At 44.9% G+C, this 53,607-nt stretch carries 78 protein-coding genes and 2 pseudogenes (2 of these 80 running past the window's edge); 71 read left to right on the forward strand and 9 right to left on the reverse strand.

All coding sequences use genetic code 11. The annotated features are described in order from the left end of the window. The 8 genes from trhA to GJB61_RS32275 form a co-directional block, all read left to right on the forward strand. On the forward strand, positions 1 to 124 hold the final stretch of the coding sequence (gene trhA, locus GJB61_RS27710) for a PAQR family membrane homeostasis protein TrhA (RefSeq protein WP_154122271.1). 521 nt of this gene lie to the left of the window's left edge; 124 of the gene's 645 nt are visible here — the last part of the coding sequence; its start codon lies beyond the left edge, outside the window; its stop codon occupies positions 122 to 124. 149 nt (positions 125 to 273) lie between these two features. After that, complete coding sequence (locus GJB61_RS27715; protein WP_154122272.1) at positions 274 to 630, forward strand: putative DNA-binding protein; 357 nt, start codon at positions 274 to 276, stop codon at positions 628 to 630. A gap of 21 nt (positions 631 to 651) precedes the next feature. Further along, positions 652 to 2,040, forward strand: a complete 1,389-nt coding sequence (gene ffh, locus GJB61_RS27720; RefSeq protein ID WP_154122273.1) for a signal recognition particle protein — start codon at positions 652 to 654, stop codon at positions 2,038 to 2,040. A gap of 256 nt (positions 2,041 to 2,296) precedes the next feature. Further along, entirely contained in the window at positions 2,297 to 2,569 is a 273-nt protein-coding gene (rpsP, locus tag GJB61_RS27725; protein WP_239715973.1) for a 30S ribosomal protein S16, read from the forward strand. Positions 2,570 to 2,591: 22 nt separating this feature from the next. After that, positions 2,592 to 2,822 (forward strand): KH domain-containing protein, encoded by a 231-nt coding sequence (locus GJB61_RS27730; protein WP_019910364.1) that lies wholly within the window; start codon positions 2,592 to 2,594, stop codon positions 2,820 to 2,822. A gap of 90 nt (positions 2,823 to 2,912) precedes the next feature. Beyond that, complete coding sequence (gene rimM / locus GJB61_RS27735) at positions 2,913 to 3,437, forward strand: ribosome maturation factor RimM (RefSeq protein WP_154122274.1); 525 nt, start codon at positions 2,913 to 2,915, stop codon at positions 3,435 to 3,437. Next, positions 3,437 to 4,183: a tRNA (guanosine(37)-N1)-methyltransferase TrmD gene (trmD, locus tag GJB61_RS27740; protein WP_338116176.1), complete on the forward strand. Its 747-nt coding sequence runs from the start codon at positions 3,437 to 3,439 to the stop codon at positions 4,181 to 4,183. The genes rimM and trmD overlap by 1 nt, the downstream gene beginning before the upstream one ends. A 139-nt stretch (positions 4,184 to 4,322) precedes the next feature. Next, positions 4,323 to 4,448 (forward strand): hypothetical protein, encoded by a 126-nt coding sequence (locus GJB61_RS32275; protein WP_267490849.1) that lies wholly within the window; start codon positions 4,323 to 4,325, stop codon positions 4,446 to 4,448. 497 nt (positions 4,449 to 4,945) lie between these two features. On the opposite strand, the gene GJB61_RS27745 is transcribed toward GJB61_RS32275, so the two are convergent. After that, entirely contained in the window at positions 4,946 to 5,128 is a 183-nt protein-coding gene (locus tag GJB61_RS27745; RefSeq protein WP_154122276.1) for a hypothetical protein, read from the reverse strand. Positions 5,129 to 5,297: 169 nt separating this feature from the next. Between GJB61_RS27745 and GJB61_RS27750 the strand changes: the two genes are divergently transcribed. Next, positions 5,298 to 5,525, forward strand: coding sequence for a hypothetical protein (locus tag GJB61_RS27750; protein ID WP_338116166.1), 228 nt, complete (start codon positions 5,298 to 5,300; stop codon positions 5,523 to 5,525). A 78-nt stretch (positions 5,526 to 5,603) separates the two neighbouring features. On the opposite strand, the gene GJB61_RS27755 is transcribed toward GJB61_RS27750, so the two are convergent. Then, positions 5,604 to 6,533: a hypothetical protein gene (locus tag GJB61_RS27755; RefSeq protein WP_154122277.1), complete on the reverse strand. Its 930-nt coding sequence runs from the start codon at positions 6,531 to 6,533 to the stop codon at positions 5,604 to 5,606. Positions 6,534 to 6,722: 189 nt separating this feature from the next. On the opposite strand from GJB61_RS27755, the gene GJB61_RS27760 reads away from it, so the two are divergent. From GJB61_RS27760 to GJB61_RS32635, 12 genes and pseudogenes are all read left to right on the forward strand, one after another. After that, positions 6,723 to 7,022: a hypothetical protein gene (locus GJB61_RS27760; protein ID WP_154122278.1), complete on the forward strand. Its 300-nt coding sequence runs from the start codon at positions 6,723 to 6,725 to the stop codon at positions 7,020 to 7,022. Between the two features lie 145 nt (positions 7,023 to 7,167). Continuing rightward, entirely contained in the window at positions 7,168 to 7,512 is a 345-nt protein-coding gene (gene rplS / locus GJB61_RS27765; RefSeq protein ID WP_154122279.1) for a 50S ribosomal protein L19, read from the forward strand. Between the two features lie 338 nt (positions 7,513 to 7,850). Continuing rightward, on the forward strand, positions 7,851 to 8,471 hold the full coding sequence (lepB, locus tag GJB61_RS27770) for a signal peptidase I (protein ID WP_154122280.1): 621 nt from the start codon (positions 7,851 to 7,853) through the stop codon (positions 8,469 to 8,471). A gap of 29 nt (positions 8,472 to 8,500) precedes the next feature. Then, a complete protein-coding gene (gene ylqF / locus GJB61_RS27775; protein WP_154122281.1) occupies positions 8,501 to 9,361 on the forward strand; it encodes a ribosome biogenesis GTPase YlqF in 861 nt (286 codons plus the stop codon). A 217-nt stretch (positions 9,362 to 9,578) separates the two neighbouring features. Further along, positions 9,579 to 10,211 carry a ribonuclease HII gene (locus tag GJB61_RS27780; RefSeq protein WP_154122282.1) on the forward strand — a complete coding sequence of 211 codons (633 nt, stop codon included), beginning with the start codon at positions 9,579 to 9,581 and terminating at the stop codon, positions 10,209 to 10,211. A gap of 81 nt (positions 10,212 to 10,292) precedes the next feature. Next, entirely contained in the window at positions 10,293 to 12,575 is a 2,283-nt protein-coding gene (locus GJB61_RS27785; RefSeq protein ID WP_154122283.1) for a DNA ligase, read from the forward strand. Then, a complete protein-coding gene (locus tag GJB61_RS27790) occupies positions 12,572 to 12,874 on the forward strand; it encodes an EscU/YscU/HrcU family type III secretion system export apparatus switch protein (protein WP_154122284.1) in 303 nt (100 codons plus the stop codon). Before GJB61_RS27785 ends, GJB61_RS27790 begins: the two co-directional genes overlap by 4 nt. Continuing rightward, positions 12,871 to 13,257, forward strand: a complete 387-nt coding sequence (locus tag GJB61_RS27795; protein ID WP_154122285.1) for a YraN family protein — start codon at positions 12,871 to 12,873, stop codon at positions 13,255 to 13,257. Before GJB61_RS27790 ends, GJB61_RS27795 begins: the two co-directional genes overlap by 4 nt. 133 nt (positions 13,258 to 13,390) lie before the next feature. Then, positions 13,391 to 13,804: a hypothetical protein gene (locus tag GJB61_RS27800; protein WP_154122286.1), complete on the forward strand. Its 414-nt coding sequence runs from the start codon at positions 13,391 to 13,393 to the stop codon at positions 13,802 to 13,804. Between the two features lie 42 nt (positions 13,805 to 13,846). After that, positions 13,847 to 14,356, forward strand: coding sequence for a phosphoesterase (locus GJB61_RS27805; RefSeq protein WP_154122287.1), 510 nt, complete (start codon positions 13,847 to 13,849; stop codon positions 14,354 to 14,356). Positions 14,357 to 14,535: 179 nt separating this feature from the next. After that, positions 14,536 to 14,862 (forward strand): annotated as a pseudogene (locus GJB61_RS32630) (magnesium chelatase domain-containing protein); the annotation flags it as partial. A gap of 348 nt (positions 14,863 to 15,210) precedes the next feature. Then, positions 15,211 to 15,705, forward strand: a pseudogene (locus GJB61_RS32635) (ATP-binding protein); the annotation flags it as partial. Here GJB61_RS32635 and GJB61_RS27815 read toward each other — a convergent pair. The 4 genes from GJB61_RS27815 to GJB61_RS27830 form a co-directional block, all read right to left on the reverse strand. Continuing rightward, on the reverse strand, positions 15,686 to 17,329 hold the full coding sequence (locus GJB61_RS27815; protein WP_154122289.1) for a recombinase family protein: 1,644 nt from the start codon (positions 17,327 to 17,329) through the stop codon (positions 15,686 to 15,688). The pseudogene GJB61_RS32635 and the gene GJB61_RS27815 sit on opposite strands and share 20 nt — an antisense overlap. Before the next feature lie 24 nt (positions 17,330 to 17,353). After that, a complete protein-coding gene (locus GJB61_RS27820; protein WP_154122290.1) occupies positions 17,354 to 18,211 on the reverse strand; it encodes an ImmA/IrrE family metallo-endopeptidase in 858 nt (285 codons plus the stop codon). 199 nt (positions 18,212 to 18,410) lie between these two features. Next, on the reverse strand, positions 18,411 to 18,734 hold the full coding sequence (locus tag GJB61_RS27825) for a hypothetical protein (protein ID WP_154122291.1): 324 nt from the start codon (positions 18,732 to 18,734) through the stop codon (positions 18,411 to 18,413). Between the two features lie 42 nt (positions 18,735 to 18,776). Continuing rightward, positions 18,777 to 19,124 (reverse strand): helix-turn-helix domain-containing protein, encoded by a 348-nt coding sequence (locus tag GJB61_RS27830; protein WP_338116167.1) that lies wholly within the window; start codon positions 19,122 to 19,124, stop codon positions 18,777 to 18,779. A 148-nt stretch (positions 19,125 to 19,272) separates the two neighbouring features. Between GJB61_RS27830 and GJB61_RS27835 the strand changes: the two genes are divergently transcribed. From GJB61_RS27835 to GJB61_RS27950, 25 genes are all read left to right on the forward strand, one after another. After that, positions 19,273 to 19,515 (forward strand): helix-turn-helix transcriptional regulator, encoded by a 243-nt coding sequence (locus tag GJB61_RS27835; protein ID WP_154122292.1) that lies wholly within the window; start codon positions 19,273 to 19,275, stop codon positions 19,513 to 19,515. After that, complete coding sequence (locus GJB61_RS27840) at positions 19,516 to 19,665, forward strand: hypothetical protein (protein WP_154122293.1); 150 nt, start codon at positions 19,516 to 19,518, stop codon at positions 19,663 to 19,665. It begins immediately after the preceding gene. 125 nt (positions 19,666 to 19,790) lie between these two features. After that, positions 19,791 to 20,306 carry an XRE family transcriptional regulator gene (locus tag GJB61_RS27845; RefSeq protein WP_154122294.1) on the forward strand — a complete coding sequence of 172 codons (516 nt, stop codon included), beginning with the start codon at positions 19,791 to 19,793 and terminating at the stop codon, positions 20,304 to 20,306. Positions 20,307 to 20,314: 8 nt separating this feature from the next. Continuing rightward, positions 20,315 to 20,605: a hypothetical protein gene (locus GJB61_RS27850; protein ID WP_154122295.1), complete on the forward strand. Its 291-nt coding sequence runs from the start codon at positions 20,315 to 20,317 to the stop codon at positions 20,603 to 20,605. After that, positions 20,602 to 20,868, forward strand: a complete 267-nt coding sequence (locus GJB61_RS27855) for a hypothetical protein (protein WP_154122296.1) — start codon at positions 20,602 to 20,604, stop codon at positions 20,866 to 20,868. Before GJB61_RS27850 ends, GJB61_RS27855 begins: the two co-directional genes overlap by 4 nt. A 2-nt stretch (positions 20,869 to 20,870) precedes the next feature. Continuing rightward, positions 20,871 to 21,131 (forward strand): AbrB/MazE/SpoVT family DNA-binding domain-containing protein, encoded by a 261-nt coding sequence (locus GJB61_RS27860; RefSeq protein ID WP_154122297.1) that lies wholly within the window; start codon positions 20,871 to 20,873, stop codon positions 21,129 to 21,131. Between the two features lie 193 nt (positions 21,132 to 21,324). After that, positions 21,325 to 21,564 carry a hypothetical protein gene (locus GJB61_RS27865; protein WP_229522487.1) on the forward strand — a complete coding sequence of 80 codons (240 nt, stop codon included), beginning with the start codon at positions 21,325 to 21,327 and terminating at the stop codon, positions 21,562 to 21,564. A 98-nt stretch (positions 21,565 to 21,662) separates the two neighbouring features. Next, the gene (locus tag GJB61_RS27870; RefSeq protein ID WP_154122298.1) at positions 21,663 to 21,923 is read left to right on the forward strand and encodes a hypothetical protein; all 261 of its coding nucleotides are present in this window, start codon (positions 21,663 to 21,665) and stop codon (positions 21,921 to 21,923) included. Continuing rightward, positions 21,920 to 23,908, forward strand: a complete 1,989-nt coding sequence (locus GJB61_RS27875; RefSeq protein ID WP_154122299.1) for a hypothetical protein — start codon at positions 21,920 to 21,922, stop codon at positions 23,906 to 23,908. The genes GJB61_RS27870 and GJB61_RS27875 overlap by 4 nt, the downstream gene beginning before the upstream one ends. After that, positions 23,909 to 24,148 (forward strand): hypothetical protein, encoded by a 240-nt coding sequence (locus GJB61_RS27880; protein WP_154122300.1) that lies wholly within the window; start codon positions 23,909 to 23,911, stop codon positions 24,146 to 24,148. It begins immediately after the preceding gene. A 19-nt stretch (positions 24,149 to 24,167) separates the two neighbouring features. After that, positions 24,168 to 25,247, forward strand: a complete 1,080-nt coding sequence (locus GJB61_RS27885) for a recombinase family protein (protein WP_229522488.1) — start codon at positions 24,168 to 24,170, stop codon at positions 25,245 to 25,247. Next, a complete protein-coding gene (locus GJB61_RS27890) occupies positions 25,247 to 25,954 on the forward strand; it encodes an MBL fold metallo-hydrolase (protein ID WP_154122301.1) in 708 nt (235 codons plus the stop codon). The genes GJB61_RS27885 and GJB61_RS27890 overlap by 1 nt, the downstream gene beginning before the upstream one ends. After that, positions 25,951 to 26,133, forward strand: coding sequence for a hypothetical protein (locus GJB61_RS27895; protein ID WP_154122302.1), 183 nt, complete (start codon positions 25,951 to 25,953; stop codon positions 26,131 to 26,133). The genes GJB61_RS27890 and GJB61_RS27895 overlap by 4 nt, the downstream gene beginning before the upstream one ends. Positions 26,134 to 26,167: 34 nt before the next feature. Further along, on the forward strand, positions 26,168 to 27,094 hold the full coding sequence (locus tag GJB61_RS27900) for a winged helix-turn-helix domain-containing protein (RefSeq protein WP_154122303.1): 927 nt from the start codon (positions 26,168 to 26,170) through the stop codon (positions 27,092 to 27,094). Next, a complete protein-coding gene (locus tag GJB61_RS27905) occupies positions 27,054 to 27,398 on the forward strand; it encodes a replicative helicase loader/inhibitor (RefSeq protein WP_338116168.1) in 345 nt (114 codons plus the stop codon). Before GJB61_RS27900 ends, GJB61_RS27905 begins: the two co-directional genes overlap by 41 nt. Next, the gene (gene dnaB, locus GJB61_RS27910; protein WP_154122305.1) at positions 27,391 to 28,812 is read left to right on the forward strand and encodes a replicative DNA helicase; all 1,422 of its coding nucleotides are present in this window, start codon (positions 27,391 to 27,393) and stop codon (positions 28,810 to 28,812) included. The genes GJB61_RS27905 and dnaB overlap by 8 nt, the downstream gene beginning before the upstream one ends. A gap of 11 nt (positions 28,813 to 28,823) precedes the next feature. Continuing rightward, positions 28,824 to 29,105, forward strand: coding sequence for a hypothetical protein (locus GJB61_RS27915; RefSeq protein ID WP_154122306.1), 282 nt, complete (start codon positions 28,824 to 28,826; stop codon positions 29,103 to 29,105). Next, entirely contained in the window at positions 29,059 to 29,205 is a 147-nt protein-coding gene (locus tag GJB61_RS32640) for a DUF6906 family protein (RefSeq protein WP_420819778.1), read from the forward strand. Before GJB61_RS27915 ends, GJB61_RS32640 begins: the two co-directional genes overlap by 47 nt. Further along, positions 29,205 to 29,411, forward strand: coding sequence for a hypothetical protein (locus GJB61_RS27920; protein WP_154122307.1), 207 nt, complete (start codon positions 29,205 to 29,207; stop codon positions 29,409 to 29,411). The genes GJB61_RS32640 and GJB61_RS27920 overlap by 1 nt, the downstream gene beginning before the upstream one ends. Beyond that, positions 29,392 to 29,604: a hypothetical protein gene (locus GJB61_RS27925; RefSeq protein ID WP_154122308.1), complete on the forward strand. Its 213-nt coding sequence runs from the start codon at positions 29,392 to 29,394 to the stop codon at positions 29,602 to 29,604. Before GJB61_RS27920 ends, GJB61_RS27925 begins: the two co-directional genes overlap by 20 nt. Further along, positions 29,540 to 30,073 (forward strand): crossover junction endodeoxyribonuclease RuvC, encoded by a 534-nt coding sequence (locus GJB61_RS27930; protein WP_154122309.1) that lies wholly within the window; start codon positions 29,540 to 29,542, stop codon positions 30,071 to 30,073. Before GJB61_RS27925 ends, GJB61_RS27930 begins: the two co-directional genes overlap by 65 nt. A 2-nt stretch (positions 30,074 to 30,075) precedes the next feature. Then, on the forward strand, positions 30,076 to 31,086 hold the full coding sequence (locus GJB61_RS27935) for a hypothetical protein (RefSeq protein WP_154122310.1): 1,011 nt from the start codon (positions 30,076 to 30,078) through the stop codon (positions 31,084 to 31,086). 31 nt (positions 31,087 to 31,117) lie between these two features. Continuing rightward, positions 31,118 to 31,318 (forward strand): IDEAL domain-containing protein, encoded by a 201-nt coding sequence (locus GJB61_RS27940; RefSeq protein WP_195724498.1) that lies wholly within the window; start codon positions 31,118 to 31,120, stop codon positions 31,316 to 31,318. 32 nt (positions 31,319 to 31,350) lie between these two features. Further along, the gene (locus tag GJB61_RS27945) at positions 31,351 to 31,581 is read left to right on the forward strand and encodes a hypothetical protein (protein WP_154122312.1); all 231 of its coding nucleotides are present in this window, start codon (positions 31,351 to 31,353) and stop codon (positions 31,579 to 31,581) included. 188 nt (positions 31,582 to 31,769) lie between these two features. Next, on the forward strand, positions 31,770 to 32,183 hold the full coding sequence (locus tag GJB61_RS27950; RefSeq protein WP_338116169.1) for an HNH endonuclease signature motif containing protein: 414 nt from the start codon (positions 31,770 to 31,772) through the stop codon (positions 32,181 to 32,183). Positions 32,184 to 32,252: 69 nt separating this feature from the next. Here the strand turns inward: GJB61_RS27950 and GJB61_RS27955 are convergent, their stop codons facing one another. After that, entirely contained in the window at positions 32,253 to 32,687 is a 435-nt protein-coding gene (locus GJB61_RS27955) for a hypothetical protein (RefSeq protein WP_229522489.1), read from the reverse strand. 161 nt (positions 32,688 to 32,848) lie between these two features. Here GJB61_RS27955 and GJB61_RS27960 point away from each other — a divergent pair, with 161 nt between their 5' ends. Further along, on the forward strand, positions 32,849 to 33,340 hold the full coding sequence (locus GJB61_RS27960; protein ID WP_195724499.1) for a hypothetical protein: 492 nt from the start codon (positions 32,849 to 32,851) through the stop codon (positions 33,338 to 33,340). A gap of 79 nt (positions 33,341 to 33,419) precedes the next feature. On the opposite strand, the gene GJB61_RS27965 is transcribed toward GJB61_RS27960, so the two are convergent. After that, entirely contained in the window at positions 33,420 to 34,685 is a 1,266-nt protein-coding gene (locus GJB61_RS27965; RefSeq protein WP_154122315.1) for a hypothetical protein, read from the reverse strand. Positions 34,686 to 34,928: 243 nt separating this feature from the next. Then, positions 34,929 to 35,267 carry a hypothetical protein gene (locus GJB61_RS27970; protein ID WP_154122316.1) on the reverse strand — a complete coding sequence of 113 codons (339 nt, stop codon included), beginning with the start codon at positions 35,265 to 35,267 and terminating at the stop codon, positions 34,929 to 34,931. A 109-nt stretch (positions 35,268 to 35,376) separates the two neighbouring features. Between GJB61_RS27970 and GJB61_RS27975 the strand changes: the two genes are divergently transcribed. From GJB61_RS27975 to GJB61_RS28090, 24 genes are all read left to right on the forward strand, one after another. Then, a complete protein-coding gene (locus GJB61_RS27975; protein WP_154122317.1) occupies positions 35,377 to 35,988 on the forward strand; it encodes a restriction endonuclease in 612 nt (203 codons plus the stop codon). 488 nt (positions 35,989 to 36,476) lie between these two features. Further along, positions 36,477 to 36,938 (forward strand): hypothetical protein, encoded by a 462-nt coding sequence (locus GJB61_RS27980; protein WP_154122318.1) that lies wholly within the window; start codon positions 36,477 to 36,479, stop codon positions 36,936 to 36,938. A gap of 198 nt (positions 36,939 to 37,136) precedes the next feature. Next, the gene (locus tag GJB61_RS27985) at positions 37,137 to 37,673 is read left to right on the forward strand and encodes a ParB N-terminal domain-containing protein (RefSeq protein WP_154122319.1); all 537 of its coding nucleotides are present in this window, start codon (positions 37,137 to 37,139) and stop codon (positions 37,671 to 37,673) included. Then, a complete protein-coding gene (locus GJB61_RS27990) occupies positions 37,670 to 38,695 on the forward strand; it encodes a DNA cytosine methyltransferase (RefSeq protein WP_154122320.1) in 1,026 nt (341 codons plus the stop codon). Before GJB61_RS27985 ends, GJB61_RS27990 begins: the two co-directional genes overlap by 4 nt. Before the next feature lie 137 nt (positions 38,696 to 38,832). Then, on the forward strand, positions 38,833 to 39,522 hold the full coding sequence (locus GJB61_RS27995; protein WP_154122321.1) for a RipA family octameric membrane protein: 690 nt from the start codon (positions 38,833 to 38,835) through the stop codon (positions 39,520 to 39,522). A 184-nt stretch (positions 39,523 to 39,706) separates the two neighbouring features. Continuing rightward, the gene (locus GJB61_RS28000; RefSeq protein WP_154122322.1) at positions 39,707 to 39,913 is read left to right on the forward strand and encodes a hypothetical protein; all 207 of its coding nucleotides are present in this window, start codon (positions 39,707 to 39,709) and stop codon (positions 39,911 to 39,913) included. Positions 39,914 to 40,001: 88 nt separating this feature from the next. Then, on the forward strand, positions 40,002 to 40,331 hold the full coding sequence (locus GJB61_RS28005; protein ID WP_154122323.1) for a nucleotide pyrophosphohydrolase: 330 nt from the start codon (positions 40,002 to 40,004) through the stop codon (positions 40,329 to 40,331). 94 nt (positions 40,332 to 40,425) lie between these two features. Then, complete coding sequence (locus tag GJB61_RS32460; RefSeq protein WP_338116170.1) at positions 40,426 to 41,343, forward strand: HNH endonuclease; 918 nt, start codon at positions 40,426 to 40,428, stop codon at positions 41,341 to 41,343. A gap of 61 nt (positions 41,344 to 41,404) precedes the next feature. Beyond that, positions 41,405 to 42,283, forward strand: a complete 879-nt coding sequence (terS, locus tag GJB61_RS28015; protein ID WP_154122324.1) for a phage terminase small subunit — start codon at positions 41,405 to 41,407, stop codon at positions 42,281 to 42,283. Beyond that, on the forward strand, positions 42,270 to 43,589 hold the full coding sequence (locus GJB61_RS28020; protein ID WP_154122325.1) for a PBSX family phage terminase large subunit: 1,320 nt from the start codon (positions 42,270 to 42,272) through the stop codon (positions 43,587 to 43,589). The genes terS and GJB61_RS28020 overlap by 14 nt, the downstream gene beginning before the upstream one ends. A 3-nt stretch (positions 43,590 to 43,592) precedes the next feature. Continuing rightward, on the forward strand, positions 43,593 to 45,062 hold the full coding sequence (locus tag GJB61_RS28025) for a phage portal protein (protein WP_154122326.1): 1,470 nt from the start codon (positions 43,593 to 43,595) through the stop codon (positions 45,060 to 45,062). After that, positions 45,055 to 45,885, forward strand: a complete 831-nt coding sequence (locus GJB61_RS28030) for a phage minor head protein (RefSeq protein WP_154122327.1) — start codon at positions 45,055 to 45,057, stop codon at positions 45,883 to 45,885. The genes GJB61_RS28025 and GJB61_RS28030 overlap by 8 nt, the downstream gene beginning before the upstream one ends. Positions 45,886 to 46,330: 445 nt before the next feature. Beyond that, a complete protein-coding gene (locus GJB61_RS28035) occupies positions 46,331 to 47,560 on the forward strand; it encodes an XkdF-like putative serine protease domain-containing protein (RefSeq protein ID WP_154122328.1) in 1,230 nt (409 codons plus the stop codon). Between the two features lie 20 nt (positions 47,561 to 47,580). After that, a complete protein-coding gene (locus tag GJB61_RS28040; RefSeq protein WP_154122329.1) occupies positions 47,581 to 48,528 on the forward strand; it encodes a major capsid protein in 948 nt (315 codons plus the stop codon). Then, the gene (locus tag GJB61_RS28045; protein WP_154122330.1) at positions 48,528 to 48,833 is read left to right on the forward strand and encodes a Rho termination factor N-terminal domain-containing protein; all 306 of its coding nucleotides are present in this window, start codon (positions 48,528 to 48,530) and stop codon (positions 48,831 to 48,833) included. The genes GJB61_RS28040 and GJB61_RS28045 overlap by 1 nt, the downstream gene beginning before the upstream one ends. Then, the gene (locus GJB61_RS28050) at positions 48,811 to 49,197 is read left to right on the forward strand and encodes a DUF3199 family protein (RefSeq protein WP_154122331.1); all 387 of its coding nucleotides are present in this window, start codon (positions 48,811 to 48,813) and stop codon (positions 49,195 to 49,197) included. Before GJB61_RS28045 ends, GJB61_RS28050 begins: the two co-directional genes overlap by 23 nt. Next, positions 49,194 to 49,520 carry a hypothetical protein gene (locus GJB61_RS28055; protein WP_154122332.1) on the forward strand — a complete coding sequence of 109 codons (327 nt, stop codon included), beginning with the start codon at positions 49,194 to 49,196 and terminating at the stop codon, positions 49,518 to 49,520. The genes GJB61_RS28050 and GJB61_RS28055 overlap by 4 nt, the downstream gene beginning before the upstream one ends. Next, entirely contained in the window at positions 49,507 to 50,031 is a 525-nt protein-coding gene (locus GJB61_RS28060; RefSeq protein WP_338116172.1) for an HK97 gp10 family phage protein, read from the forward strand. The genes GJB61_RS28055 and GJB61_RS28060 overlap by 14 nt, the downstream gene beginning before the upstream one ends. Continuing rightward, positions 50,031 to 50,522: a hypothetical protein gene (locus GJB61_RS28065; RefSeq protein WP_229522490.1), complete on the forward strand. Its 492-nt coding sequence runs from the start codon at positions 50,031 to 50,033 to the stop codon at positions 50,520 to 50,522. Before GJB61_RS28060 ends, GJB61_RS28065 begins: the two co-directional genes overlap by 1 nt. Continuing rightward, complete coding sequence (locus GJB61_RS28070; RefSeq protein WP_229522491.1) at positions 50,519 to 50,776, forward strand: hypothetical protein; 258 nt, start codon at positions 50,519 to 50,521, stop codon at positions 50,774 to 50,776. The genes GJB61_RS28065 and GJB61_RS28070 overlap by 4 nt, the downstream gene beginning before the upstream one ends. Further along, a complete protein-coding gene (locus GJB61_RS28075) occupies positions 50,757 to 52,109 on the forward strand; it encodes a phage tail sheath subtilisin-like domain-containing protein (protein WP_154122334.1) in 1,353 nt (450 codons plus the stop codon). Before GJB61_RS28070 ends, GJB61_RS28075 begins: the two co-directional genes overlap by 20 nt. A 3-nt stretch (positions 52,110 to 52,112) precedes the next feature. Next, positions 52,113 to 52,556, forward strand: a complete 444-nt coding sequence (locus tag GJB61_RS28080; protein ID WP_154122335.1) for a phage tail tube protein — start codon at positions 52,113 to 52,115, stop codon at positions 52,554 to 52,556. Positions 52,557 to 52,705: 149 nt separating this feature from the next. After that, a complete protein-coding gene (locus tag GJB61_RS32285; protein ID WP_154122336.1) occupies positions 52,706 to 53,140 on the forward strand; it encodes a PIN-like domain-containing protein in 435 nt (144 codons plus the stop codon). Further along, positions 53,137 to 53,607 carry the beginning of a PIN-like domain-containing protein gene (locus GJB61_RS28090; protein ID WP_154122337.1) on the forward strand. The gene runs 591 nt beyond the window's last position, so the window shows 471 of its 1,062 coding nt (coding positions 1-471); its start codon is at positions 53,137 to 53,139; its stop codon lies off the right edge, out of view. The genes GJB61_RS32285 and GJB61_RS28090 overlap by 4 nt, the downstream gene beginning before the upstream one ends.

Genomic DNA, 53,607 nt, shown 5'->3' on the forward strand with positions numbered 1-53,607 from the left:
GCTAGGGACCATCTTTTATGTATGGAGAGCTTTCCCGTATCATCATGCGATCTGGCATGTATTCGTGCTTGCAGGGAGTGTTGTCCACTTTTCATCCCTCTTGTACCTAATACCGCTGAGTTAAATATCAGTGTATTTTATGCTGGAAAGTTGATTGTTATCTTAACAAAGAGATGACAAGTGAAAAGACTTGACATCTCTCTTTGTTTTCGGTATCATAAGGGACGTTGTGAAGCTGTAAAGTGTTTTTCCTTGACGAAGGGAGTGCCCTTAATGAGTCAGGAGAATAGGCTCGAGAAAACTAACCGAATCAATTTACTTTTTGCTTTCTATGAACGGTTGCTTACAGAGAAGCAGCAAACGTTTCTGAAATATTATTTCCATGATGATTTCTCTCTTGGAGAAATTGCTGCTGAATTTGAGATTAGTCGCCAAGCTGTGTATGAACATATTAAGCGGGCGGAGCAAGTTCTGGAGAATTATGAAGATAAGCTTGGTTTGTTGGTCAAGTATGAGACTCGTAATAAACATTTAGATGAACTGCGCAGACTGCCGGATGATGGGATGCTGCCTGAGCAATATAAACTGCGGTTTGCGGATATCGTGGATCGTTTGCAGAGGTTGGAGTAGCATGAAGGGAGAAAGCTGCATATGGCATTTGAAAGCTTAAGCGGAAGATTGCAGAATGTGTTTAGCAAACTGCGCGGCAAAGGCAAAGTGTCCGAAGAAGACGTAAACGAAGCCATGCGCGAAGTACGGCTGGCTCTACTGGAAGCGGACGTTAACTTTAAGGTTGTCAAGGACTTCGTGTCCAAGGTTAAAGAGAAGTCCATAGGCAAGGAAGTTATGAATAGCTTCACTCCCGGCATGGTTATTATCGATATCGTTAACAAGGAACTAACTGAGCTGATGGGCGGAAGTCAAGCCAAGCTGGCAAAGTCAAACAAACCACCAACAGTTATTATGATGGCGGGCCTGCAAGGTGCAGGTAAGACAACAACATCAGCGAAGCTAGCCAAGTTACTGCAGAAGGGCAATCACCGCCCACTGCTCGTAGCGGCTGATATTTACCGTCCTGCTGCCATCAAACAGCTGCAAGTGCTGGGAGAGCAGATCAAGGCACCGGTATTCTCCCTTGGGGATCAGACCAGTCCGGTAGAAATTGCCAGACAAGCTGTCCAGCATGCGAAGGATAACGGACTGGATTATGTCATTATCGATACTGCAGGTCGCCTGCATATTGATGAAGAGTTAATGGAAGAGCTGAAGCAGATTCACAGTGTTGTTAGTCCTGATGAAGTGCTGCTTGTAGTAGACGCCATGACCGGTCAAGATGCCGTAAACGTAGCCGACAGCTTCAATAAGCAGCTTGCGCTTACCGGCGTAGTGCTGACGAAGCTTGATGGCGACAGCCGTGGTGGTGCAGCATTGTCCGTCAAAGCGGTTACAGGGTGCCCGATCAAATTCGCTGCGTTAGGTGAGAAGATCGATGCACTGGAGCCGTTCCATCCAGAACGGATGGCCTCACGGATCTTGGGAATGGGTGACATGTTGTCGCTGATTGAGAAGGCCCAGTCGAACATTGATACCGAAAAGGCTAAGGAAATGGAACGTAAGATGCGTAACGCAGAATTTACGTTTGATGATTTCCTGGAGCAGATGGATCAAGTGAAGAAGTTAGGCCCTATTGATCAAATTCTCGAAATGCTGCCTGGCATGAACAAAGCCAAAGGCATGAAGGATCTGAAGGTTGATGATAAGCAAATGGGTCGTGTCGAAGCCATTGTTCATTCAATGACTAAGAACGAGAAGCAGCAGCCTGAGATCATTAACCATAACCGCCGCAAGCGTATCGCTACAGGTAGCGGTACTTCTGTAGCCGAGGTCAATCGCCTCATCAAACAATTCGACGAGATGCGTAAGATGATGAAGCAATTCTCCGGCATGATGGGCGGCGGAGGTAAAGGTGCCAAGAACGCCATGAAGCAACTTAAAGGCATGGGTGGCAAGGGCGGCGGCATGAAATTCCCTTTCCGTTAATCTTTTTCTTTGTTCTATACGAACTTAGGATTATCCATTGTACAACATAGGATAATCCCTGTTTCTTTCTAGATAACGCAAACAGTCAAGCGTGTCCCGTTAGGGACGAAAGCGATCATTCCCCAAACGTCTCCAAGCAACGCCCTGCTGAACACTTACGCTAGTTGCGGGTGTCCAGAGGGTGCAACCCTTGGGGCCCTCCCTTCTAAAGGGAGGGTTTGGGTGGGATCGAAATTAATTTAAGGAGGTGAATTTCGTGGCAGTACGTATTCGTTTGAAAAGAATGGGTGCTCATAAAGCGCCATTCTATCGTGTAGTGGTTTCCGATTCCCGGTCCCCTCGTGATGGTCGTTTTATCGAGGAAATCGGTTACTATAATCCGATTGAAAAACCGGCAGTAGTTAAGATCGATGAAGAAAAAGCTCTTAAATGGCTTCAAACAGGTGCTCAAGCATCTGATACAGTTCGCAGTCTGCTTTCCAAAGCAGGCGTGATGAAGAAGTTCCATGAGCTTAAGCTACAGAAATAATGACTGATTGTGAGGGTCCTCTATGGAAGAATTAGTTGGAGTTATTGCTAAGGCTTTAGTGGATCATCCAGAAGATGTGACGGTAAGAACCGTGGAGAAGGATCACTTGATTGTCTATGAACTGTCCGTTCATCCTGATGACGTGGGCAAGGTAATAGGTAAGCAAGGTCGAATCGCCAAAGCGTTACGTACTGTAGTCACATCTGCAGCAGTCAAGAGCGATAAACGCGTAACAGTAGATATTTTATCTTAAATACTGCGTACAATGAGGGGCTAGGGATAGTATATCCCGGCTCCTTTTTGTGCAAATATATAGAATCAGGCTTTTAAAGGAGAGGGTTTTATGATGGAAGAATTAACCGTAGGCAAGCTTGTAAATACACACGGTATTCGTGGGGAGATTAAAATATTCTCGCACACGGATTTCCCGGAAGTACGTTTTGCGGCAGAAAAAAAGCTAATCGTATATCCTCCGAATGGTGGCGCACGATTCGAAGTTATCGTAGAATCAGCCCGTGAACATAAGGGTATGTTTATCGTTAAGTTAAAGGGCTACACCGATATTAACCAAGTGGAGAAATATAAAGGCAGCGTCCTCAAGGTTCCGAGCAAGGACTTGGTTGAATTGCCGGAGAACGAATACTATTTTCACCACATCGTGGGTTGTGAAGTGTTTACTGATGAACCTGGAAGCGAGTCCTTGGGTACGATTATCGAAATATTGCAGCCCGGTGCGAATGATGTTTGGGTTGTGAAGCCAGCCAAAGGTCAGGATATTCTTATTCCCGTTATCCCGGATGTAGTGTTGGATGTAGATATTGAGACTAAACGGATTACGGTGCACCTGATGGAAGGGCTGCTGCCATGATCAGGATTGATGTGCTAACACTATTCCCTGAAATGTGTGAGAGTGTGTTTGGCACAAGTATTCTGGGGAAAGCCCGTGAGAAGGGAATCGTGGCATTGAATGCAGTGAACTTTCGTGATTTCTCGGGCAACAAGCATAATAGCGTGGATGATACGCCATATGGCGGAGGTGGGGGGATGGTACTTAAGCCGGACCCGATCTTCGCTGCGGTGGAACATGTTCTAGAGATGTCTTCCTCACCGGTGAAACCGCGTATTATACTGATGTGTCCGCAAGGGAAAACTTATAATCAGAAAATAGCCGAGGAACTCGCACAGGAGTCGCACCTGATTTTTATTTGTGGTCATTATGAGGGTTATGATGAGCGTATTCGAGAGCATCTCGTAACAGATGAGCTTTCAATGGGTGATTACGTGCTGACTGGTGGAGAGTTGCCGGCATTAACCGTGATTGATTCGTTAGTCCGGCTGCAGCCAGGGGCACTAGGAAATGAGACCTCAGCCATAACCGATTCGTTCAGCACAGGTTTGTTGGAGTATCCGCATTATACGCGTCCGGCAGAGTTTCGGGGCTGGAAGGTACCGGATATCCTGCTGAGCGGGCATCATGCGAATATTGAGGTGTGGCGGCGGGAACAAGCCCTTCAGCGTACACTAGAGCGCAGACCCGACCTACTGGAGACCGCAGAGCTGACGAAGAAGGATTTGAAAGCTCTGGAGATTTTAAAGAAAAATAGCCCAGCCTAATATTACTTATAGTACATGGCTAGTTACACGTCTTTTTAACGTCTTTACGTTGAAGGGACGTTTTTATTTTTTTTAGAAAATGTGCGTCACTATTCCTTTTTAAGGGTAATTATAATAAGTGCTGTAATTATTGAAAGGAATGACTACATTGAATACGAAGACACGTGAAGAATATAAGCAGACAGTGGAAGCTGTCAACCAAGAGACGGAGCAGCTCCGTACAGTGAATGATATTATCGATTTCTATAAGAATCGTAAATCGTAATCTCCATTCGCCAATTATAGAGCAGATCTTCGTGCTTTAGAGATTTGTGATTATATAGCAGGAAACAAATAAGCCTTACTGCCGTGAACCTTTTGTTCATTGCAGTAAGGCTTATTTATTATCTCCAAAGTCCATCGTAAATATTTCTGGAAAAAGAACATGAAAAAGACCGTCCGAAGACGGTCTTCTCTACCCGAGGCGCTAGTTTGAAGCTTTGATCCGTATCCCGCGCCACCAACGATAGAAACATTAGCCGTTGGTCCGGGTAAGGGATACGTTCAGCATGTCATGCTTGATGTGAACGCACCTCCTTTCCTTGTGCCAAGAGTATAGCATAATCTTTATAGAATATCCATTAAATTTTAGAGGTAATTTATAGAAAATAGTTTAGGAGAATCAACCTATATTTAGGAGTATTAGTGCATTACAATGCCCCCTTCTGCCGGAATTCCTAATATCCCAGTTGAAGGGGGCATTGTTGTTGAACATAATTTCATTTACGATTCATCACTGTGTCTAAACTTGAGGAACCCTGTAACGAGAGAGTATAATCCAACAACCACGAGAAGTAATACAGCCCAGAGATAATTGCGCACTGTGTAAGTAAGCGATATCAAAATGAAAAATATAGCGATGCGCAGCACACCTTCATTGATAAACAGGCTCCCATTTCTAGTCATGATCTTTAGCCTCCTCAAATGAACTTGATACAATTATTATGATATCACTGAGTCCGCTAACAGGATAGTGAGTCTTGAAAAAAGATTTATAAGTGGGATCACTTAGCCGTTACCGGCCTTTCCCACTCCTCATAAAATACAGCAATACGAATGAGGAGGTATTTCCTAAGTGGATGCTTATTATAACTGCTTGCGCTGCATGAATAAAAAGGTGCGGATTATGACCGTACATGGTCAGCAATACGAAGGAGTTATTACCAATGTGGATGCTAATAATGTGTACTTAAGAACGGAAGGGAAGGGGCCAATCAAGACTTCTGCCTTCTATCCTTACGGTTATGGTAGTCAAATTCTAACCTTAAGCTTGTTCACCTTATTGGCGATAGCTCTTATTTAGAAAGCTCTTCAAGCAAAAACAGACCATCCGGTTATCGAGGTGGTCTGTTTTTGCTGTCTCCGCATTCTTTTCCATGATTTATTGTTGCACTGTGATTGCACCGATTTGGGTGCTTAAGGATAATAGGGGGCCACCACCGCCCAGTTCACTCGTGCCATTTGTGGCTCCAGTGATTTGTCCAAGCTCGCTTTCGATATCCAAGCTGCATTTAAGATCATTGGCTAGAATAGCAGTGAGGCTGCCTATATCACTTTTTACTTTAAGACTGCTTCCGTTCTTCATGTCTGTGATTCCTAGATGAATGCTGCCTGTGTTGGACTCTACGCTGGATTTGCCAGTGACTTTAGCTCCTTCAATACTAATCGCACCGACATTGCTAACGATGTGGTAAGTACCTTCTAGATTATGAAGACTAATTTCTCCGACACGGTTGTTAATTTGATACCTATTAAGGTTAGCAGGAATTTCTATGATGTAGTTAATGCTAAAGTCGGAGTAGCCGTATTTGTCTTGTGCCCAGGTCCATAGATCCTTTTTGGCGCTTTCTTTAGGAGTGGTAGATACTTCTAACGTATTCCCGTTAATCTGAATGGAAACTTCAGCGTGATCCAGAATATCTTGACGATCCGTTGAATGAGCTGAAACGTTATGAGCCATAATGGTGGCACTCACGTTTATGTTGTCTCCAGCAATAGAGGTTATCTCGATTGTGCCAACTGCGTTATCAATGCTGAGTACGGAGGCAGAATCGATCGCTAGGGAGGCGGAGAGTTCTTTGCTTATACTATTCTCTGTGAGCTCATCCTTAACCTTGTCAGCCGTATTCTGGACGGTTTGCTCTACATTTGCGGTTGTTTGTCCAATTTCCTGTTTAATGATCTCTCCAATGTTCTGTTCAGCTTCATGGTTAGCATCAACTTTGCCTGGTAACGGCCTGCAGCTTGCCAGAAGGGTAGTGGATAGAACCGCAACCGCAGCAAGCATGATCAGCTTATGATTTTTTAACATTTGATTGTCCCCCTAGATTTATATGTACTTCTCTGATTATATATTATGGGAGAATATTGAAGAATAGGCTGGAGTCCGGTTGTTGTACTGGACTTTAGACTAGGTGGAGTCCACAACTACAATTCAATTTTCAACTATGCTAAAATAACTTTTATATAGGTGTGAGAACAAGGGGGTGGATGAAGCCGAATGAGCTATACAACAGTTATTATTGTGTTGTTGGTATTGGTAGTAATTTATTTTATTTTCCGTGGCCGTTTAACCAAGAATTCAAGTGATCATCGGGCCAATAATACCAATAGTAATGGCAATGTTATTTCAATGGACAAGCATCGTAAAACCAAAACAATTTCAGGGGATCAACCCTGCTCGTCATGCAAGAAAAAGAATGGTAAATTGGTCTTCTATGCCCAGGAGAATGGAACGGTAGTCGGCTTGTGCAAGGACTGCAAGTCCAAAGCAATAAAGCAGGATATGCTGCCACTCTAAAATAGTGGAAATAAGTTGTATTAGCCCTTACGTTATGGTATTATTATCTCTGTTGTGTGGAATACGGTGGTCCTCTGCTGATAATGATGAAGTTATAGTTTTTCTGAAGAGGCAAGAACACCTGTACGGAAGGAGGAAGACCTTAATGAATATCCTAGAATTAGTAACTCAAGAACAACTTCGCAAAGATATCCCGAGTTTTCGCCCGGGTGACACTTTGAAAGTGCACGTAAAAGTTATCGAGGGAACTCGTGAGCGTATCCAGTTGTTCGAAGGCGTTGTAATCAAACGTCGCGGCGGTGGTATCGGTGAAACTTTTACAGTTCGTAAAATTTCTTACGGTGTTGGCGTGGAAAGAACATTCCCGCTCAACTCGCCTAAACTCGAGAAAATCGAAGTAGCTCGCCGTGGTAAAGTGCGTCGTGCGAAGCTTTATTATCTTCGTGACCTGCGCGGTAAAGCTGCGAGAATTAAAGAAATCCGTCGCTAGTATAGCGAACAAGGAAAGGGGCTTGAATTCAAGCCCCTTTCGTTTTCTGATAGGCAAGAATTAATTTCCGTTAACTGTTTTTTGCACCATGAGTTCTGAATTCAATGCATGACATATATAGAGCGCTGGGGATCGGCTTCTCCGAAAAGGCCTCCTGAAGGAATATCTATGGAGGGGTTTTTGGTAGAGGTTTTTTTGAAATTTACAGAAGTATAAGATTAATTAAATACTCCATCCTTATATTTTACGAGAAACGGATGCCGCCCTTGTAAAAGTCGGCTCAGCCGTTTCTTCTTGTGTTGTATTGCTGGTGTGGCATAAAGAGAGGACGGTGAACTATGCAGCAGGATTTGCTGGAGGGACAGGGTGAGACTGGGGAGTCTACCCCGCAGAAACCTCGTAAACAGAAGAACGAAGTATTGGAATGGATCAAGGCGATTGCGATTGCTTTAGTTCTGGTGATTCTGATCCGCTGGTTGTTATTCAAACCGTTTATTGTCGATGGACCTTCCATGAAGCCTAATTTCCATACAGGAGAACGGGTTATTGTAAATGAAGTATTGTACGATATAAGGTCTCCGAAACGGGGCGAGGTTATCGTGTTCCATGTGCCTTCAGAAGGCAGAGACTTCATTAAACGCGTGATAGGTGTGGCTGGAGACACGATAAAAGTAGAGGGGGATGTCGTTACCGTTAACGGCGAACCTGTGAACGAAACGTACATTCAAGGGGCTATTGATGCAGCGCATAATAATAACGCCTTGTACAATAATAAGAACTTCCCTAACGAAGATTTCACGGATGGCACAGTGCCAGAAGGGCATGTATACGTAATGGGCGACAACCGCTCAGATAGTACGGACAGCCGAATGATCGGATATGTACCACTAGGTGATATTGTCGGTCGGGCAGATTTGATATTCTGGCCGGTAAAAGACATCGAAATGATTAACCATTAAAGCAACAGAAGTCAAAGGAGGTGACGGCAATGGCCATTCAATGGTTTCCTGGTCATATGACGAAGGCTAGACGGCAAATCGAGGCTAAGTTGAAGCTGATTGATGTTGTAATAGAACTGCTCGATTCCCGTCTTCCTCTTTCCAGCCGCAATCCGATGATTGACGATATTTTGCGGGACAAGCCAAGGCTGATTATTTTGAATAAAGCGGATTTAGCCGATCCGGAAGCCACGCGGAAATGGCTGGCTTACTTTAAAGCTGAAGGACACACGGCATTTCCGGTAGATGCATCTACTGGAACGGGGATCAAGGAAATTCCAGAGCAGGTCAAAATACTGCTGAAGGAAAAGATCGACCGGCAAATTGCCAGAGGAATGAATCCACGGGCAATGCGTGCCCTAATCGTTGGAATCCCGAATGTAGGGAAGTCTACATTGATTAACAAGATGGCCGGAAGACATATCGCCGCTGTCGGGGACCGTCCAGGTGTAACTAAAGGTCAACAGTGGATTAAGACGGGTGGTAATTTGGAACTCTTGGACACTCCTGGTATTCTGTGGCCGAAGTTCGAAGACCAAGAAGTGGGTTACCGACTGGCCGTAACTGGCGCAATCAAGGAAGAAATCCTCAACATTGAGGAGATCGCATTCTACGCTGTGAAGTATTTAGTAACTGATTATGGCTCTAGATTTCAAGAACGTTTTGGAATTGACAAGCTTCCTGAGGATCTGAGTAATCCGGATGAGATTGTGGCAGTTCTAGAAGCAGTGGGCCGAAAGCGCGGTTGTCTGATTAGCGGTGGACGGGTAGATTTGGAGAAAGCTTCCCGTACTTTGCTGCATGAGCTGCGTGCGGGTAAGCTTGGGCGCTTCACGTTAGAAACACCTTGATATGGAATATACTTAACGTTTAATAGACTGGGTATGGAAGAGCCATCCGAAATTGGGATGGCTCTTTTTGTTTTTGGGACTATACAAAGCCTGTGAGCAAAGGACCACTTTATTGAACGGCAAAACTATGAAATAAGTGGGATGCCCTGACTTGCATTACTATGTTAAGCTGAGTTGTAGAGATTAGGGATAAATTGTAGATGGTGGTGGAAGTAAGATGAGCACAATAGATATAGATATGTTATTTTACGAAAAAGAGGTTTGGGAGCAATCCTACCGCAGCATTGCTGGAGTTGATGAAGTAGGTAGAGGTTGTCTATTCGGGGATGTGGTTGCAGCTGCGGTAATTTTGCCGATGGGATTAATTATCGAAGGCGTGGATGATTCCAAGAAACTGACCGCTAAGAAGAGGGACTCTTTATTCGAGATTATCATGGAGCAAGCGTTGGCGGTTGGAGTGGGATACGTCGATTCAAGTGTGATTGATGAGATTAATATAAAGCAAGCGTCACGACTGGCCATGAAAAAAGCGGTTGAGGGTCTTAGCCATCCACCTGATTATATGCTTATAGATGCAGAGAAAGTAGACTTGCCATTACCGCAGCGGGCGATCATTAAAGGAGATGCTAACAGTCAATCTATTGCTGCAGCATCTATTGTTGCCAAGGTAACGCGGGACAGACTCTGTGCAGGCCTGTGGGAGGAACTATATCCGAATTACGGTATTGCGATACATAAAGGTTATGCAACTAAGCTGCATCGGCAGCAGATTACAGCACTAGGTCCAACGGATATGCATCGGCGCAGCTTTCTTGGAAACATACTGGCAGAGCAGCAGACGCTGTTCTAGATTATGACTGGACATCTTATAAAAGCAGTATAAATACCGATATAGATTAGAAGTGAGAACATTGGAGGGAGGAGAAACGCTATGAATATCGGATCACTGATTCGCGGCTTGCTTGGAGATAATAAGCTAGGGGAGCCTAAGTCCTTAGAGTTGAAGGAAGGGCAAATCGTGCGTGGTGTCGTTCTAAGTGTATCGGATTCGGGCAAGGAAGCCGTTGTGCAGATTCAAGGGACACCCGTTCGCGCGGAACTGGAGACTCCTCTACAGCCGGGGCAAACGTTGAACTTACAGGTTGGCCAGCCTGGCGAAGGCGGATTACCGGTATTGAAGCCGGTCTCCCTCGGCGAAGCTGCACTAGTCTCTCCACAAAGTATGGGAGAGGCTTTGGAGTCACTTGGTTTGGGTGATTCCAAAGCAGGACGTGAGATTATACAGGCCATGCACTCCGGGGGTTTAGCATTAACCAAAGAAACAACGGCGAAGCTGGATGCTGTGATGAATGCCAAGCCTGCCGGTGTACCTGCAACAGAGTGGCTGGAAGCCGCTGTGATTTCTGTGAAGAGAGGGCTACCAGTTACTACTGAGAGTGTGAAAGGTCTGCAGCAGGCTGTGTTTGGGCCGCAGTTGCATCAGCTTTTGGCTACGCTGGAGGAGAGTTTAAGCCTTTGGGCAGGTCAGGAAGCCGGGAAAAGCGCCTTGCCCGCTGGAACAGGAGAGCAGAAGCTAACTATACCTCAAGCTTCAGGAACAGCAAGCGCTTTGATAGTTGGTGCCGCAGCTGCGGGGAACGAGCAGATTGTCAATTCCCAGCCGGGTAAAGCTGGCGTACAGACTACGGGAGCTGTATCTGAAGAGCAACCTGTGACAGCTGGTACGATTCTAGCCACAGAGTCTGGAAACAAGGCGAGTCCTGCAGGGAGTGTAGCTGTCCCAAGCTTAGCCAAACCGGAGATTAGTGGCTCAGGAGCTGCAGTAGTTGTTAATGTTCCAGAAGCTTCTGAAGACAACGCTGGAACTGCTGAGAGTCGGGTAGCGGCGGATACTGGAAAAACTGGAGCTGGGGCTAAAGGTAATACGGCAGCTGCGGAACCCGCTAAAGTGTCTATTCCTGCTAGCGGTAACAGTGCCCCTAGCGGTGTAGTCGCAAATGAAGTTGGTGCAGAGACGGAACAGAGTAGTGCGGCTGTGCGTTCCGGAGCAGCGCCGGAACGTACAGATATCGCTAGAGCCGCGGCTACAGGCGCCGCTCTAGCAGGAGAGGCTGCTGGGAAGACTACAGCAGCACCAAGCGGCACGGCCCTGCTCGCGAAGCTGCAGGGCGTACTTACTGAGCTGCGCGGCACAGTGCCGCAGCTCGCCGTTGCCGTAACCGCTCCGCCCGCTAACGCGGCGGAGCCACAGCAAGCCCCTGCGGCAATCGTGCCGCCGCAGGGTGCCATAACCGCTCCGCCCGCTAACGCGGCGGAGCCAAAGCAAGCTCCTGCGGCAATCGTGCCGCCGCAGGTTGCCGTAACCGCTCCGCCCGCTGGCGCAGCGGAGCCAAAGCAGGCCCCTGCGGCAACAGTGCTGCCGCAGGGTGCCACAATAGCCCCGCCTGCAACAGCGGCGGGGCAGCCCGCCACCCCCGACATAGAGTCGTGGGTGGGGCGGGTGCTTAAGCTTCTCGGTGCGGAGCACGAGCAGCAGGCCGTGCGCGGCGTCGTGGCTGGCGTAGCCGCCGAGACGCGTCCGGCGGCAGCTGTGCTGGCGGCTGCCGGGCGTGAAGCGCAGCTGGTACCTGCTGCGCTTCAATCGCTCAGCGGCGGAGATCAGGCCGCTGATACGCTGAAGGGCCTGCTGCTGCAGGTGCTTGGCAGCAGCGATGTTCCACCTGCGGTTAAAGAAGCCGCAGGCCAGTTGGTGCAGCAGCTGACTGGGCAACAGCTGCTGCTGAATACAGACCGTACAGCACCGTTCGCGCAGGTTACCCTATTCCTGCCGCTTCAGGGTTCGGATGGTCAGGAGACCGCCTCCGTGCATATACAGTCGCGGCGGGGTCGCAAGGGAGAACTGGATGCTGCGAACTGCCGTCTCTGGTTCGATCTGAACATGAAGCAGTTAGGGCAGACATTGGTCGATGTACAAGTGGTTGACCGTATGGTTAGCCTCAAGCTGCACAATAATGATCCATGGGTGCTTGAACTGCTGGAACAGAGTCGTGACGATATCAAGACCTCCGTAGAGTCGATTGGCTACCAGCTATCTGGGTTGAGAACTGAGCCCCTGCCGGAGAAGAATATTATGAATGATCTTACCGGCAACAACGTTGGGAAACTGGCCGACTATGTTCCTGATTCCTACAAAGGAGTAGATTTCCGCATATGAATGAGCCGGATAATGAAGCTCCACAGAGACTTAAAAAAGCGGTCGCACTTAAATATAGCCCTGGCCAAAGCGAAGCTCCGATCATCGTTGCTAAAGGTCAGGGATCAGTAGCAGATATTATTCTCCAAAAAGCTAAAGAGAACGGCGTTGCCGTGCAAGAGGATGCTGCACTGGTCGAAGTACTTTCCAAGCTGGATCTGGATCAGCAAATTCCGCCAGAGCTCTATCAGCTTGTAGCCGAAATCTTGAGTTTTGTGTATCAGAAAGATCAATCCGCTGGAGTACGGAGACAGAAATGAAAGAACAGTACTCCAAGGAACGGTACAACCGTAAACAGAAGGGTGCAACTGCTGAAGAAGCTGCCGTACAATATCTGGTTTCGCGGGGTTATTCCATTCTAGAACGCAATTGGCGCTGCCGTAGCGGAGAGCTTGATATTATTGCAGAGAACAAGGGTATCCTCATCTTCGTTGAAGTTCGCAGCCGCAGCGGAACTTTGCTTCAGGGAACCCCGGAAGAGTCAGTAAATGCCCGCAAAATACATCAAGTCCGCAGTACGGCACAGGTATATTTGCATATGAAAGGTTATGAGGAGCGTATGATTTCTTTTGATGTCATAACCGTCATTTTAAATGAGGATTTAAGCATAGCTTCTCTTGGTCATATCCGTGAAGCATTCTGATCATATAATCGTGAAGTGTATTCATCATTTTATATGTAGTCCTTACATAGCCGTGGAACATTGGGTCACTTTGCAAAAGAAATGGGTAAACATATGTGTAACTTTTAATGTCATCATGAGGAGGATTATCCGAGTGAAGAATCAACCCTTTGAAATAGGTGTGAGTTTTACTTGTCCGAATTGCCAACAAAAAATCGAAGTGGAATTTAACGATGAGCCTTTATCTGTTGTCTGCTGCGCTCAGTGCGATAAATCTTTTACCGTTATGCGGCCTACCATAGCGGAGGAAATATTAATCGATTGGGAGAATGAAGCCTTATTCCAAAAAATACGTGCCGAAAAAACACAAACTAACAATAGTAGTCTATTAGCGTTAATTATTAGAGTCATCGAACTGCTTACATGGCGCGATAAAGGCGATGGACAGGTAGAAGCAATTAGGGAAATGCGCGGATGGCTTATCGAGAATGAGGATAAAGCTCCCCCATTGACTGAATTGATTCAGATGGATGTCAATCACCGTTCGAATAGACGTAATTTGGAATAATAATATCTATTCCCACAAAGGACAAACGAAAGAAGGGGAATTATGGCTAATGTATTTTTTACCTCAGACCATCACTTTGGACATAAGCATATCATTGATTTCGAATCTCGTCCTTTCAGTGATGTGGAGCAGATGAATGAGGTTATGATCGAGAGTTGGAACTCTGTTGTGGGAAAGGATGATAAAGTCTTTCACTTGGGAGATTTTTCATTCCTGAATAAGGAAGAGACTCGCAATATTGTGGCTAGATTGCAGGGGTACAAAATATTGATTCTTGGCAACCACGATCGTGGCCGTACCCGGAGCTGGTGGATGGACGTGGGCTTTGACGAGGTTAGCGAGTATGCGGTGATTTATAAGGATTTCTTTTTCCTCTCCCATGAGCCAATGTACGTGAATAAGCACATGCCTTACGTGAATGTGCATGGTCATATTCATAACCAGAAGTATGAAGGAAATCATCATTTTAATATTTGCGTGGAACATTGGGATTATAAACCGCTGTCTTTTGAACAGATTAGAGCTGCTGTTGTGGCTAGTGAAGAAGGCTGACATTACAGTGCAATAGAACCAAGTTTGCATATTTATGCAATGAGATATAACCAGAAAATAAGGAAGCACCTTTTTTCTTGAATTTATGACGTCTTTTATAGGCGTACTTCAGGAATAGAGGTGTTTTTGTTATGTATGGTAAAATGCACAGCGCATGTTTGTACGGAATTGAAGGTGTAATGATCGGTGTCGAAATTGATCTGGCCAACGGATTGCCGCAGACGAATATTATAGGACTGCCAGACTCTGCCATTCGTGAGGCAGTAGAAAGGGTACGAGCTGCCGTTAAAAATTGCGGCTACCGCTACCCTCAGCAACGTATTACGATTAATCTGGCTCCTGCCGATCTGCGGAAAGAAGGCTCGGCGTTCGATTTGGCCATCGCGCTGGGCATTCTGACGACCAGTGGCCAATTGATTATGCCCGCTGCCCAGGAGATGCTGTTGATTGGTGAGCTTGCCCTCGATGGCAGTCTGCGACCAGTAAGCGGAGTTCTACCAATGGTGGAAGCAGCCCGTAGAGCTGGTATTCAGGCTGTGCTGCTTCCCAAAGAAAATGCCGCAGAAGCTGCGCTAATCAGTGGAATAACTGTATATGCCATTGATCATTTACGGGGTCTGGAAATATCAGGAGAGACAACCTCAGAAGTTGAACCAAGGCTTTTTCCTAACGAGGTTGATTCGGTGGAAGCTGCATCATTTTCACCTCTTCCTTTTCCTGTATCAATGAGCACAGGATCTGCTTCCAGAGAACGACCTCCAATATTGGCAATTTCCCTGGAGCATCTCCGGTATGTTATTCCTGTTCATAACACTAGTCCTACAGACCATTCTTTGCGCATGAGAAATGAAATGTTAGATGATTATAGCGATGTATTGGGTCAGCAGCATGTTAAGAGAGCATTAACTATTGCCGCGGCAGGGATGCATAATATTCTCCTGATGGGTCCTCCAGGGACAGGGAAAACGATGCTGATCAAACGTCTGCCAGGCATCCTTCCACAGTTATCTGACAGCGAGGCACTGGAGGTAACCAAGATTTTCAGTGCTGCCGGTAAGTTAAAGGATGCTCACAGCGGTTTGCTGCGCAGCAGGCCCTTTCGCTCTCCGCACCATACGATTTCAGGAGCAGGACTTATTGGCGGCGGCGGAATCCCCAAACCGGGAGAGGTCAGTTTGGCTCATCGTGGGATTCTCTTCCTAGATGAGCTCCCCGAATTCTCACGCAACGTGCTTGAAGTGCTGAGGCAGCCGCTGGAGGATGGAGTTGTGACGATAAGTCGTGCGCGGGCCTCTTTTACATTCCCCGCTCAATTTATGTTAGCCGCTTCTATGAATCCTTGCCCGTGTGAATAACACCTTTGGCTTTACTAAACGAGTAGCGAACATTGACTACTGCCTTTTTTCTTCCTCCCTCAAGCGGTTCAATGGTCTCGACAATAATCTCCTGAACCAGTGTTTTAACAACCTCTCTTTTTGTTTCATAAGAAGGATCACCTTGTATTTTAGCTTTTAATTCATTTAGCAGCAGCTCTGCAGAATCGAACTGATAGGATATGTCCTTCTCGGCTTCCATTAGACTACCCAGTTCTTTCAATCGACGTTCTAAAGTGGTAGTTTCTAATAAGATATCCTGAAGCTGAACTTCAACATCCGTTGCTTTAATCATTTTTTGTCGGTACAGTGATAGAATGCTTTGCCGTTCCGGTTCCTTGTCCTTTAAGCCTTTCATTAGCATTTCTCTTTCTTGAAGATAATCAGCCGTGTTCGATTTTCTCAGAATCATTCCTTGTTCGAGTTCCTTCAGAGCGGCACCTGGGTTTTGAATAAAACGGACACATTCCTTCCATACTAAATCTTCAATCCACTCGCAAGGAATATTTTTAGAATAGCATTTCCCTTGAAGTGGACCCTTATATATGGTTTTTCCCCCGCAGAGATAATAAGCCTGCGGCTTTCCTTTAGATCCCTTAAAAGCACCTCCATGGTATGTTAAACCGCAACACCCGCATTTGATTAGCCCTCTTAAAATATAAAATCTCGTTTGGTTTCGGAACGCCTCAATTTGATTGTCACGAAGAACCTGCCGTGCCATTTCCCAAGTTTCTACGGATACAATCGAAGCTACATCACGGATAATTGTTTCCCGCACCCTAGTGGCCCGCTTACCATATTCATGAACACCCATGTAGGTGGTGTTGACAATCATGTTTCGTATGCGGCCAGGACTCCAGACGCCTGCTGTGTTCTCCTTACGCTTCCCCTTCTTAATCTGGCGGCCGTGGATAACGTAGGAAGGTGGTATTTTTAGTGCATTTAAATAATCTGCTACTTTGATAGTGGACATCTTTTGATCAGCGATAAGATTATAAATAAGTCGAATGACATCTGCTTCGGACATACCCTCTTTTCCAGGTAGTGGATCTTCATTAACTTCCAGGAACCGTTCATCGTTTACCCGATATCCATAAGGAACGATCCCACCGAGCCATTTCCCTAAACGCGCATGTCGATTAGCTCCATGCCAAAGAGTGTCGAGTAATGTATCTCGATCAAATTCTGCTTGGCCGGCTAAAACGGTAATGATAAAGCGACCCATTGGGTCGCCTGTATCGAAGGGCTCCGTCATACTCTTGATCTTAACCCCATGTTCTTCAAGCTGATAAATCGCATCAAGAGTGACCCGAGCTTTTCGTCCAAGCCGTTTCATATTGTAAATAAGGACAGTTTTATAATTGCCGGTCTTAGCATCTTCTAATAAACGATTCCCTTCATCCCGCTGATCCAGCCCGATTGTGCCAGTAACCCCATCATCTTTGTACCAGCCCACGATATTCATTTTATGTAACTCACAATACTTTTCCGCAAACTCAATCTGGTTCTGAATGGTTTCGCGCTCCTGTTGATCATCTGAAGATACTCTGGCATAGATGACAACATCTTTAGTTTGGGAAGTATCGGCAAAATTAATCATGTTGTATTCCCCCTTGAAGAGTATTTAAAAATTAACTGCATCGTCTATTGCTTCCATTGGTAAATAAAGCCTTGAAGCTGATTTTCCATGTCTCCAAGCAACTCGGGATAAATTTATAACTAGACAACCTTTCCGATCTGGACAAACTGAGAGGTCGCCGGACAAAACTGGTGCTGATTCCTTCGACATATAAGAGGGGAGGTTACAGCTTTTATAATTTCCGTCTACAACGATATGCAAGGGCTCATCCCAATTAAACCCCTCCCGTTGTTCGATCACTAGGGTGTGGGGCCTGGAAAAGTCGTTGTAGTCATAAAAAGCACTTATCCGCTGTGGCAATAATCCTTCATTGTCATCTTCAACATCATTTTTCGCTACTGATGCTTCGGAGAAGGCGGTAAGAAATTCTTCATCGGCAATCCGTTCTTGAATATGGTCCAGACGTTGTTGTGCAAATTCAGGTTGAGTTCTGAATGTATGGGCTATTCTACTTATTGCTTCGCTTCGTAGTGCTGGGAGCTTAAACTTTTGCAACATGAAGGATGGAATAGAAGCATAGTGGGAAAAACGTTCAGCATCATTTTCTTGGGCCTCTCGAAACATATCAGGCATCCAACGCTGATCGCCGGAGTGACGAACAACGTGGCAGAGTTCATGGAAGAAAATAGTTCTTTGGGTAATTTCGTTCTCATAACGATTTAAAAAAATCACTCTATCTTCATTATCGCTAAATGGTCCTTGATCATAATAGACAACATCTACTTCGAAAATTGCAGCAATTTTTTCTATGGTGAGATCTGCCGGGAGTAAGAGTCCATTTGCTCGATATTGATCTTCGATCATTTGTTCGAGCGGAGTCTTGAAATATTGGGAAAAATTCATATGTATTCCTCCTAAATAAGCACGTATGTTCTATTCTACTCTAAAAAGAAAAGCCATTGCTGGCTTGAGTAATCAAAATGATTATTTTGATTTTAAGTCGAAGATTTCAGATTCCTGCTTAAAGGTCTGGGGTTTATAAATTATAGCCATAAGTTGTGATTACTTCGTATGAGCATAGTGATTTTTGTTTCTGTAGGAATTAGTGATATTGGACTGGGCTTGTAGATGGTTGCTCGATAGGAAGCGAACTTGAATCATCATTAGCTATAGACACAGCTAAAAAAATAAAACAAAGAGTAGAAAATAAAAATTTCTTTATTGCAGTTTTATCTCTTTTAAAAAGAGAGATTATGGCTAGTATGAAGAAAACCGTGAATCCAATTAAGCTTAATATAGCAGCAATAATCTTTATATCTTCCCAGAAAATCATTACAACTACCCCCAAGAAAAGGAAAGAAATAATGGTTTTTATCTCTCTTTTATAGAGCACTGCAAAAATGAAGAAAATAATAAGGATAACCACTTCATTTTACCTCTCATATTCTCCATCGGCTGGAGGATTTGCTCATTCATTCTTGCCTTCCATTTCTTCTCTAAGTCTATCCTTAGTTTTCCTGTACCGATCAAGTGCTGCTTCCATTTCTTCAATTTCATCAGGAGTGTATTTATCAGGTCCTCCATAGAAAGACATGTTTGTCGTCTCTCTTCGAGGTGTGTCGGTAAGTCCTAATAAATAATCGGAATCTGCGTCAAGAATGCTTACTAGTTTCGCTAAGGTAACAGAGTCAACATCTCTTTTCCCTGATTCGTAATTCCCATAACCTTGTCTTGTGATTCCAAGCTTATCTGCCATATCATCGTGTGTTAATTTCTTTTCTAGTCTTCGCTTTTTTAGACGATCTATTTGTAACACAATATCACCTCTATATGAGGAGTATAACGCAACTATTTGTTGCTAAAAAGAGATGAAACAAATCGTTGCATAAAACGGTTGACAGAAACAAAATGTTGCGTATAATGTAACTTATAAGGAAACGAAATGTTGCATAGGGGTGGTGAATATGAGCAGAGAATGGCTAGTGAAACTTCGAAACAATGCTGAGAAAACTCATGAAGAAGTAGCGAAAGAAGTAGAAATAAGTCGTCAATACTATGGGATGATCGAAGCTGAACTGAGAAATCCTAGTGTCGATCTCGCAAAGCGAATTGCCAATGCATTAAAATTTGATTGGACCATTTTTTTTGTGAATAAAGAAAACGAATCGTTGCGTAAAGAGCAATCCTCAACTAAGGAGGTGATCTAATTGGAGAATCCCAAAGGCATTCAGTATAGCGCCTCTTACGAACCAGACATGGATAAAATGGTCAAGGCCTTACGGATAGTTAAGGACAGTCCACTGGTGAAGCCAAAGGTTGAATCTCAGCAAAAGCAGAGTGAGAAGGACTCAGCATAACGACTAAACCCGCCGAGCTGTAACGGCGGGTGGGGATTCGGCAAGGGGAATTGCTTAAGAACATCATACATCAGGCCTCTGTCCGATAGCATCCTACTAATTTGGACAAGTGAGGTGAAATCAATTTGGCAGTTGGACATTTTACGGAAGCTCTTAAGGACGTCATGAAGCGAAGAGGTGACACTTTAGCAAAAGCTGGACGAGCTGCTCATGTAGACGGTTCGCAAGTTGGGAAAATCCTTAAAGGAACTCGAAAAGCATCTGAGCCAGTAATGAGGGCAACTGCACATCATTACGATGACGGACAACTCTTCCTAGCTGCAGCCGCCGAAGTAACTGGTGGTGCATCTGTTCCTTGGTTAGATTGTGCAGACCTTCATCCGAGCTCAGCGCACATTAAGACGATCGAGGAGATCCGAGAAGCAGAGCAGGCGTTACTTAGGATGCCGATCACCAAAACATTAGAGCAACTCAGTGTAGGTGATCGGCAATCGATCAAGGATAGCCTTATGGAGCAGATTGAGGCAATAACAGCATTAACACACAACATCTCAGTACTTTGTCGGAAATATGATTTTTCCTATCTATCTCTTTGGGAAGAACATCGCAATGAGCTGAGAGCAAAAAAATATATGAAATGAGGGTTGGTATGAAAGTTGAGGATCTAGAAGATGAAGCACGGTTTGTGGCTCGTAACGCGAAGCATAATCTGCAATTGATCAAACAACAGGCAGAGGTTATTGACCCGATAAAGTTGGATCGCAACATTAAATGGTTAGAGATGATGATTGATCTGCATGAGCGTGATCTTGCAGCAGTAAAGGCACAAAAGCAAAAAGCCCGCCTGGCAGGGCGGACCGGTTTGAGAACTCGCTTAAAGTATCTCGTTGCGTCCATCTTAACCTTTGATCGGAATAAGCGCAAGGAGGATGCGGCGTGACAGCGGAAGAGGCCAACCTCTTTGGAGAAGCTCTTGCTGAGCGATATGTGCAGGTTGAAGAAAAATGGCTTATAGCAGTTGCTCGTTACAAAAAGGTCGGTGCCAAAGAACCAATAACTGTTGTGGAGCTTCAACAATCATTCATTGCGCAGGAGTATGCAAGAGCAAGATTTGAACTTTTTTCTGAAATCATCGATACGTTACCACTTGATATACAGCTTATTTTCTTCGAAAGATGCAAACAAATCAAAGGAGTGAATTAACAATGTTGAAAGCAACTGGGATTGTACGGAAAGTGGACGAGCTGGGACGGATCGTGATTCCGATGGAATTGCGCAAAACAATGGGGATCGATTTGAAAGATCCATTAGAGATATTCGTAGATGGGGACAAGATCATTCTCAAAAAGTACGAGCCAGGCTGCGTAATTACCGGTAGTCAGGATAATTTAATCTCCTTCCAAGGCAAATTGTACAGCCGCGAGGTAATCCGACAGTTGGCCGAGCAAGCTGCATTAATTAAATAGGACAAGCAAGGGCTTCGGCCCCTGTCTCCAAGCGCCATTCCTTAGAATAACATTCCTCCGGTGGCGTTTGGAGATGCGGCTGACGCATCCAAGGTGGTGGCAGTTCACTAGGTCAAGGGAGCCGAAAAGGCCGGCTTTATTGGTGCAATTACTCCCTCGCCCACCTTGATATTACATAGGAAGGAGATAGCGTATGCTGCAAGTCATTCAAAAGTTGACAGTGGTCAGCAATCCAACGCGCATTTTTGAAGTGGGTACCGAGCAAGACGGACGAGAAATTATTGAGATTCGGCAGGTTGGTTCTGAATTTGAAGACCGTATTCATTCTGAGTTTATTGTTACTGACGAAGATGGCCTCATGATAGCCAGTATTGAGAACGCACCGGTAATAGTGGATTACAAGCAGATTGCTGAGCATGACAACGAAAAATAGCCCGCGGGAACGGGCTATCAGTGATCATTGAAATTATCAAATTTACTTGCCTCCATCTTAGCAGGTGGGGGCGCACTACACAAGAGGGAGTGAACGGAATGTCAACTGCCTTTTCTACTGACATCAGTGGTCAGTACATGGAAGTGAAAATCGAACCACCTACTAATTATGCACCGCCGGTACTTTCAATCCGGCAGCAATCAGGGACATTTCAGTTACACGCTGACCCTGAGCAACTCGCAGAAGTGGAATATGCTATCCGGACTTATCTAGACAGTATTCGTTATCCTGAAACACCCGATCAACAAATGATTTTACATGCCGAGCATGATATTGCTATTGAGGAGGAGATCGCTTGAAGTGTATCGTTCTGGAGCGCTTGACGCTCCGTAATTTTAAAGGTGCTAAAGAACTCGTTCTTTCTGCAAATGGAGGGAACGTTTCTGCTTACGGTGACAACGGAACATTTAAGACAACTTTATTCGATGGATTCATCTGGTTGTTGTTCGGTAAGGACAGCCAGAACAAGGCAGACTTCGAGATCAAGGGTTTGGACAGCGCAGGCAAGGTCCTGCAGCACAAACTCGAACATGAAGTTGAGGGCGTCTTCATAATTGACAACCGCCCCCGTATCTTCCGCAGGGTCTTCTCCGAGAAATGGACCAAGAAGCGAGGTTCTGCAACGGATGCCTTTGAAGGTCATGAAACTAATTACTTCATAGATGGCGTTCCCGTAAAGAAGGGTGAATACACCGCTGAAGTGGATTCCATCATTAAAGAGGATCTTTTCAAGCTTCTGACCTCACCGTCCTTTTTTAACGAACAACTCAAGAAGGAGGAGCGCCGGAAGACGCTGTTGGAAGTGTGCGGTGACTTGACGGATGCCGAGGTCATTCATGGTAACAAAGACTTGGAACTGCTCCCAGCCATCCTTGGTGATAGAGATATTGACGCTCATAAAAAAGTCGTTACTGCTCGTTGCACCAAAATTAACGGTGAGATTAAGGATTTACCTGTACGGATCAGTGAAGTACAGCGACAAATGCCCGATACCTCCGAGCTGGACGAGGAATCCTTGAAGGATGATATTGCCACATTACGTGGCCGTATCGAAGCTAAAGAGGCTGAACTGTCTCGGATATTATCCGGTGGTGAGATCGTTGTGAAGGAAAATCAGATTAGGGCAATTGAGAGCGAATTATTAGACATTAAGAATCGGCTGCAATCTAAAGTGCTGGATCAGGTAGCTATCAAACGTGATCAAGTCAGTCAGATTCACATTGAGGTTGACAAATATCGCCGGACGATCGAAGACAAACAGCAGCGGATTGTACAAAATGAGCGGCTGGCTGAGTCGCGGAGACAGGATGCAGACAGACTCCGTAAAGAATTTGCTGGACTGAAGGAGCTTACCTTTGAACATCCTCAGGGCCATGATCCTAATTGCCCAACGTGTGGTCAGGCGCTGCCGGATGATCAAGTTAAGGCTGCTCATGATAAAGCAGAGGCTGATTTTAACCGTCAGCTGGCCGAGCGTAAGGAGCGGATCAATGCTTCTGGAAAAGCGGCAGTGGCAGAGGCTCAGAAATTTGTACAAGAGATTATTCGACTCCAGGGCGAAATCGACGGTATGAAGGATGCCCTGGCTATCTTAGAAACAGAGTTGACTGATGCTGATGCTGAGCTGACTGATCTCCGCGCAGGCGTTAAAGACCCTGCCGCTGATCCGCAATATGCCAGCAAACAAGCCAAGGCTGTTGGAGTCCAGCTGCAGATCGATGATTTAAAAGCTTCCGTACAAGATACTGCAGCTGATGCTCGAAACGATATTCGCCGACAGCGTGATGAAATTACTGAGATGGAGCGTGACCTTGTTAAATTCGACGGTGTTCGCAAGGCGCAGGCGAGGATTGTTGAGCTGGAAGAACAGGAAAAAGCTCTTGCGTCTGAGTACGAACGGTTGCAGCATGAATTGTTTCTGATGGAGGAGTTTACCAAGCGTAAAGTATCGATGCTGGACACCAAGATCAACAGCAAATTCAGGCTGGCTCGGTTCAGACTCTTTGAAGATCAGATCAACGGTGGGCTGAAAGAGGTCTGCGACACGCTCTACAAGGGCGTTCCGTACGACGGTGGACTTAACAACGCCGCCAGAATCAATGTAGGCCTAGACATCATCAATACGTTGGGTGAGCATTACGGATTCTCGGCTCCGATTTTTGTAGACAATGCGGAGGCTGTTACAAGATTGATTGACACCAATGCTCAGGTTATTCGGCTAGTTGTAAGTGAAGCAGACAAGCAGCTGCGGATTGAGACAGCAGCTATACAGGAGGCGATTTAATTGTACGACATTCAGGAAAGCATCAAAGCGCAGAAAAAGTTTTGTGAGGATCACCAAGATCCTCATTTCGCGCCAAAGGATGGCCGCTGTTGGTCATGTAACCAAATCATTTATACACCTGGTCATCATGTGTGGAAAGGGAAATCTGATGGACGTGAGTCCGCAGGGATTTCTGTTGAAAAAGCGGGTCGGGAGCTTGTTACTGGATGTCCGCACTGCTTCAGTTCTTATTGCGATTAACTTTCAGGAGGCGATTTAATTGAGTACTACAGATCAGACAAAACAAGAAGCGGCAACTACTCCAGCAGTAGTTACCAAGCCAGAACCAACTGCTTCTGAACGGTTTATGAATAAAGTAGTTTCCGAATTTGGTTCCAGCGTCGGTGAAGTAGCTCTTACCAACTTTCAAAAGCGACTTGCTCAAAATTACTTCATTGCTTTGGATGCCATTCTTAAATTGACTGAAGAAAAACGGCAGAAAAAAAGAACAAATCAAGATCCTGTGCCAGTTACTTGGGTCAACGTGAATATGGAGAAACTTGCTCGTGATGTTGTGGCTATGGCAAGGGTCGGATTTGATCCTTCCCAGCCTAACCACATTAACCCTATCCCTTACAAAAACAAGCATTTAGGCAAATATGACATCACCTTCATTGAAGGATATCGAGGCATTGAGCTCAAGGCTACAAAATACGGTTTGGATGTTCCGGATCACGTGACGGTTGAACTAGTTTACTCCACTGACAAATTCAGACCGGTTAAGAAGGACTCCAAGAACAAATATGAAGGCTATGAGTTCGAAATCGTCAATGCCTTTGATCGCGGGAATATCATCGGAGGTTTTTACTATCACAACTTTTCTCAGGCTCCTGAAAAAAACAAGCTTGTTATCATGACAAAAAAAGATATTGAAAAGAGAAAACCAGATCATGCTTCTGCGGAATTCTGGGGCGGAGAAAAGGACAAATGGGAAAACAACAAAAAGGTTGGCACGGAAACCATTGAAGGCTGGTATGACAAGATGGCGTGGAAAACCATATACCGAGCTGCTTACGGCGACATCACAATCGACTCCCAGAAGATCGATGACGATTACCTCCGGTTAAAGCAAATGGAAAGTGATTTTGCTGAGGTTGAAGTCGATGAGGAAATCAAGGCGAATGCTAACGGAGCAATTATTGATATTACTCCAACTGATCCTCCAGCAGATGAGCCAGAGAACCCGCCAGCATCAGCAGCAGAGCGACCTGTGAAGAAGGCGGATGGCCCTCCGAAGGCTATTGATCCAGATAACTTTGTTGACGATGTACCGCCAATCAATCAAGAGATGCAATTCTGATGATCGACATCCAATGTCTCGGCTCCAGCAGCGCCGGTAATGCCTATCGGATTTCAGATGGTCAAACCGTGCTTCTGCTGGAAGCCGGTTTTCCTTATAAATCTATCCAGCGGGCGCTTCAGTTCAAAATGTCGGACATCACCGGTTGCTTGATAACTCATGAGCACCTGGATCATAGCAAGGCTGCTCCTGACATTATGAAAGCAGGAATCAATATTTATACCAGTCAAGGGACAGCAGATGCCAGAGGGTTATCGGGGCATCGCTTGAAGGTCATCAAGTCGTTGCAGCAGTTTACTATTGGGACTTGGACGATCTTACCGTTTGATATTCAGCACGACGTTGAGGAGCCATTAGGCTTCCTACTTGCCAATACAGTGTGCGAGAAGTTGGTTTTCCTTACTGATACCTATTACTGCCGGCATCGTTTCAAGGATCTGACTCACATCATGGTGGAGTGCAATTATTCCTTAGATATTGTTAATCAGCGCGTGGCATCCGGACATCTACACCCGGCTCAGAAGAAGCTGCTGCTGCACTCACATTTTGGATTGGATCACGTTAAAGATTTTTTGAAAGCCAATGATACCCGAAATGTCGAGGAGATATGGCTGCTGCATTTATCTGATGGAAACAGTGACGCCGATCGTTTCAAGCGAGAGATACAGGAAACCACCGGCGCTCTCGTCCGGATTGCTGACCGATGATCGACGACAAACCACTTATGCAGAGCATGATGGGCGAGCGGATCTGGCAGATCATGCAGGTGGATCAGGAAGAGTTCAAGCGGGAGACCAAAGCATATTTTGCACTCGGCTATCCCGGATGGACGGTTAAGCGGGTTAAATACCCGATTGTTTACCTACAAGATGATAGGAATACCTAAGTAAATAGCACGGCTGCTGCGGAGGGGGGAGTGCATGACGGAGACAGCCAGAGAACTTAATATGGGCGGCCTCCTTAACCAGTATGAAGCGATTGGAGGGCCGGAGGAATTCGGACCCGAAGGTTTGGCTATAATGGTCGCCTTATGGCGCAAATCCAGTAAATTAGGCTGGAAACAGGCGTTTCAGATGACGAACACGGAGCTTACGCTTCAGACAGGTATAAAGAGTCGAGGAACCATAAATACACATAGAAACAAACTCGTCGATGCCGGATTAATCGGCTACTCTCCCCCACCAAAGGGGAGCTCCAGAGGGAACTATACCGTAACTTTTCATCTAATAGATGGTGCGGAAGTTGTTCAATTATCGAACATCTTTCAAAAAGTAGGTAGTGAAGTTGTTCAAAATATGGACTACTTTTCGGAAGTAGACGGCAAAGCTGTTCAAAAATTGAACCACTACACGAACACTGTATTAAAAGATCTTAGTACTACTATTACTACTCCTATTACTGGCAATGAATTTGAAGATGAGATAAATGAAGATCCCAAGTTCAACGCAATGATCGATATTTTAAATGCTTATACCGAATTGCACGGTAAGTTAGATTTTCATGTGAAACCACGTGAGCGTGAAGCCATGGGTAAGATGGTCGCCGGAGGTATGCCTAACCCTTTTACCATCCGAACTATGGAACTTCTCCTGGAGGAGAAACGCAAACGAGAGGGAGCTGATTTCAAGCTTCCTACCAGTTTTTTATATTATGAGAACGCGATTTACGAGGCATGGCGCAATTCCCAAACTTCCGCAGCGCCGACTGACGGAGTCGCCCAGGGAACGCCAGATAAGCCACAGAGAAAGACTAAGCAGCAGCGAGAGCTTGAAGAACTAGACATGATGATTGAGGAGGAGAGGCGCCGTGGAGAAGGTGGAAGTGATCATTCTGGTCCGCACCATTAAGGCGAACTATCCCGGGTTTGATAAATCACCTGAGAACATTGACCGGTTGTATAAATACCTGAAAGAATTCCCTTTTGAAACGGCCAAAGAGAACGTGGACGCCCACATTCTGACCGAGAAATTCCCGCCGAATATTGCGGAGATTCGTGGCAGGTTGGGTGAGCAGTTGGATAGCAAGCGTAGCAAAGAGGCTACTGCAGAGCATTTTGCCAATCTCGATAAGTGGGGTTCGAACAATACACCACCACCGGAAGGATACTGGGAAGCTATGAGACAGAAGCTTCGAGGTGAAGTGGATGCTTGATCGTGATAGTTTTCTAGCAGCGACGGGAATTGATATGCCTGTCGACTTACAGGCTGAGCAGGCTGTATTGGGCGCGGTTCTAATCGACCAGGCTGCCTATGAAGTTGTAGCAGATCTTCTGCAGTGTGGGGAGTTCAGTGACGATGGACATGCCCGGATATACAGGGGGATGCGTCGACTCAGTGATGCAGGTCAGCCGTTAGATTTGATCAGCCTTACTTCTCAACTGCAGGACAGCGAGGAGATCGATAAGGTCGGTGGGGTCAGTTATCTAGCAAAACTCGCTTCAGCAGTTCCGACAACGGCTAACGTAACCTATTACGCGGAGCGAGTACAGGAGATGTTCCTACGCCGCCAAGCGATTGATATCGCGTTAGAATTGCTTCGCAACGCAGGTGAAGAACAGGACGTCAAAGGCTTTGTTGCAATGGCTGAGACCGCGGTGTCTAAGCTATCTGACCAAACGGTACCGGTCCGAGAGTTTGTTGGAATCAAGGATACGTTAATGCAAGTCTGGGAAGAAGCAGAGCAGCGTTATAACACTCGCGATATTAATCGTGGGATCACTGGAATTGAGTCAGGGTTCACAGATCTCGACAAGATGACTGCCGGATTCCAAAAGAATGACTTAATTATCGTGGCAGCGCGGCCTTCCGTGGGCAAGACGGCCTTTGCACTGAATGTTGCACAGAATGTTGGAGTACGGGCTAAGGAGACGGTTGCTATCTTCAGTCTTGAGATGAGCGCCGCACAGCTTGTCCAGCGAATGGTCTGTGCAGAATCTCAGATCGATGCCAGCCGTATGAGGACGGGGCGATTCGAAGGTGATGATTGGGAACGCATGGCAATGGCTGTAGGGCTATTGTCAGAGGCGGACATTCATATTGACGATACGCCGGGTATAACGGTAAACGAGATCCGAGCCAAATGTCGGCGGCTGAAGAAGGATCGGAGGCTGGGGATGATAATTATTGATTACCTGCAGCTCATCCAGGGTAGCGGACGCCGCGGTGCAAACCGGCAGGAGGAAGTATCTCAGATCAGTCGGACACTTAAGCAGATTGCAAGGGAACTTGAGGTTCCAGTGATTGCACTATCCCAGCTTAGCCGTGGCGTGGAGCAGCGGCAGGATAAGCGCCCAATGATGAGTGACCTTCGCGAGTCTGGTGCGATCGAGCAGGATGCTGATATTGTTGCCTTCCTGTATCGCGATGATTATTACGACAAAGAGTCTGAAAAAAAGAACATCATCGAGGTCATTATTGCCAAACAGCGTAACGGTCCAGTGGGAACGGTAGAACTTATTTTCCTAAAACAGTTCAACAAATTTGTTAATTATGATCGAGGACATGCTGATCCGACTCTACCACCTACAGGTGATGTTAAGGATATTGATAAACGGAAATGGGCTTGAAGGAGGCAACCATGGAAGAGCAATTTTACGGGTACTGCTTCCCGGAACCAGGGGGTTGGCACACACCGTCAGTTACGTTGAATACGCCTGAAGAAATCTATCGCTACACGCAGCTGCACGGCAAGACTGGAATGTTTCGTGAAATACGTGTAACGGACGGCGGTGATTTCATGGTCGTTCAGATGATTGATGGCAAATATGTCTGGCCAGAAGAGTGGAAGCAGCTCAACAAGGAGGAGTTCGGGGATGAAACAAGGGAAGCGGCCAACGCGCCGGCAGAAAAGCGAGATTAAAGCAGCTGGGCTCATCCCAGTAAACTGGCTGATTGAAGACAAACTGATCGTGATCAATCGGTTATTTGTCAAGACTCGGGACATCCGACGGTGGGCCTAATGGGTACACGTTGGAACTACTGGCATGTTTATCAGTTCATGGTCACACATTTTGCTCAAACGGGACTCGTTCCCGAGCGGACGGAACTGTTAGTTGAATTTGCGGAGCTGGAGCCGGTGGAAGTGGACGAGGGTATTGCAGAGTTTGAACTTGTGATCAATAAGCGCCATAGGGGAGCTGAGCAAAATGACTACAAAGAAGCGTAAGCTGATCGATCCGTATTTCCAGCAGCGTAACTATTTTGTGGTGCATGATGAAACTGGAGCGATGGCTGGCATGGTTTATGTGCTTGATACGTCCATGATGCCACCTAATCAGAGGGGAGGCGATGCACATGAAAATCCTAGGTATCGACCATGGAACCAATTATGCCGGATGGGCGACTATGGAAAACGGTAAACCCATTGAATTCGGATTACGGGATTATAGCAAGATCGCCATGCCGAATGTATTGGATGCCATTTATCAGGATGCATTTCGCATGATTGAGCAGGAGCAGCCTGGCTTAATCGTTCTCGAGCGTCCTGTTCACTTCAAAAATGCATCCAGCGTGATTGCCCTAGTTGGTGCTTTCTCCATGGTGACATTGGCTGCGCTACATCTTGGAATAAAGGTGGGTGAAATACGGCCATCGGAATTGAAGAAGCAAACCGGCAAGGGAAATGCGGATAAGGAAACAGTCGCCGTTGAAATGCAAATGCTCTTTGATCTTGACTATGATGAGTTGGCAATACCGGTCTTATACAAAAAAGATGATCCCAAAGGTAAGTACAAAAAGGGTGACATTCAGCAGCGGCTATTTGATCCCTCAGATGCTTTGGCACTCTGCTGGGCGTACCACCAAAAACATATTATGGGAGTGGCGTAACGATGAGCTATATCAATTTCAAGGGAACCGTTAAAAAAATCAATTTGAAATCTGCGGAGGAAACAGAGATTACGATCAGTATACCGGCAGAGGAACTGGACGGGCAGTATAACATCCTGCAAAGCATGCTGGAGTTGAAGGTGATCGGTGGACTGGACTCTCAAATCATCACATATAAGGTCATGAAGAACGCACTCACGGGCAAGCCGTTGACCAAATATGTCGTTGATAATACGGGTTTAGTATCTGTAGCTCAACCGGAAGGTGAACAGCTCTCCATGGATTTGGGACTGCCTGCAGAGAAGGTTGAGATCAAGGCAGAGCCAGTGCAAATCGATCTTGAAGTTATTCAGGAATTTATCTTAAGCAGACTAGCTCCGAACTTCGATGATTTGGACCATGATTTCGTTGAGATTACACTGCGCCTTTCAGAAGGTGAAACATACCTGAAGCTTGCTGCAGAAGCGGATATGGGTGTCGGCGTATTTGTGGTTATGGTGGATGAATACCGCAGACGGGTGGCTCCAATGGCTGCGAGCTGGGATGAATGGCGTAACGGTAAGGTTAAGACTGAGCCAGTGGTCAAGAAAGAAGCAGCCGATGTTGTTTCCGAGGAAGTTGAGAATCCGGATGAAGTTGGTGGTGAAGCTGCTGGAGAATCTGACAAGACAGAAGGTAATGACACTCAGGAAGGCGGCCTCGACGTTGTAAAGGGTGAAGGGACTAAAAAAGAAGATAGTATTGATCCGGCTGACCCTGCAGGTGCGGATGAGTCAAGTAAAGAAGAGTTGGACGCCTTTATTCTTGCTAATCGCCCTATCTTCCCAGAGGTCGAATATGATGGACAGCCTATCCCTTTTCCTGATCTACTGGAAAAACGCTTGAAGGAAGATAAGACCTGGCGTGAAATCGCCAATGAGCGTGGCATGACGAGCGGACAATTGTCTGCAAGATGGTCAGCATATCGGAAGTTGGCCACGAAGAAAAAGAATGAAGGTGGGGGAGCAGCATGAGCTGCTTCTTCTCTTTAAAGGAGGGGCTGCAATGTTCATCAATCTTGGATTGCTCATGCAAATGAAATATGAATTGATATTGAGCATACATGCAGATGTGGTCTGGGAACACTCCATCCGGTGCTTTAACGAAACAAGGTTACGGAAGCTGATTGACCAGGCACTGGATGAACGGGACGTTGCTTCCTTCTATAGATACTCGGCTGAGCTGGTTGATTTAAGAAAAGGATGATAACGGTAATTCAAGTCGATGGAGGTGTCAACATGAGAAATACTTTGGGAGATTTAAATAATCACTTATTTGCTCAATTGGAGCGACTAAACGATGAGAGCTTGACTGGTGAAAAATTAGTAGAGGAAATCAGTAAAGCAAAGGCAGTAACGAGTGTAGCTTCTCAAATTATAGCAACCGGCTCTCTTGTCTTGGAAGCAAAAAGACTCGCTGATGATAGGATGAACGCTGACACGACTATTCCAAGAATGTTGGAGGGGTGACTATGTTCCGGTTCACTTATGAACAAAGGGAATTTATCAGGACCCATATACAGGGACGCTTTGTCCCTGAACTGACCAATCTGTTTAATACAGCTTTCGCCACAGAGATTAAACCTTCTCAAATTCGAACGTTCATTAAAAATAACAGATTGAAGAGCGGCATTGATTCAAGGATTAAATCGGGAAACGTGCCTTTCAACAAAGGCAAAAAGAAAACATGGCTTGGTGGAGAAGCTACTCAATTCAGCAAGGGTCACAAGCCCCACAATTATGTTCCTGTAGGCTCTGAGAGGGTCAATGGGGATGATTATGTAGATATCAAGATTGCTGATCCAAACAAATGGCGGGGTAAGCACATCCTTGTTTGGGAAAAATACAACAGTCGATCAGTTCCAAAAAGTAACGTAATCATATTCGGTGATGGAAACCGGCGCAACTTTGATCCTGATAACCTAATTCTAGTCTCTCGTTCACAACTTGCGATTATGAACAAAAATGGTTTGATCCAAAAGGACGCCGAACTCACGAGGACCGGCATTATAATGGCTGACATTCTTAAGAAAATCGGGGAGAGAAAGCGGAGCAAGATAAAAAGGAATTGATTGTCATTGAAAGTTCTGCGTTTAATATCTTGGCAGCAAGAGTAGCATTGATGGATTGACTTAAATCATTCAATTCTTCTTTTTATATCTTTCTGACAATAGCCGGGTTCGTTTTTCGTTTATTTTTAACTGCATTTCAGTTCTTTGTTTTTGCATCTCATCTTCGCATTTCTTTTGCTTTGCTAATTCAGCATCAACTTTCTTAATAAAAAGAGTTACTCTATATAAATTGTCAAAATGTCGAGTGAGAATTGGTGTAGTGGCAACAAGAAAAAATAGAAGTAGACAAAAGTAAAATATTTTTAAGGATATGCCTGGCACTAAATTAATTGAAAGCACTAATATAGTCACACAGATTGTGATAATTACGTTCGCCATGCTTTTGGCTTTCAATGTTTCAGAAGCACTTTCAAGTATATTTTTATATCCTTGTAATTCATCTATAGAATAAGTTCCTAAATTACCGTCAAGATGTTCAAATATTAGTCGGTTAATTTCTCCCATATAAAATGAATGTTTTTTACGCTTTTCAACAAAGAGATTCCGCAATTACAATCAGCTCCATATTCTACATAAACTGAAGACCCCCAAATCCTTGGCTAGGGCGGGGGTCCTAACGGTAAATCATTCCTTTTGACATTATAACATAAAGGGGAATGAGGGGAATGGCGATGGCATGGGGACAATGCGAACTTTTTCCTGTAGCAAACGAGGCAGAGATCCAGCGGACAAAGTTTCTTCTCGGAAAATATAAAAGCATGCGGCTTTTGATGGATGATTACGAGAATAACACTCAGGATATGCAAATGATTGCAATCGATGGAGAAGTGGCCAGACGGATTGACTCAGACGAACTGCATGCAGATAAGGCAGCCAACGCTGTTATTTTGATCGAAAAGCAGCGATGGGTGTATGAGAAGTACCAGCTCTATACCGGTATTATTATACGCGCAGTGGGATTGATTCAAGATGAAGATTCGCTTGGTGCGATCAAGCACAGATATATTAAGGGGCATTCATTTAAAGAGACAGTATTGTTTTATAGGTGCGGAATGAGTGATAGTACAATTCGACGGAAAATTAGCGAGGGAACAAATAGCATAGCCAACACGTTGAAGCTTATTGGGTTCTTTGAACAGGATAACGCGGAGTTTTAGGGAATATGGACATAAAAGTAATAAAAGGGGATGGATTAATATATCTCAATCCCCTTAGCATATCGATCGTAACTATATTTTATTCAGGCACTTCATGTTTCAGGAACATGATAATTTCAAAGGCTGCAAAAGCTGTATATATTGTTTTAAAGAGTAGGTCTCCAAATTCAATTAAATATAAATCCCATGATTTTGATCGGTCATTAAATTTGATTAATTGATTGTCAGCTTCATATTCGTATGAATGATGACCAATACTATTTCTAATGGAATTGTTTAAGGTGTTTGGATCGAGCAAAGGCAAGAAAATATTTTCTTTAGTGAAATATTTCAATCTATTACCTTTATTTTGCATTTTAGTATTGTATTCATTAATAGTATGTATATCTTTAAATTCTCTAGCTGTTTCAGTCTCAAAATCATTCCTGTTACCTCTTAGGTAAATATTCTGTATCCCTAAAAAAATTGGCAATATTGAAGATAATATTTCAAAAGATTCTACATAATAATTTTTTAACATATCAAAATTAGTTGTTAAAATACCTTTTGTTTCTTTTATTTTATCAATTTCTTTTGGCCCACAAATATATGTTAAAATAATTGGCCATAATAGCTCAAAATAAATTGAAAAATTTTTTAATAACTGTATTATATTTTCATCAGAATATGTTATAAGTTCAGATAAGTCTTTTTTGAGACTTTGAAGTTCAGTCAAATTCTTGGATTTTAGTTGTAATAATTTTTTCTGTAAATCCTGAATTCTATAATAATCTTCAATAAATAAAAAAGAAAATGGTCTGTAGAGAACCTGTTTGATAATATCAGAATAATCAATTTTTAAATTTTCAAGCGCATAAGTTGGCTTTTTAACATATTCGTTTTGTATAAGTTGGCTAATTAAAAATGCGTGTTTATTATTTTTATATAGCTCCCATATTCTAAAAGAGATATTTGCTTCATTTTCAAATCCATCAGAAACCATACTAACTAGTTCTGTTTTTTTTTGTTGGGTTGCTCTGCTTTTAGATACTTCTAACATGTAAGGTGGAAAGAAAGATGTAATATCATTAGGATCAAATTGTTTTATTTTATCTGTAAAAAATTCAGTAGCTAATTGAAGTACATGTGTTGGACTTCCCTCATGAACATATGTAGCATTTTTGCATTTAAACTCTTTAACCATACCCTCATCAAGGTTTTCATTCCAAATCAAGTAACCACTAACTGTTACATTGCACTTAGGACAACTAAACGTAAATGAGTTTTCATGCACATATCCGCCATATACTTTTAAAAGAACTACATTTTTGCAGACTTCACACTGTAATTTTAAGTTGCTGTTCATTAAATTACCCTACTTTCAATGATATGATAAAAAATTATACTCTCACTTTGCAAACACAAGATTTTCATAAATATGTATAATTAGAACTGGCTTTAGAAGGAAATTTGAACGTAATTTGACTCTAAGTTGAGTAGCACATGACGGTTTTTCCGTGATATTATGAGATTGTGGAAATCAGGCGAGATTGACACGCACAGCTGCAAAAATATACGTTAACCGAGACGTACCTCATCTTGCTTTTTCTTACCTTATCATTGGGTTGACTTCCTCACCATTAATTAAAAGTAGTTCAAATGATTCTTTAGTTCGATCCATGTCCATTGCACACGTAAGATCTACTGTTCTTCCATCTGGATGAACAAATTCTAACTGGTGTAACTTATAATCATATTGGAGTGCGAGTTCGTAGTACTCTGAAAAATGCTCAGCCCCATGAATGGCATGCCTTTTAGAATTGCAGACTTCTATGGAAGTACTCCATTCTCTGTCTTTAAACATAAAACGAACGTCGAACTGTTCACCTACTGGAATTACAGCAATAGTGTAATTGCTTCCTTCATAGTGATATAGAATATTTGTCATATTACTCGCCGCCTCCCTTTGTAGGTCTAAAGTTCGACACCGAAAGAGGAAAATCCTTCCTTTATGACGAATGTTGAACTATACGAAGATATTAGCGGAGGGATTTCAGATGGCAAGAAGGAAAAGCAAGGCGAAACAGGAAGAAGAATTTATTCAAGGTGTCATGAGTCTTGCTGCAATAGGATCGCTTGCGTTAACTTATACATTAACAAAGTCATTTCAGGCTTCAATCATTGTGTGTATTCTTGTTGTTGCTGTTGTAATTGCGATCTTGATTTCTCGGAAACTGCAGCATCAGGAGCGGTTAAAGAAGTCTGGTATTGCTGAGATTGATAAGATGGAAGGCGTTCAGTTTGAACAGTATCTTGGTCATCTGTTCCGATCTCAAGGGTATAAGGCAGAAGTGACACAGGCAGCTGGTGATTATGGTGCTGATCTAATCCTGACAAAAGACGGTAAACGGATTGTTGTACAGGCAAAGCGTTACAGCAAGAATGTGGGCCTGAAAGCAGTTCAAGAGGTTCGTGGTGCAGTTTCACACTATGGAGCGACTGGTGCTTGGGTAGTAACGAACAGAGATTATACAGATCAAGCCTACAAGTTAGCCAAATCAAATAGTGTTCGACTTATCGGTCGGGAAGAGCTCGTCGAGATGCTTCTGCATATGAGAGAGAAGACAACAGCTTCTAAGAAAGCCGCAAATACAAAGACTAGCGCTTAATCAAATGAGTGAGCTATGAGCAGAAGAACAGGTAAAGATATGTGCTAAAGCCTGATATTCAGAGCTGGTGCTGTTGACTTCACTTTCGTTAGATCAGTAAAATGGTCTTGTTCTCCTTTGTAACAAAGTATGTAAAGATCTTAAGCAAAGAGCGTAGCGCATTTGCTGCGGACGCTTAGCGGATGCCATTCTTTAAAAAGCGTTTGAATTTTGCATTAATCGTAAATTTATTGTTGAAAAGCGTACATATAACAGTCGAGGTCGCTCATTTATTGGGCGGCTTTTTTCTATTCCATTGGAGGGATTCTATTGAACAGGAAGAGGAAAGAGCAGCAGCGGTTAAAAGATCCGCCTAGGCAGCCGAAGAAGTGTGACGGTTGTGTGTGGGGCAGATGGGAAGGAACAGCGCAGTTTTGTTCCAGGGTGAAATGCCAGAAGGGAAAATCTTCCTGAACGTCGAAATATGATGTCGAAGGGAGGAATTATTAATGTCTGATGATTTTATGGACTTTCTAAATTCCAAAGAAAAGGACAAGCAGGAGCATTCTAAAAGAGAGGATGAATATCAGGCAAGATATGAAAAAACTGTCAGAGAACTTTACGATCTAATTCGTCAATGGATGGAGCCATATGAAACTGCTGGTAAGTTAAAGATAAGTGAATCCATATATGGTCCTAAAGATAGTAGCCTCATTACTGAGCTTACTATTCAGTTTAACGATACTCAGAAGATATATATAACTCCAAACATGGCTAAGCAATTATTAAACACTATGTTCGCAGTTAACATTACACATTTTAATGGCGATATCCATCCACATAAAGAAGCTGCAAAGACTCAGCTGCTCTTTGATGATAAAGTAGGTTGGTTTATTGATCTTGAATTCCCTAACAGAAAAGAATTCAATGAACAGACCTTTAAAGAGATTCTTAAATCAAAATTATTGTAGTTAGTACAGCACCTTCGGGTGCTTTTTTCATGCCTATAAATGGCCTCCTGAGAGTCATTCTAAGGAGTTTTAAATAAGAACGTGCGTTTGTTAGGAGAGTGACAGGAAAGAGTAGGGAAGTACAGCTCACTTGGTGTGCTTCTCCGTCTGCGCCAACTCTTAGATGAAAAACCAACTCAACACAAAGGAGGTGTCCCTATGGACATCAGAACGATACCCATCACAGAGATTAATGCAGCAGCCTATAACCCACGTGTTGACTTTCAGCCCGGAGATCCCGAATATGAGAAACTACGCCGCAGTCTGGATGAATTCGGCTATGTTGACCCCATCGTCTGGAACGAGCAAACCGGGAACATGGTCGGTGGCCATCAGCGATACAAGATACTGGTCAACGAGCAGGGCTGCACGGAGCTAGCCGTTTCCGTCGTTAACCTTGAACCAGGTCGTGAGCGTCTACTAAATCTGGCACTCAATAAAGTCTCTGGACGCTGGGATGATGAAGCACTTGCCCACCTGCTCAGTGAGCTGCAGGAAGCCGGAGCAGATTTGAACCTGTCCGGCTTTGACTCAGGTGAAATTGATCAATTGCTCAAAGACTTCACAGAACCACTGGATGATCAGCTAGGCGACTTTCAAAATCGTGAGCTGGACGTGAGCGACTTCGACGAATCCCAGTTCGATTGTAAATGCCCCCGTTGCGGCTTCGTATTTAATCAGGAGGAAGTATCATGAGCCACCCAGCATGGGATTGGAAGCTGTCAGACCTAGCAGAAGTCCCCAAACATGGCCGGACAGTGTTCTCTTGCTTCTCCTGTGGTGGTGGCTCGACAATGGGATACAAGCTTGCTGGATACACGATGCTAGGCAATGTGGAGATCGATCCGCAGATGATGCGCATCTACCGGAAGAATCACAATCCGTTGCACCCGTTCCTTATGCCGATTCAGGACTTTAAGGCGCTGCCTAATGATCAGTTGCCGCCAGAGCTGTTTGACCTGGATATTCTTGATGGGTCACCACCATGCAGTGTTTTTTCGTTGTCGGGTGACAGAGAGGATAAGTGGGGAGGGGAATACTCATTCCGAGAAGGGCAGGTGGTGCAGCGGTTGGATGACCTGTTCTTCGACTTTCTGGATGTAGCAGAGAAACTTAAACCGAGGGTGATTGTAGCGGAGAACGTCCGCGGCATGATGGTTGGGAAAGCTCGTGGTTTCGTCAGTCTGGTCTTATCTCGCTTCCGAGAGCTTGGGTATAGACCGCAACTCTTTCTTCTTAACTCGGCAACCATGGGCGTTCCTCAAAAGCGGGAGCGTCTTTTCTTTGTCGCCGCTCGGGAGGATCAGGCATTACCACCGTTACAATTAGAATTCAATGATCCACCGGTGCTGTACAGGGATGTTCGCAGTGGTGAGGGTAAACCTTTGAATACATCTACGAAAACGTATAGCCGGTGGAAAAGGAAAAGGCCAATTGATCTGAGTATGGGAGATGTCACTGAACGGGAAAAAGGAAAAGCCAGCGATTATAACACCATTATTCTCAAGGATCAGAAGGTTTCGAACACTCTGGCCAGTTCATCGTGGTTCCTGCGATCTGATGAACCCTGTCGGATCAGTGATATGGATTCAATCCGGATTCAGACTTTTCCTAGTGATTATGATTTCTTGGATTCGGATGTTTCTTATGTCTGTGGAATGAGCGTCCCACCCTTGATGATGAAGAGGATCGCTGAGCAGATTCATTTGCAGTGGTAAAGAGGGAAATTATTAAAAAGTGAATTTATAAACTTCGGTACTCCAAAAAAATGTTATTTTACAATTTATTCATGGAAGATATGTTAAAATAATGAATATCCAAATAAGATAATTAAATAACAAAGTGGGGTAGCGAAATGAGTGAAGTACCTAAAAAGAATAAGGTATTTATGGATAAGGTGGGGTATCTACAAGAGTTTAGTGGGGAAAGAAGATTGAATAACGATAAACAATATGAAGCTTTAAAGATGGCTTTAGATATTCGAAAATTTGAAATTGAATTATATTGGAAACGCGCAACTTATTTTTGGACGTTTATCGGAGTAACGTTTGCTGGTTATTTTTTGTTAATCAACGGGAATGTGAGCACAGCTGAGAGGCTTCGCTCGTGGCATATTTTAATTGTAACCCTATTAGGTTTACTTTTCTCATTTAGTTGGTTTTTAGTTAACAGAGGAAGTAAGTTCTGGCAGAATAACTGGGAAAGACATGTGGATTACTTAGAAGATGATATAATGGGTCCACTATATAAAACGGTTATCAATCCCCAAAAAAATAAGTTTATCAATCCGTTCGCTGAATACCCTTTGTCTGTATCTAAAATCAACCAATTCTTAAGCTTATTAGTGTCTATTATTTGGTCAGTTCTAGTATTTGATAGTTTAAAAAATACTTTGACCAAAGTTGGGCCGTGGCAAATATTGTTGATTGAACTAGGATCAGTAGTAATTATCATTTATGGATACTATTATTTCTGCAGGAGTAAATTAGTCGAAAAAAACTTTAAAAATAAAGAAGCTATGTTTGTAAAAAGAAACATTCAATAATACTATCTCCTAATTAACCGTCGTTATAAATGACGGTTTTTATGGTTGAAAATAAAGGAGGACGCGCAAACGTCCTCCTCATCATCCAGGGTATCTCCCGGCTGAGGTAGCGGCGCGCCACGCGTGGCTTTTTGGACATCCGCTATCTCGTTTCCAATATTACAGGGAAGCCGAGGGGAACACAATGGGAACACCAGATGAAATGTTGCAGCATGAGCTTGAGGTTATAGCCGGTATCCTGGAATCCAAGTCACAATATCGGAAGATCGTTAAGGCCGGCATAGCTAAGTGGGTAAAGGACTTTCAGGATGGCAGGATTGAGATTAAGACGGTGGATGATCTGAAAAAGCTGATTGAGATCGATATTGAGCTGCAGAAGGACGAACTGTGATGTTTTGTAATTTCGTAAAAATTATTGGCACTATCCTTAAGAGGGAAAGCTTTCCTTTTTGTCGAATGATGAGATAGAGGTGATTAAATTGGATGAATTAATCGGGAAAATTGTTGCATTTCGAGATGAACGAAATTGGAGCCAATTCCATAATCCTAAAGATTTAGCTATTTCACTGAACCTTGAAGCAAGTGAACTTCTTGAGCTGTTTCAGTGGAAAAGCAGTGATGAAACAATTGATAAAAGCCTGTCTAAAATTCAGGATGAGCTTGCAGATGTATTGTACTATGCTTTGTTAATGAGTCATGATCTCGGCATTAATCCTAGCCAGGCGATTCTTGAGAAATTGCAGAAGAATGCTGAGAAATACCCAGTTGATAAGGCATTTGGTTCTAATAAAAAATATACAGAACTTTAAGGGGATTGTTATGCTTTATTATTTCACAGCGTGTGACAGGAACGCCAGAGTGCATTACGAAGAAACAGTTGCTAAACCTTATCGAATAGCAGATGTGTTCGATAAATTAGATGTAGATTTGCAAAATGAGTTAGCTGTCAATGGCCTTGATCAGAATGTTCATATGTGGGGGGCTGTCCCGGGCAAGTCAAATATTAAGCGTTGGCACAACCTACAAGCAGGGGACGCGGTATTAGTTTATGTGAAGGAAGGATTTAGATCATACGCTAAAATAGTATGCAAGACTATTAACAAAGAAGTGGCTGAGCATATCTGGGGAACTGATGATGAGAATAAGACATGGGAATATATATACTTTCTCAAAGATCTTGAACCCGTGAGCTTTTCAAAAGAGAAGTTTTCTTCATTCTTTGGATATAAGACCAATTTCACACCGCAAGGCTTTAGTAATATAGAAGAAACTAAGTTTCAAATAAGAATGAGAAGATACGTAGATATCGATGCTCTTGTTCATGATCTTAAAGATAATTTTTTTATGTCTGATGAAGATTTTGAAGAAGGAGACTATCAGAATTCTGTAGAAACTGATTTAAGTAAAGTCAAAGATATGCCAGAGGTTCCTAAAACGAAAAAGAAACAGAGAGTATTAAATGGTGTTAAGGTATGGGATAGAGATCCTAAAACAGCACAGAGGGCCATTAAAAAAGCACATTCACTGTGTGAATTCGATTCGAGCCACACCACATTTGTTTCAAACGCGAGCAAGAAGAATTATGTTGAAGCCCATCATTTAATTCCCATGAAGTTTCAAAATGATTTTACTAATTCCATTGATACAGAAAGTAATATTCTAGCCCTTTGTCCCAACTGTCATCGAATGATCCATCTTGCACGACCAAAGGAAAAGAAAGAACTCCTAAAATCTTTTTATGAGCAACGTAAAGATAATCTTTCTAATCTTGATATCAACTTTACGTTATCAGATCTAAATGGATTTTATGGACTTAAGTAGTTTAGTAATGAATGCAGCAGCCCTTTTGGGCTGCTTTTTTAATGGGGGTGGTGACATGTAAATGGCCAGAGAACGCAGTCCCGAGCGGGACAAGGCAAAACAGATGTGGCTGGAGAGTAGTGGCGAGATGAAGCTAAAAGACATCGCCGCTGCTCTTTCTATAGGTGAGAGCAAGGTCAGAAAATGGAAGTCGCTGGACCATTGGCAGGATGATCTCAAAGGGAGCGCTCCACTTGAATCCAAAGGGAACGCTCCACATAATCGGGGTGCTCCCAAAGGGAACGCGAACGCAATAGGTAATCGTGGGGGTGCTCCACCTGGTAACCAAAACGCTAAGGGAAACCGCGGCGGCTCAGGTGGCCCTGAAGGAAATAAGAAGGCGGTCACTACCGGAGAGCATGAGACGATCTGGATGGACACACTAACCGAATCCGAGCAGCAGCTCATCGATCAGGTCGACACTGACCCGATTATCCAGGCGAATGAATCTCTGTACCTTCTGACTATCCGCGAACGACGTATGATGCAGCGGATTAAGGTTCTCATGGATGGCCTGTCTGAGAAAGAGCGAAGTGTGCTGTATGAACTGAAGGCTATTAAAGAGGTCGGTATTCTTCATGATGAGAAAACAGGCATCACTAAGAAAATTCCGCATTCCCGTAATGAAATGGTAGAATCGCGTATCGAAGAAAAGGAATATCGTAAGCTGGATGACATTCTGAAACTTGAAGAAGCTCTTACGCGCATCCAGGATAAGAAGATCCGCGCGATCGATCTGAAGAACCGCCTTACTGATGAAGAGAAGCAGATTCGCATTGAAACGATGCGATATGAGCTGCAGATGCTTCGCGGCGGTGGCAATGACGACTTCGAGGACGATGGCTTTATCGATGCGCTAAAGGGTAAGGCGTTGGAGGTGTGGAACGATGGCGAAGCTTAAACTAAAGCCACCGTCGTTCAAATGGTCACCCTTTTCTGTGAAGCAGCTGAAGGTCATGACCTGGTGGATGCCAAGACAAAGCCCGCATGCAGATAAGGATGCCATCATCTGCGATGGTTCGGTACGTGCCGGCAAAACGGTATGCATGTCCTTTTCTTATATTGTATGGGCAACAGAAACCTTTAATAGTGAGCAGTTTGGCCTGTCTGGAAAGACCATCGGTGCACTTCGCCGTAACGTCATAGGCCCATTGAAACGTATGTTAGCCAGTCGTGGGTATCGTGTTCATGACAATCGATCTGAAAATGTTCTGACCATTACCCGGGGCTTAATAAGCAACCGGTTCTTTTTGTTTGGTGGACGGGATGAGAGTTCTCAGGACCTTATCGCCGGTATCACGCTGGCAGGTATGTTCTTCGACGAGGTTGCGTTAATGCCGAAGTCGTTTGTCGATCAGGCAACGGCTCGCTGTTCCGTAGATAGAGCAAAGCTGTGGTTCAACTGTAATCCAGCAGGCCCTTACCACTGGTTCAAGCTCGAATGGCTGGATCAACTGGAGCGTAAACAGGCGTTGCATCTGCATTTCACGATGGATGATAATCTCTCCTTATCTGAACGGGTACGAGAGCGGTACCGCCGAATGTACAGCGGGATATTTTATCAACGATATATCTTAGGTTTGTGGGTCATGGCAGAAGGCGTGATCTTCTCGAAATTTGCAGATGCAGTTCATAAGAAACCGAGGGATTGGTTCCCTACCTCGTTTGATCGTAAATTTATCTGCATTGACTATGGTGCTAACAACCCGACGACGTTCCTGAAATATGGCGTGAAGGGTAGCATCTATTATGAGCTAGAGGAGTATTATCATGATATCCGGCGAGCGGGTGAGAAGACGAATGCGGAGTATGCGGATGACCTGCAGGCATTCGTAGATGGGGATGAGAAAGTTATCTTCATTGATCCATCGGCCAAGGCATTTATTATCGAGTTGAGTAAACGAGGGATGAGTCATATTAAGGCTGCTGTGAATAGCGTCCTGGATGGTATTCAAACCGTTTCTAATCGCTTCCAAAGTAATGAACTTTTCATATGCGCAGACAACACTAATTCCCTCATGGAGTTGGTGTCTTACGTATGGGATGAAAAGGCGGCTAAGCGTGGTGAGGACAAGCCCATTAAGCAAAATGACCATACCTGTGACGCGCGCCGTTACGGCATCCATACGGATTACTTGCTGCAGCGTGTGAAGCAGCGGAAAAAGGATAGAGAGGAGCGATCAGATCATGATGTGGGGTGGGTATAACGTATGAGTGGTGAGGCGCAGTGGTTCCAGATATCAAAAGCAGAGGATCGGCATATCCCTTCCAGCGCGCAGCTGCCGGATAGCTTTGAAAACCTCTACGATCAGCACGGGCTGCTGCCATTCCCTCCTGGTAATGATCCTGCAAGCTGTAAGCTACTGGTCAAAAATAGTAGTATCATTCCACAGTGTATTGAAGCATACCGGCGAAACATCTCTGGTTATGGGATTGCTTTGGAGTATATTCCTGGCGAGAGTGACCAAACGGCCTTAGATGAATGGAACCGAGCAGACAAGTTTCTGGAGACTTGTAACTTGGAGGATTCACCAGAGGAGATTATTAACTCGTTGATCGATGATTTAGAGAGCAGTGGTATGGCAAACGTGGAAGTGGCCTGGCCTACAGGCAGTGAGTTTCCAACGCTTTACCGGATGAATCCGAAGTTTGTTCGCTGCACCCGGGAAACCGATAAGGCGACCATCAAGCGTAAACGGCGGATTCGTTCCACCAAGCAGATTGAGGAGTTCTCGCAGGATATCTATGCACGACGTTATGCAATGAAGCGAGGGCAGAGTGTGGTGTGGTTCCGGTTATTCGGGACTGAAGGCGAAGGGAATCAAATCATCCCCTTGAAGCTGGGTAATGATGGACCTTATGGGGAGCCTCGCTGGTTCGGCAATGCACCGGGCGTAGTCGGCAGTAGAGAGGCCGAGGAACTGAACGTTTCCTATTTTTCAAATGGTCGCATGCTTTCTATGATCTTGACAGTGACAAATGGTCGGCTTTCCAAGCAATCCATGGAGCTACTAAAGAACGTTAAAGGTTCACAGTCTCAAGGTGGCATCCTCTACTTAGAGGCTTTGGGAGAAGAGACCGGTGGACCACTGGATGAAAAGGTCGAGAAGGTATCTATCAAACTTGATAAGTTAAACGATCTACTGCAGCAAGATGCGCTCTTCTTGGAGTATGGCAAAGAGAAGAAGGCAGACATCCTTTCGTCTTTCCGGTTACCACCAATCCTCGTTGGCCAGAGTTCTGACTATAACCGAGCGACGGCACAGGCCGCCCTTCGGTTTGCGGAGGAGCAAGTGTTTGAGCCTTACCGGACTTGGATCATGGACGAAATCTTTAACAAACGTTTGTTTCCGGCTATGGGCATCTTTCGGGTACGAGCTACCCTTCGTGGTCCACGTATCATCGATCCGGAAGATCGCAAGGCGCTTCTGGATTTTATTGCGGACCGAGGAATTATGCTGATTCGTGACCTGATTCCGATTGCCGAAGAAGTGTTAGATACGACAATAGATGAATCCAAGTACAGTGAGGAATATCTGGATACGCCGATCGCTCAGATGCTTAACAGTCAGCCGGCGCTCTTGAAGGATACAGACACGAATGACGTACAGGAGCAAGTGGCATCGATCGCTAAGCGGTTGCTGCGAAAGAGTGACCAGGAGGCGGACGTTCATGTGTGAGTACTGCTGGGAGAAGATTGCAAAGGCAGATGACACTGAGTTTCTGGATAGCTTGGCGCTTAACTATGCTGAGCGAGCTGTGTTGGAGGAGTTGTACAAGCAGGGAGAGAATCGAATAATAGAGATTTTGGAGCTGCAGGGAAAGGCGTTGCACGATGCGATTCAGGAATTGAGTGAGGAGCTGCTGATTGATATCGGTGAGCTGGGTAAGGTGCTGGTATCTGTTCAGAACGGTGATTTGTTTACCGTTGAGTTTGAGCAGGCCGTATATGATGCCTTCACACCGCTGTATCATCTAGCTGGGGAATCAGAGCTTTCGGCTCTTAGTAATGACAAGACGTGGTCCACGAAGAATAAGGCAGCTTCACGGTTTGCAAAAAACCTACAGAAGCTTGTTCCCGATATGAATGGAACTTCTAAGGACACCATGACCCGAGCCTTCCAGAAAGCAATCAAAGAGGGGAAGACACCTTCGGAACGCGCACTACTTGTACGGGGAATTAGTGCTGCAGCAGCCAAGGGAGATGCTGGCCCTTTTAACATGGAAAGATCAATCACGATTTCCCGCACAATGAGCACAGCTGCTGCCAATGGGGGGAAGGTCGAGGGCTGGAAGCAATCGGAGGTCGTCACAGGTAAGAAGTGGCGGTCTTCAAAGGGCGACCGAACACGAAAGAGTCATAAGAAGGCAAACGGTCAGGTTAGAGCACTGGACGAACCGTTTGAGGTGGGCAAAAGCAAACTAATGTTTCCGGGAGATCCGTCAGGGCGAGCTGAAGAGATTATTCGTTGTCGCTGTACCATGCAATCGGTATTGAAATAATAACAATGCCCAGAAGCTTAGCACAGCTTCTGGGCTTGTCTCACGCTTTTACACTTCTTATCTCCTGCAATTACCGACAACGGCTGGCTCTATGGTTAGTAGCCCCGTACAGCATGGTGACTGAAGAGTCGGTATTACCTTAGGTGCTACTAAGGCTTCTTGAGAGACGCCATGACTTATGCAGACGTGACCCTGCAATAACTGAGTCCCTATTAGCACATGACATTTAGAAAATAATAAGTAGCCCCCGTGCAGTTTACCCTGTGTTTCTTCACAGTTTACCCTGCTTGATTCTAATTACTAAATTTCTAAACAGAAGAACGAGGGTAGGTCAAAAGTTTAGTCACTTTCAACCAACTCCCTTCTATTTCTAGAATTTAGGATCTACTAAAATATACAACCTTTTGGATAATTCTTCAATAGTGAAAGGAGGTGAAATGAAAATATGACTTTTAAACTGAAAGACGCAAAAATCACGCACATCTCTCTGGTAGACAAAGGTGCCAACGGCGTACCGTTCGCCATTATCAAGGCTGCTGGGAAGAACGCTATTCAGAAACAGGTCCAGATTTCCAAGATTGATGATGACAAGCGGATTGTCAAAGGTGTTGTGTATCAGCCGGATATGGCTGACGCACATGACGATCAAATGGATGAAGTCGAGATTGAGAAGGCAGCTCATCTCTTCATGGAGAAGCAGCACACCTATAACATCGACAAGCAGCATGATCTCGAAGTCGACAAGGGATTTGTTATAGAGTCGTACATTGCACCTTGCGACATGACGCTCGGTGAGCAGCAGATCGTGAAAGGCTCTTGGGTGGCAGCTGTGAAGGTGACCGACGACGACACCTGGGAAGCCATCAAGAAAGGCGAGATAACCGGCTTCAGTATGTGGGGTGTAGGTAAAAGGGAAGAGATCGAGGATGAAGCGGAGGTATCCAAGGGACTCTTGAGCCGGATCGCCAAAGCACTTGGTCTGATCGAGAAGGGAGCAGTCGCTGACAAATACCATAAGAACCGGAAGAACCGAGAATTTTGGGCGGCGCAGGATGCCCTCAACTCGGTTCTTTTTAATTGGGACACTTGGCAGAGTGGCCTGGAGACAGATCCAGAGACCATTCGGGAGGCGCTGCAGGACTTTGTCGATATTGCCGAGGATGTGCTTACAAAGGAAGACATCGTCAAAGCCATCGGCGCACCACCGGAACCAATCGCCAAGGCTGGTAAGAAAATATCAGCGGGTAACCTCAAGCATGTGGAGGATGCCATAGCTGCTTTAACTGAACTGAAAAATAAAACGGCTCCCATAGAGGATGAGCCCGAGGAGGATGACGATTTGAAAGCTGAGGATATTGCCAAGGCTGTAACGGCCGCACTGGCTCCGATCGCTAAACAGGTAGAGGGCCTGACGGCAGAGATTACGGAGCTGAAGAAAGAGGAAGGTGTCGAAGGTGACCAGCCTGAAAGCGGTACTGCTTTGGCAGCGAGTACAGAAGAGACTGCGATTACGGATGCCATTGCGAAAGCCCTGGCACCGCTGAGCGAGCAAATGCAGACGCTGGCAGCTGATGTGCAACTGGTGAAGAACAGCCGCGGTGCATCTGCCCAGGGAGACGATCAAGAAGAAATCAGCAAATCAGAAGGCGCCGTTAGTTTCGGACGCTTTCTGTAATTAGAAGGAGGAAAGTATTTATGAGAACGAACGGAAATATTGCCCGAAACAGCATCCGGAAATCTACAATAGTTACATCGATGGACCAAAACGCTCTGAATTATGAGGAAGTGGAGGCCTTCACAGATATGGCGTACGAAGCCAACGGCTTCCTTAAAGGTATTCGTCATGAAAACCGGAAGAGTTCAAAAGGGACTATTGATAAGGTAGGTGTAAGGGGCCGGAACATGCGTGGTAAAAAAGAGAACATTATGGCAACTAACACACCAAGGCTGACCTTTCCGCAGATTCCGTATTCGGTAGAACCGGTGGTGCTTCCTTTTGACATCACCGAAGAGTTTATTCGCCAGACGCAACGGGTTCGTGGCCAAAATGCTGAAGAAATTATCATGCGGCATATGGCCAACAACTATGGCGAGAATATGCAGGACATAGCGTTCAACGGTGATACGAATACCCCCAACACGGATCCGGATTATGAGTTTCTGACGATCAATGACGGCTGGCTGAAGCTGGCCAGAACAACGGGGCATTATCTGGATTGGAGTACGCTTTCGGCGAAAGAGAAAACCGGGGTTTTGTTTGAGGTAGAACGTGCGATCCCGACGCGGTACAGAGCCGGTGGCGTATTCAAATACTTTATGCATCCGAACACTTTCAGCGAACGCCTTCAGATGCTGGCTGAGAAAGACACGAGCGCATCGATTCAGCTGCAGATCATGGGCGGTGTGAAGAAGATCAACGCTTATGATGTCGAAGAGGTTTGGAGTATGCCGGAAGGTGCCATTCTCTTTACGTATCAGCCGAACTTTGCCATGGTCCATACCTACGATATGCAGATCCGGAAGACGACCGAGGGCAAGGAGGCAATCTGGACTGATAAACGATTTTACGCGATTCACTCTGACTTTGACGCCATCTTCGAAGAACCGCAGGCTCTGGCCTATGTGGAAGGGGTGGAATTTTAATGCCATATGCGACCTACAGAGGCAAGAACGCCTCTCTGCGGCTTTATAGTATTCGGTTCGAGCCGGCTAAGCCGGTACTTGTGGAAGATTCGGTTGTGCTGGAAAAACTACATGATCATCCTGACTTCGAGGTGAAAGCGGAGAAGATCATCCCTCTGGAAGATCTGACCGTTTCACAATTGAAGGACAAAGCGAAGAAGGCCGGCATAGAGCGTTTTGTTGATATGAAGAAGCCGGATCTGATCACTGCTCTGAAGGCGCTGGAAGGCGGCGGTGTGCCGGATGCTAACAACGACACTCCTTAAGAGTCGTAGTCGTGTCAGCGCTATACAGGAGGCCACTCCCGAGCAACTAGACCAGTATATTGATGATGCTCAGACGCGTATCGAGCTGTATTTGTCCGTTCTTTTCCCAGAAGTCGTGGACAAACAGCTGATGCTGGCATGGGTGAAGCTGGCGGAGTCGCTTGCGCTGCAGGACAGTGAGGAATACTTGGCTTCGGTCGCCCGCGGTTATTCAGCGGAGAGTGACGGCGCTTGGACGTATACGAGGCAGGCAGTCGAGGGTAAGACCACGGGCAATGCCGATGTGGACTCTATTCTCTTCCTTTGGGTTAAAAAACAGCAATCGGGACCGGATGATGGGAACATCACGGCTTATTTGTTATGAATCACCGCATGAACACCCCGCTGGCGGTGTACCGGGTCGGTCGCCAGCAAGATGCCGATGGTCTGTTTAGTGACAGGAAATCCGGGAAAGTCACGGATTTAAATTGTTTTGTTGTTAAGACGCAGACCGACGCCAAGGCAGACGCCACACCTATCATATACATTGTCAAAAAGACAATCGGCGTTCCAAAGACAGCAGATGTCCGGATTAGTGACGAAGTGTTGCTATTCGGACGTAGGTATCTGGTGATTGACTCCAACCCGCGCCGTTACTGGCGTGAATTATTGGTGACATGTGAGGTGAAGGGCAGTGAACATTCATGATTTTGACGGTTTGGCTAAAAAATTCAAAAAGTTAAGCGAGAAGGGAGTGACCGAGATCCTTCGGAACATTGCTGAGGCGGTGGGTGAGACGCTGTTAAACCTGATCATTGATGAGATTGATAAACAGGATCTCATTGATACAGGCACAATGTGGAACTCCTTTACTCGAGGAGAAGACGGAAATGTATGGGAGTGGGATGTGGACCGCAATGCGATCACACTGGAGGTCGGTTCTAATCTAGAGACACGAAGCAGAGACACTGGAAAAGCGGGTTATCCTCACCTTATCAATGATGGGTACACCGTTCACAAAGCTCACTTTGTACCAGGCTATTGGGCAACGAATGGTACATTTGTACATGACCCGAGCGCGAAAACAGGATTTATGGCCAGACCCAGATCCTTTATAGGTCGGCATTATTTTGATATCGCGGTGAAACAGCTGGAAGGCGGTATGAATGAGTTAATCCAGAAGCGCCTGGATAAGGAATTGGAGAGGATGCTGTCTTGATGGATGTAGGGCTCAAAGCTTGGGCGGAAATCGTGCAGCAGGTGTATCCGGATCTTCCCATTCTACGTGATCGATCGTTATGGCAGGCCGGACAATTTGAACGACCAAGTGTATTCGTGGAAACGGATCTCGTTTCGGACAAAGCACATACGCCGAGGGCAGATCGGATTATAGAGGATGTAGGAATGGTCTTCCATTTTGACATGGAACGCAGCGAGATAGAGGATCAGGGAGAGCCGGTTCCTTTGGATCTGGCTCCGTTCTTCTTATATCTCAGACAGCGTCGATTCTGTGTAGCTTCACAACGCTTCGGAATCATGATGGTGATTGAGGCTCCACGTACACGGGAGCTAAAGGATCGGACTGAAGTCACTCTTCGGTACTCATACTTACTTCATGTTCCTAAGCTGCTTGTAAATGGCGAGGGCATTCCCGTTGAGAAGATTAACGAATTTCATACTGCATATGAAGGAGAGGAGCACGAGGCATGAGCAGTAATAAGCGATTAGAACGGCAGTCGTCGGCTGCCGCGTCTGCAGGGCTCGACGATTTGAATAAGCGAAGTAAACAAGAATGGATAGAGAGCGCAGTGGTTTTGAAGCGGGAACGCTTTGAAGTCGCCGGCGCTCTTTTTGATTGTGTGGATGATGCCCTGCTCTCGCAGCAGGAAGTCATTCAGAAAGTGGATGTTTATCTGCATCCCAAAACAAAGGAGGAAACAGTGAATGTCGATACAACGGAGTAGACCCGGCGCGTATGTGGAGCTGCAGGCAGTTGCAAAGTCGCGTGTCCTGTCAGTATCCGGCCGCGTGCTGGTACCGTATCAAGCGGAGTGGGGCCTGCCGAACAAAGCCGTGGATCTGGCGGATCAGTCGGAGCGGTTTAAGGAAACAGGCCTTTTGGTAGATGAACTGGAACTGGCAGCCGAGAACGGGGCGACCGTGGTGGGCTACCGAGTGACGAGCGGTAATGAGGTGCTGGCTTCGATCGCTGTGGCAAATAGCTACACCATTGAAGCTCGTTATCCAGGTACTCGCGGAAATGATTTTGAATACATGGTACGCACCAGTCTTGTGGATGCAGCGAAAAAAGAAATTGTCATCCGCGATACGAAAGGGATTTACGACACCGAGACGTTCCTGGTCGCCGACAAAGCAGAGGCTGTGGAAACGTTGAAGAAGTCTAACATGGTGCGGTTCAAGGATACCGGAGTCACTACTCTGGCTGATGTCGCTTATACCAAGCTAATCGGTGGTGTGACAGGCACTGCAGCCATAACAGCTGCAAATTGGAGCGGTATCTTTAACCGGATTGACGGTTTGGTGTTTGATGTCATGTACCTACCGTCCTCTGACGCAGCCGTGCAGGCTGCAGCTAAACAATGGCTGTTGGATCGTCGCTCCAAGGCTCGTAAGCTGGCTCAGTTAGTGGTTGCAGGGGCTTCGGCTACGGATGGCGATATTGACGCACACAATGCCCGCAGCCGTGCCATGAATGCTCGTTTCATCATCAACTGCGCACTGGCTGGGGAGCACACCAATGGCAAGACTTATACTTCTATCCAATGGGCTGCTTGGGTTGCGGGACTGGCAGCAGGCACACCGGCCAATAAATCCTTTACGGGTGTTAGGGTTCCGATGAGCGAAGCGAAGGTGGACTGGAGCCACAGCGAAGTGCTGAAAGGTCTGGCCGAAGGCACACTGATGGCGACCCGAGACGGCTATGACTATATCATTGAGTCTGCCGTGAATACCCTGACTACGCTTGGCACAGGGGAACGTGAGGACTTCGGGAAGATCCGCGTGTCCATGACGATTGATCAGTTGTTGAATGACATCTATGCTGCCGGCAAAGCGAATAAGGCCAAGCTCGACAATGACAAGGACGGGCGTGGCTTATTTATAGCCGCAGTAGTCAGTTACCTGAAGATTCGTTCTCAGCAAAAAGCGATAGGATCCGAATTCACTTTTACAGAGCATCCGACGAAGACAAGTGATGCAGATTATGCTTACTTCTCATTGTCGGCCAAGCCACTGGATGCGATTGAAATCTTTAATATTGATTGGGAGGTGGCGTAAACGATGGAACGCGAACTGATTGGCCGTAATTTATCGGTGCAGGATGATAACGGGGATTCAATTCAAACGATTAAAGAAGTGGAGGTTATCCTGAAGCCGGAGACACTGGATATTATCCGTGCGCGGAAGATGTCCAAGACGAAGCAGATTGTGGGATATGAAATCACGGTGAAACTGGTGATGTCGAAATTGGAGTCTGCCCTTCGTTACCGTCTTCTGGCCGACTTCAAGGCGGGTAAGACCATGTTCCTGGACCGAATCACTGGCTCGCTTGAGGATATGCAAACCGGGAATGTGGAGCGGGTAATGATTAGCGGTGTGCATATTCACGATGAAATGGATCTGCTCGTTGCCAAGATCGATGAAAATAATGGCATTGATATCACACTCTCCGGAACTGCAAATGATTTTGATTTTATAGAGCAGTTCCCAGATTATATGGCTTGAATATTGTGATAGTTTATTGTTACAAAATGAAATTTGATGTATGATTTTTCCATCGGATTAGCTGATTTTGAGTATATTGATAAATTGCTGTTTATTATCGGTTTTCTCCGGCTAATTATTTACTTGATGAGGAGAGGACTTTTAACTTTATGGCATATACAATTTCATTTGATACGTTTAAAGATATTTGGGACCAGGAACCAATGGTTGTAATTGATACTAATGGTCTTTTAAGCCTGTACAGATATTCTCCTGAAACCACCAATCATGTTCTAAAAGTGCTCGAAAGAATCTTTAATAATCTTTGGATTCCTGATCAAGTTTTACAAGAATTCCAAGATAATCATTCTGAAGTTGTAAGGCGTGAGTTCTCTAAATACAAAGAAGTATCAAAAGAAGTAGAGAGAATTATGCTCACTACTAAAAATGATATTTCCAAGCAGTTTATTAAATTTAATAAATTTAGATTTCCCAAAGTTAATATATTAAATGAAAAAATAAATAATGCTATCGAAATTGTACGGTTAGAATCAAAAAAATTTGAAGATGAAATTATGTTTGAGGTGAAAAAAATGAAAAAATGATTAAGGATGATAATGTGCTTTTATTTGTCCAAAGGCTTGTCAAAAATAATTGTATTGGAGAGACCTTTCCACTATCTAAGCTATTGAATATCTTTGAAGAGGGAGAAAAACGCTATTTTTACAAAATTCCTCCTGATTATATGGATATAAAAAAAGATGAAAAAGATATTACTAAAAGGAAAAAGTTTGGAGATTTGATTCTTTGGAAACAAATTTTAGAAAAGGCTCATAAATGTAATTGTCCTTTAATCTTCGTTACGTTAGATGAAAAAGAAGATTGGTGGGTACTTGATAAGGATGGGCAGCCAGAAAGGCCTAGAGAGGAATTATTTAAAGAATTCAAAGAATACAGTTCAGAGGAACTTATAATCCTAAACCTCTCTAATTTTATCGATCATGCTTCTGTTATTAATAACATGGTTGATCATACAACTCATATAGAATTAAATGCTGAAGAAGTTAGCTTG

Source organism: Paenibacillus monticola (genome assembly GCF_009664975.1).
GTDB classification, from domain to species: domain Bacteria; phylum Bacillota; class Bacilli; order Paenibacillales; family Paenibacillaceae; genus Paenibacillus_AQ; species Paenibacillus_AQ monticola.

Bases quoted from the DNA above. Each gene is read 5' to 3' on its own strand.
- GJB61_RS27915 (WP_154122306.1), top strand. From the start codon at position 28,824: ATGGAAGAGCAATTTTACGGGTACTGCTTCCCGGAACCAGGGGGTTGG.
- GJB61_RS28030 (WP_154122327.1), top strand. From the start codon at position 45,055: ATGTGTGAGTACTGCTGGGAGAAGATTGCAAAGGCAGATGACACTGAG.
- GJB61_RS27970 (WP_154122316.1), bottom strand. From the start codon at position 35,267: ATGACAAATATTCTATATCACTATGAAGGAAGCAATTACACTATTGCT.
- GJB61_RS27965 (WP_154122315.1), bottom strand. From the start codon at position 34,685: ATGAACAGCAACTTAAAATTACAGTGTGAAGTCTGCAAAAATGTAGTT.
- GJB61_RS32640 (WP_420819778.1), top strand. From the start codon at position 29,059: ATGAAACAAGGGAAGCGGCCAACGCGCCGGCAGAAAAGCGAGATTAAA.
- GJB61_RS28055 (WP_154122332.1), top strand. From the start codon at position 49,194: ATGAATCACCGCATGAACACCCCGCTGGCGGTGTACCGGGTCGGTCGC.
- GJB61_RS27990 (WP_154122320.1), top strand. From the start codon at position 37,670: ATGAGCCACCCAGCATGGGATTGGAAGCTGTCAGACCTAGCAGAAGTC.
- GJB61_RS27805 (WP_154122287.1), top strand. From the start codon at position 13,847: ATGGCTAATGTATTTTTTACCTCAGACCATCACTTTGGACATAAGCAT.
- GJB61_RS27870 (WP_154122298.1), top strand. From the start codon at position 21,663: ATGTCAACTGCCTTTTCTACTGACATCAGTGGTCAGTACATGGAAGTG.
- GJB61_RS27715 (WP_154122272.1), top strand. From the start codon at position 274: ATGAGTCAGGAGAATAGGCTCGAGAAAACTAACCGAATCAATTTACTT.
- GJB61_RS27985 (WP_154122319.1), top strand. From the start codon at position 37,137: ATGGACATCAGAACGATACCCATCACAGAGATTAATGCAGCAGCCTAT.
- lepB (WP_154122280.1), top strand. From the start codon at position 7,851: ATGCAGCAGGATTTGCTGGAGGGACAGGGTGAGACTGGGGAGTCTACC.
- GJB61_RS27780 (WP_154122282.1), top strand. From the start codon at position 9,579: ATGAGCACAATAGATATAGATATGTTATTTTACGAAAAAGAGGTTTGG.
- GJB61_RS27930 (WP_154122309.1), top strand. From the start codon at position 29,540: ATGAAAATCCTAGGTATCGACCATGGAACCAATTATGCCGGATGGGCG.
- GJB61_RS27935 (WP_154122310.1), top strand. From the start codon at position 30,076: ATGAGCTATATCAATTTCAAGGGAACCGTTAAAAAAATCAATTTGAAA.
- GJB61_RS27850 (WP_154122295.1), top strand. From the start codon at position 20,315: ATGAAAGTTGAGGATCTAGAAGATGAAGCACGGTTTGTGGCTCGTAAC.
- GJB61_RS27785 (WP_154122283.1), top strand. From the start codon at position 10,293: ATGAATATCGGATCACTGATTCGCGGCTTGCTTGGAGATAATAAGCTA.
- GJB61_RS27900 (WP_154122303.1), top strand. From the start codon at position 26,168: ATGACGGAGACAGCCAGAGAACTTAATATGGGCGGCCTCCTTAACCAG.
- GJB61_RS28035 (WP_154122328.1), top strand. From the start codon at position 46,331: ATGACTTTTAAACTGAAAGACGCAAAAATCACGCACATCTCTCTGGTA.
- GJB61_RS27860 (WP_154122297.1), top strand. From the start codon at position 20,871: ATGTTGAAAGCAACTGGGATTGTACGGAAAGTGGACGAGCTGGGACGG.
- GJB61_RS28050 (WP_154122331.1), top strand. From the start codon at position 48,811: ATGCTAACAACGACACTCCTTAAGAGTCGTAGTCGTGTCAGCGCTATA.
- terS (WP_154122324.1), top strand. From the start codon at position 41,405: ATGGCCAGAGAACGCAGTCCCGAGCGGGACAAGGCAAAACAGATGTGG.
- GJB61_RS28025 (WP_154122326.1), top strand. From the start codon at position 43,593: ATGAGTGGTGAGGCGCAGTGGTTCCAGATATCAAAAGCAGAGGATCGG.
- GJB61_RS27865 (WP_229522487.1), top strand. From the start codon at position 21,325: ATGCTGCAAGTCATTCAAAAGTTGACAGTGGTCAGCAATCCAACGCGC.
- GJB61_RS28000 (WP_154122322.1), top strand. From the start codon at position 39,707: ATGGGAACACCAGATGAAATGTTGCAGCATGAGCTTGAGGTTATAGCC.
- GJB61_RS27790 (WP_154122284.1), top strand. From the start codon at position 12,572: ATGAATGAGCCGGATAATGAAGCTCCACAGAGACTTAAAAAAGCGGTC.
- GJB61_RS27940 (WP_195724498.1), top strand. From the start codon at position 31,118: ATGTTCATCAATCTTGGATTGCTCATGCAAATGAAATATGAATTGATA.
- GJB61_RS27815 (WP_154122289.1), bottom strand. From the start codon at position 17,329: ATGATTAATTTTGCCGATACTTCCCAAACTAAAGATGTTGTCATCTAT.
- GJB61_RS27955 (WP_229522489.1), bottom strand. From the start codon at position 32,687: ATGGGAGAAATTAACCGACTAATATTTGAACATCTTGACGGTAATTTA.
- GJB61_RS28080 (WP_154122335.1), top strand. From the start codon at position 52,113: ATGGAACGCGAACTGATTGGCCGTAATTTATCGGTGCAGGATGATAAC.
- dnaB (WP_154122305.1), top strand. From the start codon at position 27,391: ATGCTTGATCGTGATAGTTTTCTAGCAGCGACGGGAATTGATATGCCT.
- rimM (WP_154122274.1), top strand. From the start codon at position 2,913: ATGATGGAAGAATTAACCGTAGGCAAGCTTGTAAATACACACGGTATT.
- GJB61_RS27755 (WP_154122277.1), bottom strand. From the start codon at position 6,533: ATGTTAAAAAATCATAAGCTGATCATGCTTGCTGCGGTTGCGGTTCTA.
- GJB61_RS32275 (WP_267490849.1), top strand. From the start codon at position 4,323: ATGACTACATTGAATACGAAGACACGTGAAGAATATAAGCAGACAGTG.
- GJB61_RS27895 (WP_154122302.1), top strand. From the start codon at position 25,951: ATGATCGACGACAAACCACTTATGCAGAGCATGATGGGCGAGCGGATC.
- GJB61_RS27945 (WP_154122312.1), top strand. From the start codon at position 31,351: ATGAGAAATACTTTGGGAGATTTAAATAATCACTTATTTGCTCAATTG.
- GJB61_RS27980 (WP_154122318.1), top strand. From the start codon at position 36,477: ATGTCTGATGATTTTATGGACTTTCTAAATTCCAAAGAAAAGGACAAG.
- GJB61_RS27960 (WP_195724499.1), top strand. From the start codon at position 32,849: ATGGCGATGGCATGGGGACAATGCGAACTTTTTCCTGTAGCAAACGAG.
- GJB61_RS28070 (WP_229522491.1), top strand. From the start codon at position 50,519: ATGAGCAGTAATAAGCGATTAGAACGGCAGTCGTCGGCTGCCGCGTCT.
- GJB61_RS32285 (WP_154122336.1), top strand. From the start codon at position 52,706: ATGGCATATACAATTTCATTTGATACGTTTAAAGATATTTGGGACCAG.
- GJB61_RS27995 (WP_154122321.1), top strand. From the start codon at position 38,833: ATGAGTGAAGTACCTAAAAAGAATAAGGTATTTATGGATAAGGTGGGG.
- GJB61_RS27975 (WP_154122317.1), top strand. From the start codon at position 35,377: ATGGCAAGAAGGAAAAGCAAGGCGAAACAGGAAGAAGAATTTATTCAA.
- GJB61_RS27835 (WP_154122292.1), top strand. From the start codon at position 19,273: ATGAGCAGAGAATGGCTAGTGAAACTTCGAAACAATGCTGAGAAAACT.
- GJB61_RS28020 (WP_154122325.1), top strand. From the start codon at position 42,270: ATGGCGAAGCTTAAACTAAAGCCACCGTCGTTCAAATGGTCACCCTTT.
- ylqF (WP_154122281.1), top strand. From the start codon at position 8,501: ATGGCCATTCAATGGTTTCCTGGTCATATGACGAAGGCTAGACGGCAA.
- GJB61_RS28040 (WP_154122329.1), top strand. From the start codon at position 47,581: ATGAGAACGAACGGAAATATTGCCCGAAACAGCATCCGGAAATCTACA.
- GJB61_RS27760 (WP_154122278.1), top strand. From the start codon at position 6,723: ATGAGCTATACAACAGTTATTATTGTGTTGTTGGTATTGGTAGTAATT.
- ffh (WP_154122273.1), top strand. From the start codon at position 652: ATGGCATTTGAAAGCTTAAGCGGAAGATTGCAGAATGTGTTTAGCAAA.
- GJB61_RS27890 (WP_154122301.1), top strand. From the start codon at position 25,247: ATGATCGACATCCAATGTCTCGGCTCCAGCAGCGCCGGTAATGCCTAT.
- GJB61_RS27820 (WP_154122290.1), bottom strand. From the start codon at position 18,211: ATGAATTTTTCCCAATATTTCAAGACTCCGCTCGAACAAATGATCGAA.
- GJB61_RS27730 (WP_019910364.1), top strand. From the start codon at position 2,592: ATGGAAGAATTAGTTGGAGTTATTGCTAAGGCTTTAGTGGATCATCCA.
- rplS (WP_154122279.1), top strand. From the start codon at position 7,168: ATGAATATCCTAGAATTAGTAACTCAAGAACAACTTCGCAAAGATATC.
- GJB61_RS27745 (WP_154122276.1), bottom strand. From the start codon at position 5,128: ATGACTAGAAATGGGAGCCTGTTTATCAATGAAGGTGTGCTGCGCATC.
- GJB61_RS27795 (WP_154122285.1), top strand. From the start codon at position 12,871: ATGAAAGAACAGTACTCCAAGGAACGGTACAACCGTAAACAGAAGGGT.
- GJB61_RS28075 (WP_154122334.1), top strand. From the start codon at position 50,757: ATGTCGATACAACGGAGTAGACCCGGCGCGTATGTGGAGCTGCAGGCA.
- GJB61_RS27920 (WP_154122307.1), top strand. From the start codon at position 29,205: ATGGGTACACGTTGGAACTACTGGCATGTTTATCAGTTCATGGTCACA.
- GJB61_RS28065 (WP_229522490.1), top strand. From the start codon at position 50,031: ATGGATGTAGGGCTCAAAGCTTGGGCGGAAATCGTGCAGCAGGTGTAT.
- GJB61_RS27925 (WP_154122308.1), top strand. From the start codon at position 29,392: ATGACTACAAAGAAGCGTAAGCTGATCGATCCGTATTTCCAGCAGCGT.
- GJB61_RS28045 (WP_154122330.1), top strand. From the start codon at position 48,528: ATGCCATATGCGACCTACAGAGGCAAGAACGCCTCTCTGCGGCTTTAT.